Annotated in this window: 57 protein-coding genes and 1 tRNA gene (1 of these 58 cut by a window edge); 35 read left to right on the top strand and 23 right to left on the bottom strand. The window is 65.7% G+C overall.

Going from position 1 to position 56,092, the window contains the following annotated elements:
- The first annotated feature begins 215 nt into the window (after positions 1–215).
- The 10 genes from D4766_RS00005 to mazG all read left to right on the top strand — a co-directional run bounded on the left by D4766_RS00005 (position 216) and on the right by mazG (position 8,721).
- A complete protein-coding gene (locus tag D4766_RS00005; protein WP_234024824.1) occupies positions 216–1,223 on the top strand; it encodes a lytic murein transglycosylase in 1,008 nt (335 codons plus the stop codon).
- On the top strand, positions 1,207–1,848 hold the full coding sequence (locus D4766_RS13915) for an SPOR domain-containing protein (RefSeq protein ID WP_199798091.1): 642 nt from the start codon (positions 1,207–1,209) through the stop codon (positions 1,846–1,848). Before D4766_RS00005 ends, D4766_RS13915 begins: the two co-directional genes overlap by 17 nt.
- A 166-nt stretch (positions 1,849–2,014) precedes the next feature.
- A complete protein-coding gene (locus D4766_RS00015; RefSeq protein WP_120715586.1) occupies positions 2,015–3,052 on the top strand; it encodes a D-alanyl-D-alanine carboxypeptidase family protein in 1,038 nt (345 codons plus the stop codon).
- A 1-nt stretch (position 3,053) separates the two neighbouring features.
- Positions 3,054–3,689 (top strand): dTMP kinase, encoded by a 636-nt coding sequence (gene tmk, locus D4766_RS00020; RefSeq protein WP_120715587.1) that lies wholly within the window; start codon positions 3,054–3,056, stop codon positions 3,687–3,689.
- Entirely contained in the window at positions 3,686–4,648 is a 963-nt protein-coding gene (locus tag D4766_RS00025; protein ID WP_120715588.1) for a DNA polymerase III delta subunit-related protein, read from the top strand. Before tmk ends, D4766_RS00025 begins: the two co-directional genes overlap by 4 nt.
- Positions 4,641–6,197, top strand: a complete 1,557-nt coding sequence (gene metG, locus D4766_RS00030; protein WP_120715589.1) for a methionine--tRNA ligase — start codon at positions 4,641–4,643, stop codon at positions 6,195–6,197. The genes D4766_RS00025 and metG overlap by 8 nt, the downstream gene beginning before the upstream one ends.
- Complete coding sequence (locus D4766_RS00035; protein ID WP_234024825.1) at positions 6,194–6,973, top strand: TatD family hydrolase; 780 nt, start codon at positions 6,194–6,196, stop codon at positions 6,971–6,973. Before metG ends, D4766_RS00035 begins: the two co-directional genes overlap by 4 nt.
- On the top strand, positions 6,970–7,737 hold the full coding sequence (locus D4766_RS00040) for an MBL fold metallo-hydrolase (RefSeq protein WP_120715590.1): 768 nt from the start codon (positions 6,970–6,972) through the stop codon (positions 7,735–7,737). Before D4766_RS00035 ends, D4766_RS00040 begins: the two co-directional genes overlap by 4 nt.
- Entirely contained in the window at positions 7,734–7,904 is a 171-nt protein-coding gene (locus tag D4766_RS13640; RefSeq protein WP_162935594.1) for a hypothetical protein, read from the top strand. Before D4766_RS00040 ends, D4766_RS13640 begins: the two co-directional genes overlap by 4 nt.
- Before the next feature lie 55 nt (positions 7,905–7,959).
- On the top strand, positions 7,960–8,721 hold the full coding sequence (gene mazG / locus D4766_RS00045) for a nucleoside triphosphate pyrophosphohydrolase (RefSeq protein ID WP_120715591.1): 762 nt from the start codon (positions 7,960–7,962) through the stop codon (positions 8,719–8,721).
- Here mazG and hflX read toward each other — a convergent pair.
- From hflX to dusB, 7 genes are all read right to left on the bottom strand, one after another.
- Positions 8,716–10,017, bottom strand: coding sequence for a GTPase HflX (gene hflX, locus D4766_RS00050; protein ID WP_120715592.1), 1,302 nt, complete (start codon positions 10,015–10,017; stop codon positions 8,716–8,718). The genes mazG and hflX overlap by 6 nt on opposite strands.
- A gap of 17 nt (positions 10,018–10,034) precedes the next feature.
- Positions 10,035–10,622, bottom strand: a complete 588-nt coding sequence (gene hfq / locus D4766_RS00055) for an RNA chaperone Hfq (RefSeq protein WP_120715593.1) — start codon at positions 10,620–10,622, stop codon at positions 10,035–10,037.
- A 174-nt stretch (positions 10,623–10,796) separates the two neighbouring features.
- Positions 10,797–12,173: a nitrogen assimilation response regulator NtrX gene (gene ntrX, locus D4766_RS00060; protein WP_120715594.1), complete on the bottom strand. Its 1,377-nt coding sequence runs from the start codon at positions 12,171–12,173 to the stop codon at positions 10,797–10,799.
- 16 nt (positions 12,174–12,189) lie between these two features.
- Positions 12,190–14,418 (bottom strand): sensor histidine kinase, encoded by a 2,229-nt coding sequence (locus D4766_RS00065; protein WP_120715595.1) that lies wholly within the window; start codon positions 14,416–14,418, stop codon positions 12,190–12,192.
- Positions 14,419–14,488: 70 nt separating this feature from the next.
- Entirely contained in the window at positions 14,489–15,904 is a 1,416-nt protein-coding gene (locus tag D4766_RS00070) for a sigma-54-dependent transcriptional regulator (protein WP_120715596.1), read from the bottom strand.
- A 4-nt stretch (positions 15,905–15,908) separates the two neighbouring features.
- Complete coding sequence (locus D4766_RS00075) at positions 15,909–16,964, bottom strand: two-component system sensor histidine kinase NtrB (RefSeq protein ID WP_120715597.1); 1,056 nt, start codon at positions 16,962–16,964, stop codon at positions 15,909–15,911.
- Positions 16,961–17,977 carry a tRNA dihydrouridine synthase DusB gene (dusB, locus tag D4766_RS00080; protein ID WP_194955771.1) on the bottom strand — a complete coding sequence of 339 codons (1,017 nt, stop codon included), beginning with the start codon at positions 17,975–17,977 and terminating at the stop codon, positions 16,961–16,963. The genes D4766_RS00075 and dusB overlap by 4 nt, the downstream gene beginning before the upstream one ends.
- Before the next feature lie 73 nt (positions 17,978–18,050).
- On the opposite strand from dusB, the gene D4766_RS00085 reads away from it, so the two are divergent.
- Genes D4766_RS00085 through D4766_RS00095 form a run of 3 tightly spaced genes read left to right on the top strand, consistent with a single transcriptional unit; the run spans position 18,051 to position 20,241 of the window.
- Positions 18,051–19,187, top strand: coding sequence for a bifunctional 2-C-methyl-D-erythritol 4-phosphate cytidylyltransferase/2-C-methyl-D-erythritol 2,4-cyclodiphosphate synthase (locus tag D4766_RS00085; RefSeq protein WP_120715598.1), 1,137 nt, complete (start codon positions 18,051–18,053; stop codon positions 19,185–19,187).
- A gap of 8 nt (positions 19,188–19,195) precedes the next feature.
- Positions 19,196–19,747, top strand: a complete 552-nt coding sequence (locus D4766_RS00090) for a hypothetical protein (protein ID WP_162935595.1) — start codon at positions 19,196–19,198, stop codon at positions 19,745–19,747.
- Complete coding sequence (locus D4766_RS00095; RefSeq protein ID WP_120717942.1) at positions 19,744–20,241, top strand: CinA family protein; 498 nt, start codon at positions 19,744–19,746, stop codon at positions 20,239–20,241. Before D4766_RS00090 ends, D4766_RS00095 begins: the two co-directional genes overlap by 4 nt.
- Here D4766_RS00095 and D4766_RS00100 read toward each other — a convergent pair.
- Positions 20,202–20,663: a type II toxin-antitoxin system RatA family toxin gene (locus D4766_RS00100; protein ID WP_120715600.1), complete on the bottom strand. Its 462-nt coding sequence runs from the start codon at positions 20,661–20,663 to the stop codon at positions 20,202–20,204. The two genes, D4766_RS00095 and D4766_RS00100, sit on opposite strands and share 40 nt — an antisense overlap.
- A gap of 13 nt (positions 20,664–20,676) precedes the next feature.
- Positions 20,677–21,615, bottom strand: a complete 939-nt coding sequence (gene lipA, locus D4766_RS00105) for a lipoyl synthase (RefSeq protein ID WP_120715601.1) — start codon at positions 21,613–21,615, stop codon at positions 20,677–20,679.
- Between the two features lie 59 nt (positions 21,616–21,674).
- On the opposite strand from lipA, the gene D4766_RS00110 reads away from it, so the two are divergent.
- On the top strand, positions 21,675–22,325 hold the full coding sequence (locus tag D4766_RS00110) for a carbonic anhydrase (RefSeq protein WP_407701517.1): 651 nt from the start codon (positions 21,675–21,677) through the stop codon (positions 22,323–22,325).
- Positions 22,326–22,353: 28 nt separating this feature from the next.
- Complete coding sequence (locus D4766_RS00115; RefSeq protein ID WP_120715602.1) at positions 22,354–23,076, top strand: NYN domain-containing protein; 723 nt, start codon at positions 22,354–22,356, stop codon at positions 23,074–23,076.
- Positions 23,077–23,155: 79 nt separating this feature from the next.
- Here D4766_RS00115 and D4766_RS00120 read toward each other — a convergent pair whose 3' ends face one another.
- On the bottom strand, positions 23,156–24,439 hold the full coding sequence (locus D4766_RS00120; protein WP_120715603.1) for a hypothetical protein: 1,284 nt from the start codon (positions 24,437–24,439) through the stop codon (positions 23,156–23,158).
- Positions 24,440–24,762: 323 nt separating this feature from the next.
- Between D4766_RS00120 and gyrA the strand changes: the two genes are divergently transcribed.
- A complete protein-coding gene (gyrA, locus tag D4766_RS00125) occupies positions 24,763–27,603 on the top strand; it encodes a DNA gyrase subunit A (RefSeq protein WP_120715604.1) in 2,841 nt (946 codons plus the stop codon).
- A 55-nt stretch (positions 27,604–27,658) separates the two neighbouring features.
- On the opposite strand, the gene D4766_RS00130 is transcribed toward gyrA, so the two are convergent.
- Positions 27,659–28,303, bottom strand: a complete 645-nt coding sequence (locus tag D4766_RS00130; protein WP_120715605.1) for a lysoplasmalogenase family protein — start codon at positions 28,301–28,303, stop codon at positions 27,659–27,661.
- Positions 28,304–28,368: 65 nt separating this feature from the next.
- Here D4766_RS00130 and trmFO point away from each other — a divergent pair, with 65 nt between their 5' ends.
- Complete coding sequence (trmFO, locus tag D4766_RS00135) at positions 28,369–29,718, top strand: methylenetetrahydrofolate--tRNA-(uracil(54)-C(5))-methyltransferase (FADH(2)-oxidizing) TrmFO (protein ID WP_120715606.1); 1,350 nt, start codon at positions 28,369–28,371, stop codon at positions 29,716–29,718.
- Here the strand turns inward: trmFO and D4766_RS00140 are convergent.
- Together D4766_RS00140 and D4766_RS00145 are read right to left on the bottom strand one after the other, a co-directional pair.
- Positions 29,715–30,176: an EF-hand domain-containing protein gene (locus D4766_RS00140; protein ID WP_120715607.1), complete on the bottom strand. Its 462-nt coding sequence runs from the start codon at positions 30,174–30,176 to the stop codon at positions 29,715–29,717. The two genes, trmFO and D4766_RS00140, sit on opposite strands and share 4 nt — an antisense overlap.
- A gap of 35 nt (positions 30,177–30,211) precedes the next feature.
- On the bottom strand, positions 30,212–30,793 hold the full coding sequence (locus D4766_RS00145; protein ID WP_120715608.1) for a hypothetical protein: 582 nt from the start codon (positions 30,791–30,793) through the stop codon (positions 30,212–30,214).
- Between the two features lie 182 nt (positions 30,794–30,975).
- Here D4766_RS00145 and D4766_RS00150 point away from each other — a divergent pair, with 182 nt between their 5' ends.
- The 6 genes from D4766_RS00150 to D4766_RS00175 all read left to right on the top strand — a co-directional run bounded on the left by D4766_RS00150 (position 30,976) and on the right by D4766_RS00175 (position 36,467).
- Entirely contained in the window at positions 30,976–32,250 is a 1,275-nt protein-coding gene (locus D4766_RS00150) for a pilus assembly protein TadG-related protein (RefSeq protein ID WP_162935596.1), read from the top strand.
- Positions 32,247–32,699 (top strand): TadE/TadG family type IV pilus assembly protein, encoded by a 453-nt coding sequence (locus D4766_RS00155; RefSeq protein ID WP_162935597.1) that lies wholly within the window; start codon positions 32,247–32,249, stop codon positions 32,697–32,699. Before D4766_RS00150 ends, D4766_RS00155 begins: the two co-directional genes overlap by 4 nt.
- Entirely contained in the window at positions 32,696–33,142 is a 447-nt protein-coding gene (locus D4766_RS00160; protein ID WP_267896431.1) for a TadE/TadG family type IV pilus assembly protein, read from the top strand. The genes D4766_RS00155 and D4766_RS00160 overlap by 4 nt, the downstream gene beginning before the upstream one ends.
- Positions 33,143–33,232: 90 nt before the next feature.
- Positions 33,233–35,197: a VWA domain-containing protein gene (locus tag D4766_RS00165; protein ID WP_120715611.1), complete on the top strand. Its 1,965-nt coding sequence runs from the start codon at positions 33,233–33,235 to the stop codon at positions 35,195–35,197.
- Positions 35,194–35,781 (top strand): TadE/TadG family type IV pilus assembly protein, encoded by a 588-nt coding sequence (locus D4766_RS00170; RefSeq protein WP_162935599.1) that lies wholly within the window; start codon positions 35,194–35,196, stop codon positions 35,779–35,781. The genes D4766_RS00165 and D4766_RS00170 overlap by 4 nt, the downstream gene beginning before the upstream one ends.
- Positions 35,778–36,467 (top strand): TadE/TadG family type IV pilus assembly protein, encoded by a 690-nt coding sequence (locus D4766_RS00175; protein WP_120715613.1) that lies wholly within the window; start codon positions 35,778–35,780, stop codon positions 36,465–36,467. The genes D4766_RS00170 and D4766_RS00175 overlap by 4 nt, the downstream gene beginning before the upstream one ends.
- Positions 36,468–36,476: 9 nt before the next feature.
- Here D4766_RS00175 and D4766_RS00180 read toward each other — a convergent pair whose 3' ends face one another.
- The 3 genes from D4766_RS00180 to D4766_RS13955 all read right to left on the bottom strand — a co-directional run bounded on the left by D4766_RS00180 (position 36,477) and on the right by D4766_RS13955 (position 39,410).
- The gene (locus tag D4766_RS00180; RefSeq protein ID WP_120715614.1) at positions 36,477–37,868 is read right to left on the bottom strand and encodes a pyruvate dehydrogenase complex E1 component subunit beta; all 1,392 of its coding nucleotides are present in this window, start codon (positions 37,866–37,868) and stop codon (positions 36,477–36,479) included.
- Positions 37,868–38,953, bottom strand: a complete 1,086-nt coding sequence (gene pdhA, locus D4766_RS00185) for a pyruvate dehydrogenase (acetyl-transferring) E1 component subunit alpha (RefSeq protein ID WP_234024826.1) — start codon at positions 38,951–38,953, stop codon at positions 37,868–37,870. The genes D4766_RS00180 and pdhA overlap by 1 nt, the downstream gene beginning before the upstream one ends.
- Positions 38,954–39,086: 133 nt before the next feature.
- Positions 39,087–39,410, bottom strand: coding sequence for an FtsB family cell division protein (locus tag D4766_RS13955; RefSeq protein WP_234024827.1), 324 nt, complete (start codon positions 39,408–39,410; stop codon positions 39,087–39,089).
- A 141-nt stretch (positions 39,411–39,551) separates the two neighbouring features.
- On the opposite strand from D4766_RS13955, the gene D4766_RS00195 reads away from it, so the two are divergent.
- Together D4766_RS00195 and D4766_RS00200 are read left to right on the top strand one after the other, a co-directional pair.
- On the top strand, positions 39,552–40,460 hold the full coding sequence (locus D4766_RS00195) for a mechanosensitive ion channel family protein (protein ID WP_194955772.1): 909 nt from the start codon (positions 39,552–39,554) through the stop codon (positions 40,458–40,460).
- 50 nt (positions 40,461–40,510) lie between these two features.
- On the top strand, positions 40,511–41,707 hold the full coding sequence (locus tag D4766_RS00200; protein WP_120715616.1) for an MFS transporter: 1,197 nt from the start codon (positions 40,511–40,513) through the stop codon (positions 41,705–41,707).
- 1 nt (position 41,708) lies between these two features.
- Here the strand turns inward: D4766_RS00200 and D4766_RS00205 are convergent.
- From D4766_RS00205 to grxC, 4 genes are all read right to left on the bottom strand, one after another.
- Positions 41,709–41,785: transfer RNA gene (locus tag D4766_RS00205), tRNA-Arg, on the bottom strand.
- A gap of 38 nt (positions 41,786–41,823) precedes the next feature.
- Positions 41,824–42,285, bottom strand: coding sequence for a DUF1178 family protein (locus D4766_RS00210; protein ID WP_120715617.1), 462 nt, complete (start codon positions 42,283–42,285; stop codon positions 41,824–41,826).
- An 8-nt stretch (positions 42,286–42,293) separates the two neighbouring features.
- The gene (locus D4766_RS00215) at positions 42,294–43,112 is read right to left on the bottom strand and encodes a carbon-nitrogen hydrolase family protein (protein WP_120715618.1); all 819 of its coding nucleotides are present in this window, start codon (positions 43,110–43,112) and stop codon (positions 42,294–42,296) included.
- Positions 43,109–43,375, bottom strand: coding sequence for a glutaredoxin 3 (grxC, locus tag D4766_RS00220; protein WP_120717947.1), 267 nt, complete (start codon positions 43,373–43,375; stop codon positions 43,109–43,111). Before grxC ends, D4766_RS00215 begins: the two co-directional genes overlap by 4 nt.
- A gap of 160 nt (positions 43,376–43,535) precedes the next feature.
- Here grxC and D4766_RS00225 point away from each other — a divergent pair, with 160 nt between their 5' ends.
- Positions 43,536–44,009 (top strand): Hsp20 family protein, encoded by a 474-nt coding sequence (locus D4766_RS00225; RefSeq protein WP_194955773.1) that lies wholly within the window; start codon positions 43,536–43,538, stop codon positions 44,007–44,009.
- 293 nt (positions 44,010–44,302) lie between these two features.
- On the opposite strand, the gene pyrG is transcribed toward D4766_RS00225, so the two are convergent.
- The 3 genes from pyrG to tpiA all read right to left on the bottom strand — a co-directional run bounded on the left by pyrG (position 44,303) and on the right by tpiA (position 47,223).
- The gene (pyrG, locus tag D4766_RS00230) at positions 44,303–45,937 is read right to left on the bottom strand and encodes a CTP synthase (RefSeq protein ID WP_120715619.1); all 1,635 of its coding nucleotides are present in this window, start codon (positions 45,935–45,937) and stop codon (positions 44,303–44,305) included.
- An 89-nt stretch (positions 45,938–46,026) separates the two neighbouring features.
- The gene (gene secG / locus D4766_RS00235) at positions 46,027–46,377 is read right to left on the bottom strand and encodes a preprotein translocase subunit SecG (protein ID WP_120715620.1); all 351 of its coding nucleotides are present in this window, start codon (positions 46,375–46,377) and stop codon (positions 46,027–46,029) included.
- Between the two features lie 81 nt (positions 46,378–46,458).
- Positions 46,459–47,223, bottom strand: coding sequence for a triose-phosphate isomerase (gene tpiA / locus D4766_RS00240; protein WP_120715621.1), 765 nt, complete (start codon positions 47,221–47,223; stop codon positions 46,459–46,461).
- 169 nt (positions 47,224–47,392) lie between these two features.
- Here tpiA and D4766_RS00245 point away from each other — a divergent pair, with 169 nt between their 5' ends.
- The 9 genes in view from D4766_RS00245 to D4766_RS00285 are tightly spaced (at most 11 nt apart) and all read left to right on the top strand, a layout consistent with a single transcriptional unit that may run on beyond the window.
- Positions 47,393–49,330 carry a SurA N-terminal domain-containing protein gene (locus D4766_RS00245; protein ID WP_120715622.1) on the top strand — a complete coding sequence of 646 codons (1,938 nt, stop codon included), beginning with the start codon at positions 47,393–47,395 and terminating at the stop codon, positions 49,328–49,330.
- An 11-nt stretch (positions 49,331–49,341) separates the two neighbouring features.
- On the top strand, positions 49,342–50,853 hold the full coding sequence (locus D4766_RS00250) for an anthranilate synthase component I family protein (RefSeq protein WP_120717949.1): 1,512 nt from the start codon (positions 49,342–49,344) through the stop codon (positions 50,851–50,853).
- A gap of 2 nt (positions 50,854–50,855) precedes the next feature.
- Positions 50,856–51,671, top strand: a complete 816-nt coding sequence (locus D4766_RS00255) for a phosphodiester glycosidase family protein (RefSeq protein WP_325049090.1) — start codon at positions 50,856–50,858, stop codon at positions 51,669–51,671.
- Positions 51,668–52,633 (top strand): prolyl aminopeptidase, encoded by a 966-nt coding sequence (gene pip / locus D4766_RS00260; protein WP_120715624.1) that lies wholly within the window; start codon positions 51,668–51,670, stop codon positions 52,631–52,633. The genes D4766_RS00255 and pip overlap by 4 nt, the downstream gene beginning before the upstream one ends.
- Positions 52,630–53,229: an anthranilate synthase component II gene (locus tag D4766_RS00265; protein WP_120715625.1), complete on the top strand. Its 600-nt coding sequence runs from the start codon at positions 52,630–52,632 to the stop codon at positions 53,227–53,229. The genes pip and D4766_RS00265 overlap by 4 nt, the downstream gene beginning before the upstream one ends.
- Positions 53,226–54,218 (top strand): anthranilate phosphoribosyltransferase, encoded by a 993-nt coding sequence (trpD, locus tag D4766_RS00270; RefSeq protein ID WP_194955774.1) that lies wholly within the window; start codon positions 53,226–53,228, stop codon positions 54,216–54,218. The genes D4766_RS00265 and trpD overlap by 4 nt, the downstream gene beginning before the upstream one ends.
- Positions 54,219–54,229: 11 nt before the next feature.
- Positions 54,230–55,021 (top strand): indole-3-glycerol phosphate synthase TrpC, encoded by a 792-nt coding sequence (trpC, locus tag D4766_RS00275; RefSeq protein WP_120715626.1) that lies wholly within the window; start codon positions 54,230–54,232, stop codon positions 55,019–55,021.
- Positions 55,018–55,491 (top strand): cyclic pyranopterin monophosphate synthase MoaC, encoded by a 474-nt coding sequence (gene moaC / locus D4766_RS00280; protein ID WP_120715627.1) that lies wholly within the window; start codon positions 55,018–55,020, stop codon positions 55,489–55,491. Before trpC ends, moaC begins: the two co-directional genes overlap by 4 nt.
- Positions 55,488–56,092: the 5' portion of a molybdopterin molybdotransferase MoeA gene (locus D4766_RS00285; RefSeq protein ID WP_120715628.1), read on the top strand. The gene runs 571 nt beyond the window's last position; only the first 605 of its 1,176 coding nucleotides appear in the window; it begins with the start codon at positions 55,488–55,490; its stop codon lies off the right edge, out of view. The genes moaC and D4766_RS00285 overlap by 4 nt, the downstream gene beginning before the upstream one ends.

Raw genomic sequence — 56,092 nt, forward strand, 5'->3', positions numbered from 1 at the left:
GCCACCTGTCCTACGGGAATTTCGGCTAGCGCCGAACGGCGGTATTGTCACCTACGGTGACGTCTCCGGAGCCTTCCGGCCCCTCCGACTCCAAGACCGCTGCCTTAAACCACTCGGCCACCTGTCCGGTGAAAAGCGCGGCTAGCGCGGCGAAATGCGGCTGTCACGCGGTCAATGGTGTTTGATCGTTCAGGATCGCTATGCGACTAGGGGACATGCGGTTCAAATTACTTGCCTTCCTCGCTCTCGTCTTCGCCATGCCGGTTTCGGCGCAGGACATGTCGTTCGACGCCTACCTGCAAATCCTGATTGCCCGTGCCCGTGCCGAAGGGGTGAGCGAGCCGACGATCCGGCGGATGACCTACGATCTCACGCCCAATCCTCGGGTGATCCAGCTCGACCGGGGGCAGCCCGGCACGCCTTCGTCGAGCGGCAGTTTCCCGCGTCTGCAAAGCTATCTCGACACGCACGTCGATGCGGCGCGGATCGGGGGCGGGCGGCGCAACTACCAGGCGCTCGGTCCGCTCGCCCAGCAGCTGGAGGCGCGCTACGGTGTCCCCGCCAAGATGATGATCGCGATTTGGGGGCACGAGACCAACTACGGCAGTTATACCGGCGATTTCGATCTCGCCCGCAGCCTCGCGACGCTGGCGTGGGAGGGGCGCCGACGCGACCTGTTCGCGACCGAGTTCGTCGATCTTCTCAAGATCGCCGACACCGGGGTCGACCGCTCCACGCTGAAGGGCAGCTGGGCAGGTGCATTCGGCTATCCGCAGTTCCTGCCCAGCATCTATCTGCGGCTGGCTCAGGACGGCGATGGCGACGGTCGCAAGAACATCTGGAACAGCCGGTCCGACACCCTCGCCTCGATCGCCAATTACTTCCGCGATGCGGGCTGGCGGCGCGGGCAGCCGTGGGGCGTGCAGGCGTATGTCCCGGCTGGGCTCGACTGGGCATCGCTGCGCTCGCCGATGAATTCGCCGGTGTGCGGCCGGGTGCATGATCGGCACAGCAAGTGGAAGAGCGTCGCGGAATGGCGGCGCATGGGCGTGACGCCGCAGGCCCCACTCGCCGACGACGTCGTCGCCTCGCTGTTCCAGCCCGACGGTCCTGGAACGAGGGCGTGGCTCTTAACCACAAACTATCGGGTCATCCTCGAATACAACTGCTCGAATTACTACGCGATGAGCGTGGGATTGCTTGCAGATGAGATTGCCCGTTGATGCCCGTAGCAGGATCGTAGTCCTCGGACTGCGCGCCGGTCGCGTGGCGCCGGAGCCGATCGCGACGCCGAAATCGCTTGTCGCCGTCTTACTGCGCAAGCTGCCCGCCGAAGGGGCGGCCAGCCTCGTCGCCCCCGCGCCGGTCCGCACGGCTGCAACGGCCTGCGAAAAACTGCGCGAGGTTGCGCCGGTCGCCAGCGCAACGCCAGTGGTCGTGCCGGCATCCGCGAAAATGGAAACCGCGCCGGGCACGGTTATTGCCTATCCCCTGCCGTCCCTTACCTCGCCTCCGACCGCGCCGGTCGCCATTGCCGCACCGACGCCTGCGCCATTCACGATCCCTCCGCGCATGCCGGTGGCCGCTACGCCAGCGACCCCTGCCAGGCAGCCGGGCGTGTCAGCGCCCCCGACCCCGAAGGACGCGTTCGTCGTTCAAGCCTGCACGTTTTCGGTTCGGGCCAATGCACAGAAGGTCGCCGATGCGCATGGCGGCCATGTCTCTGCTGCCGGAAAGTTTTACCGCGTCCTGACGGGGCCTTTCGCAAGCCGGGGACAGGCCGAGGCTGCGCTCGCCAAGGTGCGGGCCGCCGGTTATAGCGACGCGCGAGTCTATACCGCAGGTTGAACCGCCGGCCTCCCGCCCGGTGGTGGGAGTGCAATTGGCCTTTCGTTTCCGATCCATTATTACAGCCACCGCGCTGCTCGTCGCTACCGGCGCGGCGAGCGTCGATCGGGTCCTGCCTCCGCAACCCCGGTTCGCTCCACCGCCGCCCGAGATACCGATTGCGTTGATGGTCGATCTGTCGTCGGGACAAACGCTCTATGCACGCGAGCCCGACCGACGCTTCATGCCGGCATCCATCACCAAGGTGATGACGGTCTTCACCGCGTTCGAACTGATCGACGCCGGCAAGATCAAGCCGGACCAGTTGCTCCTTGTCAGCGACAAGGCGTTCGAGGACTGGCACGGGGTCGGCTCGACCATGTTCCTCGCGCATCGGCAGCGGGTCAGCGTCGACGCCCTGCTGCACGGCATCACGACCGTGTCGGCCAACGACGGCGCGGCGGTCCTCGCCGAAGGTCTCGCTGGTTCGGTCCCCAAGTGGATCGACATGATGAACGCCAAGGCGCGCGAGATCGGCATGCGCGACAGCCATTTCGGTACCCCGAACGGATGGATGGACGAAGGCCGGACCTTCGTGACTGCACGCGACCTCGCCACGCTGGCCGATACGATGATCACGCGCCATCCGGCGCTCTACAAGACGTACTTCGGTCACCGAACGTTGAAGTTCAACGGGTTCGAGCAGCGCAATCACGACCCGGTAACCGGCATCGTGGACGGAGCCGACGGGATCAAGACCGGCTTCACCAACCAGGCCGGGAACGGTTTCCTCGGTAGTGCGGAGCGGGACGGGCGGCGGCTGGTAATGGTGGTCGCCGGTGCGCCGGGTGGCCGGCTCTTGCGGCAGTCGGCGCGCGATTTCCTCGAATGGGGTTTTGCGAGTTTCGACGGCCATCGCCTCTTTCCCGCCGGGGCGACTGTAGGCGAGGCACGCGTCCAGGACGGAGCGGCGCGCTCGGTCCCCCTCGTCGCGGCACGCCCGGTGGGATACGATCTCCCCGCCGGTCAGACCGGCAAGGTGACGTTGGCGATCCGTTACGAGGGACCGCTCCGCGCGCCGATTGCCAAGGGAGAGGAAGTCGCGCACCTCGTCATCTCGGTCGACGGCGTGCGTCCGTCGCGCATCCCCCTTGTGGCGGCGGAGGCGGTGCCGGTGGCAAATCCGTTCCAACGGATGGTCAACGGGGTCGCGGGGCTGTTCTGAGGTGGCGGGACGGTTCATCGCGTTCGAGGGCGGGGAGGGGAGCGGCAAGTCCACCCAGGCCCGCATGCTCGCGAGCTGGCTGGAGGAATGCGGCGTGTCTTGCGACCTCACGCGCGAGCCCGGCGGAACCGCGGGAGCCGAAGCGATCCGTGCGCTTCTGCTGGATCCCCCAGGCGAGGGATGGGGGGCGCAGGCCGAGGCGCTGTTGTTCGCCGCGGCCCGGGCCGATCACGTCGCGAGGCTCATTCTACCGGCAATCGAAGCCGGGCGATGGGTGGTGTGCGACCGGTTTCTCGATTCGAGCCGGGCCTATCAGGGCGGGGCAGGGGGCGTCGGCGATGCCGACGTGCGCGCCTTGCATGCGATAGGCAGCAGCGGTCTTCTGCCCGACCTTACCGTCCTTCTCACCGTTTCGCCCGAGGTTGCCGAAGCGCGCACGCACTCGCGTGATGGCGATGTGGTCGATGCCATCGGTGGCCGGCCCGCAGCATACCATGCTGCCGTTGCGGAAGCTTTCGCAACGATGGCCCTTGCAGAGCCGGCCCGGTTCGCGGTGATCGAGGGCGGGGAAGGGCCGGACGCAGTCCACGCTGCGGTGCGTGCTGCGGTCGCTCCCCTGCTCGAAGAGGCTGAATGATCTACGCCGGCCACGACGCCTTGTGGACGCAATGGCGCGAGGGACTGCGCGGCGCGCGGATGCATCACGCGTGGTTGCTCGCCGGCAAGAAGGGGCTGGGCAAGATGGCCTTCGCCATGGCGGCCGCGCGCGAGCTGGTCGCCGTACCCGGCGTTCCTCAACTCGACGGTCAGCACCCCGATGTGCTTGTCCTCACCGCCCTGCCCAAGGACGAGAAAGAGGAGAAGAAGCGCGATGCCGGCGAACCTTACGAGACCAAGCGCAATATCGCGGTTGAGCAGATCCGCGCCGTGCAGCGCCGTCTCACGACGCGGCCGACGCTCGGCTCGCGGCGTGCGGTGATTATAGATCCGGCGGACGATCTCGAGAAGGGTTCGGCGAACGCCCTTCTGAAGAGCCTGGAGGAACCGCCTGCGGGCACGTTATTCCTCCTCGTCGCCCACCGTCCGGCCCGATTGCTGCCTACGATACGTTCGCGTTGCCGGGTTCTGCGCTTTCCCACGCTTCCGGACGAGGAAGTCGACCGGGTGCTTGGACGCGAAGCGCCGGAAGCCGATGCGGCTACCCGCGCCGCAGCGGTTCTGGCGGCGGGCGGCTCCCCGGGCGCAGCGTTGGCGTTCGTGTCGCAGGATCTTGCCAGGCTCGATGCTCTTATGAGGCAGATCGTGCGGGAAGGTGACGCCCATTTCGCCTTGCGCGGACGTCTCGCCGCCGAGATCGGCACGCGTCCGGATCGCGAGCGGATCGCCGCAGTCCTCGATCTCGCGCGCTCGACGCTGGCGGGGATGACAACCGATGCGCCCCGCGAAAGGTTGCCCGCAATCGTCGAGGCGCACGCCGACCTCGTCGCGCTGGCCGGACAGGCGCCGACTTACAATTTCGATCCCGGATTGCTCGTCATGCAGATCGGCGGCTTGCTCGCCTCGGCGGCGGGGGCTAGCAGCCACGCCGATGCCTGACCCCTATTATCTCACCACCGCGATCAGCTATCCCAACGGGCGGCCGCACATCGGCCATGCCTACGAAGCCATCGCTGCGGACGTCATCGCGCGCGCAAAGAAAGCGCAAGGGTACGATGTACGGCTTGTCACTGGAACAGACGAGCATGGCCTGAAGATGGCCCGCACCGCGCGCGACGCGGGAATGGACACGCTGGATTTCGCAAGCGAAATGTCGGGATATTTCCGGCAGATGTGCGATGCGCTTCATATCGACTATACGGCTTTTCGTCGCACCACCGAGCCACAGCATCATTCGGCGAGCGAGACCATCTGGCGCGCCATGGAAGCTGCCGGCGACCTCTACCTCGACCGCTACGAAGGGTGGTACAGCCCCCGCGACGAGGCATTCTACGACGAGAGCGAACTGACCGAAGGGGAGGGCGGCAAGATCTCCCCGCAGGGTACTCCGGTCGAATGGACAGTGGAGGAAAGCTGGTTCTTTCGCCTTTCGAAGTATCGCGACTATCTGATTGAGCTGAACTCAAAACCCGGTTTTCTCGAACCCGAGAGTCGGCGCAACGAAGTGCTCGCATTTTTGAAGAACAATGATCTGCGCGACCTGTCGGTCAGCCGCACCAGTTTCGACTGGGGCGTGCCGGTCCCGGGGAGTGACGGCCACGTCATGTACGTCTGGGTCGACGCGTTGACGACATACCTGACCGGGATCGGATTTCCCGACAGGGAAGGGGAGTTCAACCGTTTCTGGCCGGCGGACCTGCACCTGATTGGCAAGGATATCGTCAGGTTCCATGCGGTCTACTGGCCGGCCTTCCTGAAAAGCGCCGGGTTGCCGCCGCCTAAGGCGATATTCGGCCATGGGTTCCTGCTCCATCGCGGGGAAAAGATGTCGAAATCCACCGGTAACGTGGTCGATCCGCTGGAACTGGCGGAACGGTTCGGGGTCGACCAGCTGCGCTACTTCCTGCTGGCCGAGGTGCCATTCGGCAAGGATGGCAGCTTTTCGGCAGATGCCATCGTGACCCGGTGCAATGCCGAACTGGCAAACAGCTTCGGTAACCTCGCGCAGCGCAGCCTTTCCATGATTTTCAAGAACCTGGGCGGCGAATTGAACAATTTCGATGCAGGGTCCGACGACGCTGCGCTGCTCGATGCCGTTGGCAAAGGCGTGCGCGAGCTGGTCAGCGGCTATGACGCGCTGGATTTCTCGACGGGCATCGAGGCGTGGATGCGGGCGGTGTTCGCCTGTAATGCGTATGTCGATGAGCAGGCGCCCTGGACCCTCCGCAAAACCGATCCGGACCGGATGCGGGTGGTGCTCTTCACCTTGTTCGTGGCGGTGCGGGATCTTGCGATCGCGATCCGACCGGTAGTGCCGACGTCGGCGGACAAGTTGCTCGACCAGATGGGGATTGCGCCCGAAGCACGCGATTTCGCGGCGCTGGGCAACGCAGACTGGTACAACGCGTTGGTAGCCAGCGGCTTCACCTTGTCCCAGCCGGTCGGTGTGTTCCCACGCCTTGAAATGCCTGTCGAGGCATCGGCGTGAGGCTGATCGACAGCCATTGCCATCTTGAATACGAAGGCGTCGTTGACGACCGGGATGGCGTTCTTGCCAGAGCGCGAGCGGCGGGCGTCACCGGCATGCTCAACATCTCCACTCGCCGGCGCGAGTGGGACAAGGTCGTCGGCACGGCGGAAAGCCAGCCCGACGTCTGGGCAAGCGTCGGCATCCATCCCCACGAGGCCGATCAACACGCCGATCTCGGGCGGGAAGAACTGCTTGCGGCCGCGGCCAATGCAAAGGTCATCGGCATCGGCGAAAGCGGGCTCGACTACTACTACGACAAGTCCGACCGCGCCGTTCAGCGCGACCTGTTCCGGATGCATATCGGCGTCGCGCGCGAGACGGGCCTGCCGATCATCATCCACACCCGCGATGCCGAAGCCGACACGTCCGCGATCCTGGCCGACGAAATGGAGAAGGGCGCTTTCCCGGCGTTGATCCACTGTTTCACCGCGTCCAAGGCATTCGCGCGCACCGTCCTCGACCTCGGTCTGACGATTTCCCTGTCTGGCATCGTCACGTTCAAGAACGCCCGGGAACTGCAGGAAATCGCGGCAGGTCTGCCGGCCGATCGCCTGCTAGTGGAAACCGACAGCCCGTTCCTCGCGCCCATCCCGCACCGCGGCCGCCCGTGCGAGCCGGCCTTCGTGCGTGACACGGCGCAGTTCGTCGCCGATCTACGCGGGCAAGCTGTCGAGGAGCTGGCTGAAATAACGACCGACAACTTCTTCGGTCTATTCTCGAAAGCTGCGGCGTGAAGCTGATCATGCTCGGCTCGGGCACCTCGACCGGGGTGCCGCGGATCGGAGAGGACTGGGGCGAGTGCGACCCCGCCGAACCGAAGAACCGGCGCAGCAGAGTGTCGATTGTCGTCGAGAGCAAGGCGGGGCGCCGCATACTCATCGATACGTCGCCGGATCTGCGCAATCAGTTGCTCGCGAACCGGATCGCCAGCGTCGACGCAGTGTTCTGGACGCACGATCACGCCGACCACTGCCATGGCATCGACGACCTCAGGGTCATGCGTTACGACCGCTCGGGACCGCTGCCGGCCTACGCGGTCGGGGAAACCGCTCGAAGGCTTCGGGCACGTTTCGGCTACGTCTTCGCGGGCGAGCATGGCTATCCCACCATCGCCAATCTCAATACGCTGGATACGATCCGCATGTGTGCAGGCTTCGGCGTCAAGCACTGCCAAATGCCGCATGGACCCGCGCAATCGACGGCGTATGTTTTCGATGCGGACGGAAAATCAGTAGGTTACGCAACGGACTTCAGTGAAATCGTTTCGCCGATGCTGGACATTCTGGCGGGTGTCGACCTGCTGGTTGTCGATTGCCTGCGCCGCCGTCCGCATCCGACGCACGCTCATCTAGAAATGGCGCTCGATCTCGCGCGCCGGTGCAAGGCGCACAAAACGGTCCTGACGCATCTCGACAAGTCGATGGATTATGCCGCGCTTTCAGCCGAAGTCCCGGCCGGGGTTCAGGTCGGATACGATGGCCTGGTAGTCGAGCTATGAGCGAGATCGGCATGGTCCAGATCGTCGCGCTGTGCGCTTGGCTCGTTCTTGCCGGCAGCGCGGTTGCGAGCTTCAAATTGGGCTGGAAAGAGAATGTCCGGCTGGCACTGGTATGGGCCGGCATTTTTGTGGCGGTCGCGTTGATGTTTTCGTTGGCTATGGGGTGAAGCGCCTATCCACCCCCAAATTGTCATTTAACATAATATATATTATCATCCTAATATGTCGAACCAGTTACAACGTCTCCTCGTCATTATGGCCACCCTTCGCGATCCGATGCGCGGTTGCGATTGGGATCGCGCGCAGCGGTTCGAGACGATCGTGCCGCACACGATCGAAGAAGCGTACGAGGTCGCCGATGCCGTGGCCCGCGGCGACATCGACGATATCCGCGAGGAACTCGGCGACCTCCTGTTTCAGGTCGTCTTTCAGGCGCGGATCGCCGAGGAATTGGGGTTCTTCGATTTCGACGCCGTGGCGCGATCGATTGCCGACAAGCTAGAGGCGCGCCATCCGCACATCTTCGGCGATGCCCAGGCACCAGCTGACGATCGCGAGGCTCGCTGGGAAGCACTTAAGGCCTCCGAACGTTCGGACAAAGGTGCCACGAGCGCGCTCGACGGGGTCGCCGCCGCGCTGCCGGCGCTGATGCGCGCCGACAAACTCCAGAAACGCGCCGCTCGGGTCGGCTTCGATTGGCCGGATCGCGAGGGACCGGCAGAAAAGCTCGCCGAGGAGATGGCCGAGCTGGCTGCCGCCCCCGCCGACGAACGTGTGGAAGAGGCTGGCGACCTGCTGTTCACCGCCGTCAATGTGGTGCGCGCCTACGGGGTTGCGCCAGAAGATGCCTTGCGCGCCGCCAACGCAAAGTTCGAGCGCCGTTTTCGCGCGATGGAAAAAATGGCCGGCAGCGATTTCGCGGCCCGCTCGCTCAAGGAGCAGGAAGCGTTGTGGCAGGCGGTAAAGGCCGCCGAACGCTCATAGCGTTTCGAACTGGCCGAGTTCCTTGGGGTTCAACCGCACGATAAGCCGCCGAAGCGGTCCATCGCTTCCGGATCCCGCATCGACCTCCTCGAGTACCTCACCGTGGGCATGCAGCCAGGCAATCTGCTTCCCGGCCGCCGCGGGAAGCACGAACTCGCGTACGTGCGCGCCTTGCGTCAGCTGCGCGCCCAGTTCGACCAGCAGGGCATCAACCCCCTCGCCGGTCTCAGCGGAGATGACCGCGACGCTATCATCGTGTGTCGCAGCCTCGCGGATCGCCTCGGCCTCGTCAGGCGGCAGAAGGTCGACCTTGTTCCAGACCTCTAGGATGGGGATGCCCTCCCCCCCTTCCTCGCCGCCGGTGACACCGAGATCGCCGAGCACTTCGAGAACCTGCGTCTTCTGCGCCTGACTCGACGGGTTTGCGATGTCGCGCACGTGGAGGATGATGTCGGCGCCCGTCACTTCCTCCAGCGTCGCCCGGAACGCGGCGACGAGCTGGGTCGGCAGGTCCGAGATGAAACCCACCGTATCGGACAGAATTGCCTTTTCCACGCCCGGCAGCGCGATGGCGCGCATCGTGGGGTCGAGCGTCGCGAAAAGCAGGTCCTCGGCCATGACTTCCGCACCGGTGAGGCGGTTGAACAGGGTGGACTTGCCAGCGTTGGTGTAGCCAACCAGCGCGATTACCGGCCACGGGGCCCTTCCCCGCCGGTCGCGGTGAAGTGCACGAGTGCGCCGCACGCTTTCGAGTTCCTTGCGCAGGCGGCCCATCCGTTGGCGGATCATTCGCCGGTCCGCCTCGATCTGCGTTTCGCCCGGACCGCCAAGGAAGCCGAAGCCGCCGCGTTGCCGCTCGAGGTGTGTCCAACTGCGCACGAGCCGGCTCTGCTGATAATCGAGATGCGCCAGCTCGACTTGCAACCGCCCCTCGGCAGTCGCCGCGCGTTCGCCGAATATCTCCAGGATGAGACCCGTCCGGTCGATGACCTTGCGCTTGAGTTTGTCTTCGAGGTTTCGCTGCTGGATGGGGCTCAGCGCGCCATCGACGACGACGAGTTCCGCCTCGTTCTGCTCGCAGGCGATCGCGATGTTCTCGACCTGCCCCTGCCCGAACAGCGTGCCCGGCCGCACTTCGCGCACCGGTATGACCTGGGCATCTGCGACGACGATACCGATCGCGAGCGCGAGCCCGCACGCCTCCTCCAGCCTCGCCTCGGCTGTGAGGTCGTGGTGGCGGCCGCGGATATCCGGGCACACGACGATGGCCCGCGCGCCGCGCGAGACCTCGCCCATCAGATCGTCGTCGAAGCTCAGTCTGCGTCTTCTTCGAAATCGTCGCTCAAATCGACGTTGGTGGCAGGCTGGATCGTGGACACGGCGTGCTTGTAGGCCAGCTGCACATAGCCGTCGCGTTCGAGCAGCATGCAGAACAGGTCGTATGCTGCGATCCGACCCTGCAACATCACACCGTTCACGAGGAACATGGTGACCTGCACTTCCGCCTCGCGCACGCGGCTGAGGAACACATCCTGCAACAGGCGCTGCTTGGCACCGGACCCCTGGCTGGCGAACTGCTCGGCGTCCACCGGGTTCGACGGCATGATGGTCGACACCGCGTGCTTGTAGACGAGCTGCGACTGGCCGTCGCGGCGCAGCAGGATCGAGAAATTGTCGAACCAGGTGACAATGCCCTGCAGCTTCACGCCCTTGACGAGGAACATCGTCACAGGCGTCTTGTTCTTGCGCAGCAAGTTCAGGAACGCATCCTGAAGGCTCTGCTGACGGCCGCCGCCACCGCCACCCTTGACCGGCGAGGCGGATCGATCGTCATCTGACGATTGCTCTGCGGAGGTCGGGGCGGGTTTGGGGCGCGCACTGAGGGTGCGGGATGTGGACACGTTACGGCTCCTGTTGTTGGCGGCCGCTGGTGCGGTCCGCGATCAGGTGGGAACGGCTTCCGCCAAGATATTCCCACCGGGTATCGCGACCGAATATGGCACGTCCGCCTCGAATCGCAAATGCATCGCGCGCATCGCCGTTCCGCAATGCGGCAAACTATTGCGCTACAACGCCTACTCGTCGTCGCGGCGTTCGCCGAGGCCGAGCAGCTTGAGCTTGCGGTGCAGTGCGCTGCGCTCCATTCCGATGAAGCTCGCGGTCTTGGAGATGTTGCCCGAGAAGCGCCGGATCTGGATCGTGAGATACTCGCGTTCGAAGCTCTCGCGCGCCTCGCGCAGCGGCACGCCCATAAGCGCGGTTGCGCCCCCTCCCCCGCCGCCTTTGCCGCCCGATACCTCGCTCGGCAGCATGTCGGCCTCGACCGCGGACAGCCGTTCGCGGGGGGTCAGAATGATCGTGCGCTCGACCACGTTGCGCAGTTGGCGCACGTTGCCCGGCCAGTCGTAGGCTTGCAGGGCCGCAAGGGTTTCTTCCGTCAAAGTCGGCGGCGCGATGCCCTGTTCGGCGGCATAGCGGGTGAAGAAATGATCGGCGAGCGCGGGGATGTCGTCGCGGCGTTCGGCCAGCGAGGGGATCGTGACCGGCACCACGTTGAGCCGGTAGAATAGATCTTCGCGAAAGCGCTTCTCCTCCATCTCGCGCGCGAGATCACGCGACGACGAAGCGACCACGCGCACGTCCACGCCCAGTTGCCGGGTGCCGCCGACGCGCACGAAGCTCTGTTCGGTGAGGACCCGCAGGATGCGCGCCTGGGTCGACAGCGGCATGTCGGCCACTTCATCGAGATAGAGGGTACCGCCGTCGGCGAGTTCGAGCAGACCGGGGCGCACCAGTTTGCCGTCGGCTTCCTCGCCGAACAGCTCCTGCTCGAAACGTTCGGGCGTGATGCGCGCCGAGTTGACGATGACGAAGGCATTGTCCGCGCGCGGGCTCCAGGCATGGAGCAGTCGGGCCGCGACTTCCTTGCCGGCACCGGCGGGGCCGCTGATGAGCACCCGGCTGCCCGTACCCGCCACGCGTTTCAAAGTGGCGCGGACCGCGTTGATTGCGGCGGAATTGCCGGTGAACTCCTCGCCCTTGCCGAACCCCTCCCGCAAGCGCGTATTCTCGCGCCGCAGCCGCTCGGTCTCCGTGGCGCGCTGGACCAGAAGAAGCAGCTTTTCGGCCTCGAACGGCTTCTCAATGAAGTCCATCGCGCCGCGGCTGACGGCCGAGACGGCGGTATCGATGTTGCCGTGGCCAGAGAAGATGATGACCGGCAGTTCTGGCTCGCGCTTCTTGATCTCGTCGAGAACTTCGAGCCCGTCCATCTGGCTGCCGTGGAGCCAGACGTCGAGCAGCACGAGGCTAGGCCGCCGTTCGTCGACTGCCGCGAGCGCGGTGGTGCTGTCGCCGGCGGTACGGCATTCGTAGCCCTCGTCGCTGAGGACGCCGGCAACCAGCTCGCGGATGTCGCGTTCGTCGTCGACGATCAGGATGTCGAGAGCCATGGGTACTCCTTGGAAATCATTCGGCTGCCACCGACCTTTCGGCCAGCGGGTCGCGTGCGAAGCGTAAGGTGACGCGGGTGCCCGCCTCGCCATCGGAGGCGCCGGCAAAGGCCATGTCGCCGCCATGTTCCTCGACGATCTTGTTGACGATCGCGAGGCCGAGGCCGGTCCCCTTTTCGCGGGTCGTCACGTAGGGTTCGACGATACGTTCGCGGTCCTGCGGCAGGCCGACGCCGTTGTCCTCTACCGCGATTATCAGGCGTTCGTCGGTGGCCGACAGGCTCACGGCGATGCGCCCGCGATAGTCGGGCTCCGCCCCGCGCGCCCGCGCATCAATCGCTTCGGCTGCGTTCTTCAACACGTTGGTCATCGCCTGGCCCAACTGGTGCCGGTCGCAGGCAATCAGGATCGGCCCGTCGCTGTCCGACGAGAGCGAATAGGAAACTTCTGGGTGCCCGACCTCCTGCAGGAACAGCGCCTGCTTGACGAGATCGTAGGCGTCCTCCGGCCGGAACACGGGCTTGGGCAGGCGGGCGAAGCTGGAGAACTCGTCGACCATTTTCCTGAGATCGCCGACCTGGCGCACGATCGTGTTGGTCAGTTCGTCGAACAGGTCGCCGTCGAGCTCGATCTGCTTGCGATACCGGCGCTTGAGGCGCTCCGTCGCGAGCTGGATCGGGGTGAGCGGGTTCTTGATCTCGTGCGCGATCCGGCGCGCGACGTCGGACCATGCGGCCTGCCGCTGGTCGAGGATCTGGCGGGTAATGTCCTCGAACGTAATGACTTGCCCGCCCGGAGCCGGGGCGATCTTGACCGCCAGCGTCAGAAGTTCGCCGCCCTTCGACCAGTTGACGATGCCGCTGGCGAGCCGGGCTTCCACCATCGCGGCAAGCTGCGGGGCGATCTCTGCGATGGAGGCGGCGGCGGGCACCGGGCCCTTCTCGCCGAGCAACAGTTCCTGTGCAGAGCTGTTCATGAGCAGCACCCGCCCCTCGCGGTCGAGCGTGACGATGCCGGCAGAGATGCTCTCGATCACCGCTTCGATGAACGCCCGCCGCTCTTCGAGCTGGCGGTTCGCGCCGACGAGGGCTGTGGTCTGCTGCTCGATCTGGCCGACCATGCGATTGAACGCGCGGTTGAGCATGCCGATCTCGTCGGGGCCGGTGCGCCCCTCGACCCGGACGAAATCGCCCGCCCCGATCCGCCGAGCGGCCCCGACCAGTTCGCCCAGCGGCGCGACCTGCCGGTCGGCAAATCGCAAAGCGAACCAGACGGCGAGGATGACGAGGAAGATGCTGACGAAGAACAACGCGAGGTTGAAGCGAAGCTGCAGTGCCCGTGCGCGCTTGGTCAACACTTCGTAAGCCGCGCCGATCTCCTGCGCGTTGCGCCAGAGGCTGAATCCCAGCGCCTCGGTGTTACGCGCGGTGTAGAGGAAAATGCCTGCCCGCTGATCGATGGGCGCAAAGGCGACGATGCGTTGTTGGTCTCCGGAGACGACAACGGGTTCGCCGCTCAGGAGTCGGGGCAGCGCCTGCTCCGCGAACACGAGCGGCGCGTCTCCGGACTGCAGGTTGGCGATGGCGGCGGTGCGCAGCGTTCCGTCGGGCAAGCGCTGAAATATCGCGGACTCGGTCAGCTCGCGCGCCGGTAGTTGCTGCCCGTAGACGTCGGAGAAATCGGGGTCCGTCAGCTTGAAGCTGGAGAGATAATAGCCGACGTCGGCTGCCATCGCGATCGTCTGGCTCTGTACCTGGAGCTGGTTCTGTTCGTAGTATCCGCGCGCCAGGTTGTTCGCGTTCTGCATCATCCCGCGCGAGTTGTTGGAGAACCAGAAATCCACGCCCGACTGGAACAGGAACGCGGCGAAGGCGGCGACCAGCAGTGTCGGCACCGCCGCCACCATCGAGAAGAAGAAGACGAGGCGCACGTGCAGCCGCGCGGTCGTGCCGGCTGCCCGCCGCAGCGCCATGCGCCGGCCGATGAGCACGACCAGTGCCATCGCCGGAAGCAGCGTTGCGATCAGGAGCCCGGCCACCCGCCGCGATGGCAGCAGCTGCCCGTCGGGCGGCGCGCTGGCAAACGTGTACCAGGTGACCCAGACCATCGCCGCGAATGCGAGGAAGGCTGCGATCTCGAGAAAAAGAAAGACGTTCGCGCGCCGGCTCGCCACCATGAACCGCCGCCACCAGCGCGGGCTCCGGCGAGCCGTGAGGCTCGCATCTGCAGGAGGGGCACTGGTCATCGTTGCTCGGTTACAACGACACTGTTGCCGATTTGCAAGCGCTTTTCGGCGACCCGCGCGCGCCCGGCGCCTAGCGGTTCGCGGCCGAGACGTCTGGATCGATGGCGAGATCGGTCAGACGCTTGCGCAACGTGTTGCGATTGATACCGAGAAGGCGCGCGGCCCGCACCTGATTGCCGCCTGTTTCGGCGAGCGCATGCGCGAGGAGCGGGCGTTCGAGTTCGGCAATGGCGGCATGATAGAGATCGCCATCGCGGCGGCCCGAACCGGCGAGCCAGCCCGCCAGGGCGGTTTCGAACGCATTCGCCGAACCCGCCTGCGGCTTCGAGGAATCCTCGCCCAGGACCGTCGCAACCGTCCCGGCGTCGATCGTGTCGTCGCGAGCGAGCAGCGCGAGGCGATAGATCGCGTTGCGCAGTTCGCGCACGTTACCCCGCCATTCGCGCCGCGCGAGCGCGGCGAGCGCGCCGTCGTCGATCCGGCGGCGCGGCAATCCTTCGCCCACCGCAAGCGCGAGGAAGTGGCCAGCCAGCGCGCCGATGTCGTCCCGCCGATCGCGCAAGGGCGGCAGTTCGATCGGCACGACCGCGAGACGGTAGTACAGATCCTCACGGAATGCCCCTGATGCAATCATCGGGGCGAGATCGCGGTTCGTGGCCGCGACGATCCGTACGTTTACCGCGATTTCCTGCCGCCCCCCTACCCGCCGGATGCGGCCCGACTGGAGCGCGCGCAGCAGCCGCGTCTGCGCCTCGAGCGGCATGTCGCCGATCTCGTCGAGGAACAGCGTGCCGCCGTTCGCTTGTTCGAACTTGCCGATCGCCTGCGCCACCGCGCCGGTGAACGCGCCCTTCTCGTGCCCGAACAGTTCGCTTTCGATGAGTTCGTGCGGGATCGCGGCCGCGTTGACCGCCACGAAAGGGCCGGACTTGCGATGGCCGAGCTGGTGGATCGCCTCTGCGACGAGTTCCTTGCCGGTGCCGGATTCGCCAAGGATGAGGACGGTAAGATCGTTGCGCAGTACGCGGGTGATCATGCGATAGACGCCCTGCATCGCCTGGCTCCGGCCGACGAGCGGGAGCCCCGCCCCGCTCTCGTCGGGCAATGGCGTATCGTGGTTCGCGCGGCCACCGGCGGCATGGTTCACCGCGCGCACCAGTTCGTCGAGATCGAACGGTTTGGGGAAGTACTCGAAGGCCGCGATCTCCGTCGCGCGGACGGCGGTGTCGAGGGTATTCTGTGCCGACAGCACGATGACCGGAAGGTCGGGATGCTCCACCCGCACGCTGGCGAGGCTTTCTATCCCGTCGCCATCGTCGAGAACGACGTCGGTCAGCATCGCTGCGTAATCGCCTGCAGCCAGCATCCGGTCGCGCGCGGCGATCCCATCCACCCGGTCGACCGCGTATCCTTCGTCCTCCAGCGCGGCGGTAATGACCGTGGCGATCGAGCCGTCGTCTTCGACGAGGAGGATGCGCTTGCCCATCGGTTTATCCTTGTTTCGCCACCGGCAGATGGATGCGGAAATGGGTGAGGCCCGCCCGGTCGTCGCGCTCGTGGGCTATGCGCCCTTCCATGTCGCGCACCAGCCGCCGCACGAGAGCAAGGCCGAGGCCCTGCCCGCTTTTCTTCGAGCTCACGAACGGTTCGAACACGTGCTCGCGCAAAGCCGGCTCGATACCGGGGCCATTGTCCGATACCGTCAATTCGATCGGCAGGCGGACCGACCGGCCCGGGCGGATGGCGTTGTAGATGAGCCCACTGACGTAGCGGGTTCGGACGGTGACTTCGGCGTTCTCCCGCCCGGAACAGGCATCGCGCGCGTTGGCGACGAGGTTTATGACCACCTGTTCCAGCGCTCCGCGGCTGCCGAGTACTGCGGGAAGCGACGGGTCGAACTCCTCGACGATTGCCACGCCCTCGGTTCCCGCTGCTCGCATGGTCGCAAGCGCGCCGCGCACGGCTTCGTGCAGATTGAACGCCTCGTTCGGTTCCGCCCCCACCGCACCCAGCCGCTGCATGCGGTCGATCAGCGAGGCGATGCGGTCCACCTCGCCCGCGATCATGTCGGCCAGCGGCCGATCCTTCGCATCGAGCTTGCGGGCGACGAGCTGGCCCGCTCCGCGAATGGCCGCCAGCGGGTTCTTGATCTCGTGTGCGAGCACTGCCGGGGCAGCGAGCGCGGCGGATCGATCGCCCTCCCCCATCTCTTCCTGTCCCGCGTCGCTCAGGGTCATCACGCGCCAGCCGGGATGGGTCGCCAGCGGCGAGATCGAGAGGTTTACCCTGCGCTCTCCCCCCCCGGTGCGTACAGCGACCCCGCGCGCGACCAGCGGCGCTGCGTCGTCCGGCGGCCGGCGGGTGATGCGTTCGTCGTCGATCATCAGCACGTCGTAGATCAGCGATCCGACGAGGCGGTGCGCACTGCGTCCCAGCATCTCCTCGCTCGCCGGATTGGCTTCCGCGACGACGAGATCTGGGTCGAGCAGCAGGACGGCGAAGACCAGGCCCGCGATTTGGGTGCGCGGGTCGGGTGTACCGCTCACGCAGCCGCTTGCCGCAGCATCGGCGTATAGAACCGCTCGATCTCGTCCAGCACGGTAGCGGGGTCGTCGATGAAGTTCGCCTTGTTCCGAAACTCGGCCGAGCCGTGCAGACCCTTCGTGTACCAGCCGAGATGCTTGCGGGCGATCTTCACACCCGTGTACTCGCCATAATGGTCGAGCATGGCGCGGTAGTGCTCGACCAGTGTCGCGAACTGCGCGTCGATGTCCGGGTCGGCGAGCGCTTCGCCGGTCTTCCACCAATGCATGACCTGGCCCAGCAGCCACGGGCGACCATATGCTCCGCGCCCGATCATCAACCCGTCGGCATTCGATTGCTCGAGGGCTGCGGCAGCGTCTCCGATCGAGCAGATGTCACCGTTGACAATGACCGGGATGGTCACCGCCTCCTTCACCTTGCGCACGAAGCGCCAATCGGCGCTGCCCTTGTACATTTGGTTTCGCGTACGGCCGTGAACGGTAATCATCCGCACTCCGAGATCCTCGGCGATGCGCGACAACTCGGGCGCGTTGAGACTGTCGTGGTCCCAGCCCATGCGCATCTTGACGGTGACCGGTACCGAGACCGCTTTCACCGTGGATTCCATCAGCTTTACGGCCAGCGGCACCTCGCGCATCAGCGCGCTGCCGGCGAACTGGCCCACGACCTTGCGGACCGGACAGCCGAAGTTGATGTCGATGATCGCCGCGCCGTTCGCTTCCTGCATCCGCGCCGCTTCCGCCATCGAGGCGGGATCGCAGCCGACGAGCTGCATCGACACGGGCTCCTCGATCGGATCCCACTCGGCTTTCTGGATCGACTGGCGGGTCGCACGGATCGCTGCCTCGCTCGCGATCATCTCGGTCACGTTGAGGCCGGAGCCGTAGCGCCGCACCAGACGGCGGAACGGCAGGTCGGTCACCCCCGTCATCGGCGCGAGGACGACCGGCGTGTCGATCGCCACGGGTCCGACCATGATCGGGCGCACGGGCGGCGGAGGAGGAAGCGGGTTCACTTGTCGATGCCTAAAATTTGGGCAGCGCATAGTGGATTGCTGCATTGCACGCAAGGCGGTAGCGCCTTGGCGCATGTCGACCAACACCCGCTCCTTTGCCGCCGTCGTGGTCGCTGCCGGCAAAGGTCTGCGCGCCGAACAGCGGGTGCCGAAGCAATTCGCTATGTGGCGGGGCAAGCCGGTCGTCCGCCATTCGGTGGAAGCGTTGCTCGAGGCAGGCGCCGACCCCGTCGTGATTGCGATCCCGCCCGGCGGCGAAGCGCTCGCCGCCGCGGCGCTCGCCGACCTTCCCGTTCGTTTCGTTACAGGCGGAGCGACCCGGCAGCAGTCCGTTCTCGCTGCGCTGGAGTCGGTCGGCGAAGCCGCGACCGTCCTGATCCACGATGCCGCGCGCCCCGGCCTTCCACGATCGGTGATCGAACGCCTGCTCGCCGCGCTGGACGATTATCCCGGTGCGATCCCGGTCCTTCCCGTCGTCGACAGTCTTGCGATCGCCCAGGGTACCATCATGGCCGGGGTTGCCGATCGCGAAACCCTTCGCCGCGTGCAGACCCCGCAGACGTTCCGCTTTCCCGATATCCTCGCCGCCCACCGGGCATGGGCGGGAGAAGCCGGTGCAGGCGACGATGCGCAAGTGCTCGCGGCTCATGGAGGCACTGTCGCGCTCGTCGATGGCGACGAGGCGCTGAAGAAACTGACATTCGCGGGAGATTTCGTGGACGACTTGCCCTCCGTCCGTACCGGCAGCGGGTTCGACGTGCACCGCCTCGCTGCCGGGGAAGAACTCTGGCTGTGCGGGATCCAGCTCGATCATCCGTTCGGTCTCGCAGGTCATTCCGACGCCGATGTCGGCATCCACGCGGTCGTCGATGCGATCCTCGGTGCGGTCGGCGCAGGAGATATCGGCCAGCATTTCCCGCCCAGCGACCCGCAGTGGAAGGGCGCGCGCTCGTCGCGTTTCCTCGAACACGCCATCGGCCTCGCCGCCGAAGCCGGCTACCGGGTCGGCAATCTTGATGTCACGCTGATTTGCGAAGCGCCTAAGATCGGTCCGCACCGCGATGCGATGCGCGCCCGTCTTGCCGAACTTGCCGGGACCGATGCATCCGCGGTAAATGTGAAGGCGACTACCACCGAAGGCCTCGGCTTTACCGGCCGCGGCGAAGGGATCGCCGCTCAGGCCGTAGCCACGATGATCCGCCATTCATGAGGTCGCCCATGCACCGTCTCGCCCCCGCCCTCGCTGCCCTTTCGCTGGCCGCTCTGCTGCCCGCCCAGGCCAACGCCCAGTCGCAGGCTGCCGCGGCCTGCCTCACCGAAGCGCAGCTTGCGAACGTCATCGTGTACGCAACCCCCGCGGTAGTAACTGGCGTACGCGGTAAATGCGCGCCTTCGCTCGCGTCTTCGGGCTTCCTGGCGACAAAGGGGGATGCGTTCGCTTCGAAGTATGTGGCGCTCCAGAATGCGACGTGGCCGTCCGCCAAGGGCGCATTGTTGACGGTCCTGGGCAGCAAGGCGGGGGGCAGTGCCCAAGGCAAGCAGATGCTGGGAATGGTTTCCCAGTTCCCCGATGAAACCGTCCGTCCCCTTGTTGATGGTCTCCTCGCCCAGCAGGTGGGCGAGATGATCGCGGTCAAGGATTGCGGCAAGGCGGAGCGCGCGATGCAACTTGCGTCGGTGATGCAGCCGCGCGACAACGCGGCGTTGATGGCGTTCGTCCTTGTCAACAGCGGGTCGAAGGACCTGCCCGTATGCAAGCCGAAGGCATGAACCAGCTGCTGCCCGACGCGATCGTCGATATCGCCCGCCGGGTGGTCGAGGAGAACGCGAAGATTGGCCGCCGCATCGTCACCGCGGAAAGCTGTACCGGCGGTCTTGTCGCGGCGGCTCTGACCGAGATTCCCGGTTCGTCGGCCGTCCTCGACCGCGGCTTCGTCACCTACTCGAACGATGCCAAGCGCGACGATCTAGATGTGCCGGGCGAGCTGATCGAAACCTTCGGTGCCGTCTCGATCGCGTGCGTCTGGGCGATGGCGCAAGGGGCGCTCAAGAACTCGAACGCCGACGTGGCGGTCGCCATCAGCGGGGTTGCCGGGCCCGACGGCGGCACGGCGCTGAAGCCAGTGGGCACGGTCGTATTCGCGCGCGCCACGCGCGAGGAAGGCTCCGAACCCGAAGGGGAAATGCGGCAGTTCGACGGCGGTGACCGGTCATCGATCCGCCGTCAGGCGACGCTGGCGGCGCTCGAACTATTGTTGCCGTAAAGGGCGTCGGCGCGCTTTTCGAACGCGGCGACCATCTTGCGGAAGGCCCGGTCGAAATACTGGCCGGCCAGCGCTTCGAACACGGCGTTGCGGAACGTGAAGTCGACGCAGAAGTTGATCTCGCACCCGCCGTCCGGCATGGGACGGAACAGCCAGCGATTGTCGAGATCCTTCATCGGCCCGTCGAGGTAGTGCACCTCGATCCTGTCGGGCCGTTGCTTGACGACGCGCGATGTGAACTTCTCGCGCAGGCTCTTGAAGCCGACGAGCATGTCGGCGACCATCTCGTCCTCGCCGTCGGACTTTACCCTTGTCGCGACCACCCACGGCAGGAACTCGTGGTACCGTCCGACGTCGGCGACCAGGTCGAACATCTGCTCGGCCGAATACGGCAGGCGGACAACTTCGTGGATGCCCGGCATCGGCGCCCCCGCCTTATCGCTTGGCGCGCGCGAGTTTCTCCTCGCGCGCGGCCTTCATGGCGGCGAAGTCGTCGCCCGCATGATAGCTCGACCGGGTGAGCGGACTGGCGGCAACCTGCAGAAAGCCCTTGGCCCGCGCGATCGCACCGAACGCCGCAAATGCCTTTGGGGTAACAAAGTCCTCGACCTTGGCATGGCGCGGGGTCGGCTGGAGATACTGACCCATCGTGATGAAATCGACGTCGGCGCTGCGCATGTCGTCCATCACCTGATGCACTTCCAGCCGCTGCTCGCCGAGGCCGAGCATGATGCCCGACTTGGTGAAGATCATCGGATCGTGCGCCTTAACCTCCTCGAGCAGGCGAAGCGAGGCGTAGTAGCGCGCACCCGGACGGATGGTGGGATAGAGCCGCGGCACCGTCTCGAGGTTATGATTGTAGACATCGGGGCCGGCCGCACAGATCGCTTCTACGGCGGGACGCATCTTGTTGCGGAAATCCGGGGTGAGAATTTCGATCGTCGTGTTCGGCGTCTCGCGGCGCAACGCCTCGATGACCTTGACGAACTGGCTCGCCCCGCCGTCGGGCAGGTCGTCGCGGTCGACCGAGGTGACGACGATGTGCTCCAGGCCGAGCTTTGCCGCCGCGGTTGCAACGTGTTCGGGCTCGAGCGGGTCGACGATGCGCGGCATACCCGTCTTGACGTTGCAGAACGCGCAGGCACGCGTGCACACGTCGCCAAGGATCATCACCGTCGCGTGCTTCTTGGTCCAGCATTCGCCGATGTTGGGGCAGGCGGCTTCCTCGCACACGGTGTTGAGCGAAAGGTCGCGCATCAACTGGCGCGTCTCGTGATAGCCCTTGCTCACGGGGGCTTTCACCCGAATCCATTCGGGCTTGCGCTGGCGGGGTTGCGACTGGGGGATGAAGGGGGCGGACGCGAGGTCGTTCATGCCCCGCCACTTAGGGATGACGCTTGAAACTGGCAATGCCGCGCGGCATGGGCCGGGTCATGGCACAGCACGAAAGTCCGCTCGACAACCTCCTGGATGGCTACCGCCGGTTCCGCGAAGGCGACTGGGCGGAGGAACGGGAACGCTGGTCGGCGCTGGCCGAGGGGCAGTCGCCGAAGACGATGGTGATTTCGTGTTCGGACAGCCGGGTCGATCCCTCGCAGATTTTCGACGTTACCCCGGGCCAGCTGTTCGTCGTGCGCAACGTCGCCGCGCTCGTTCCGCCGTTCGAGACGACCCCCGGGCAGCATGGCGTTTCCGCCGCGCTCGAATTTGCCGTGCAATTCCTCAAGGTTCGCGAGATCGTGGTGATGGGTCATGGCATGTGCGGCGGCTGCCAGGCTGCCCTCACCCAGAACCTGCACGGTAATCGGCTGGGCGAAGGCGGCTTCGTGGCGAACTGGATCGACATGCTAGACGACGCGCGCGAGCCGATCGCGGAAACGCTGGGCACCACGGGGCGCGAGGCGGAACGTGCGATGGAGATGGCGGCGGTGAAGGTCAGCCTCGCCAACTTGCGCACCTTCCCCTGCATCCAGGAAAAAGAGCCGACCGGCGAAGTGACACTGCGCGGGGCGTACTTCGCGATCAGCGATGGCGTGCTGCACCTGCTCGACGAAGGGACCGGGGAATTCGCGCCGGTTGCCTAACCGGTTCGGCGGGCGCATTGGGGCGCGCATGGACAACTCCGAGAACCTCAAGAATATCGCGCTGCTGATCGACGCTGACAACACCACGCCCGCCGGCATCGATCCGGTGCTGACCGTCATGGCCGAACTCGGCCAGGTCAACATCCGCCGGGCCTACGGCAACTTCGCCAAGCAGGGCCTCAGCAAGTGGGGCGAGATCACCAACAAATACGGGATCCGTCCGCAGCAGCAGTTCGACGTCTCGAAGGGCAAGAACGCCACCGACATGGCGATGACGATCGATGCCATCGACCTGCTCAACCAGGGCAAGGTCGATGGCTTCGGCATCATGTCGAGCGACAGCGATTTCACGCCGCTCGTCACCCGGCTGCGGCAGGACGGGCTCGTCGTCTACGGCTTCGGCAGCGCCAAGACCCCGCAGGCCTTCAAGAGCGCCTGCACCCGTTTCATCGACATCGATCAGCTGATCCGCACAGCCTCGGCCGGCGATACCGCCCCGCCGGGATCGGCCGAGACGGCGGCGGCCGACACCGACCTTCAGGACCTCATCGGGGCGGCCTACAAGGAAGCCAAGCGCGACGACGCTGGCTGGGCCAAGTTGCAGCAAGTCGGCCAGATCGCCGGCAACCGGTCGAGCTTCGACGTGCGGAACTACGGCTTCAAGAGCCTGAGCGAAATGTTCAAGAGCCTCGGCAACTTCAAGGTGGAACGCCGCGACGATGGCCAGCTGTGGGTGAAGCGCCTGCGCTAAACACACGCGGAATGTCGACCGGACACGAAAAAGGCGCGGACCTTGCGGCCCGCGCCTTTCTTATCTTGCTTGGTAACGCTTACTGGGCGGCGGGCGCGGCCGGGGCGGCAGCCTGCTTGCCGTAGATCGACCACAGCTGCGCGATCGCCTGACGCGCGCCCTGCACCTTCAGGAAGTTCGCGTCGGCCTCGGCGTACTTGCCCTGGTCGAGTTGGGCGATGCCGAGGCGGGTGAGCACGCGCGCAGTATCGACGCCCGGACGCGACAGCGCAAGCTTGTACATCTCTTCCGCCTTTGCCGACTGCTGGTAGCCGAGATAGGCATCGCCGGCGGCCATCGCGGCAGTCGCCGTGCCGCCCGAAGCGGTCGCGTTGGCTTGCAGCGTGGGGAGATCAGCCATGTCGGCCTTCACGCGCCCGGCGGCAATCGTGCGGGCTTCGTTTACCAGCGTGTCGTTCTGCTTGAGCAGGCCGGCAGCGATGCCAGCATCGATGATCCGTTGCGTTTCGCCCGGAAGACGGCGCGCATCGGACGCGGACAGGTAGTCGATGTAGTCGCGCTCGTTGCGCAGCGACTTGGTCCGCTGCGCCAGCCGCATCAGATCGAGCAATTCCTGGTCACCGTACTCGCGGAGATTGCGCTGGATCGCGATGGCATCGCCCCAGCTCGTCGCAGACGGATAGTACTGCGCGTACATGCCGGCATACTTGAACGACTGCGGCTCGAGGTTCGCCTCGTAGGATCGCGCCAGCGCACGCTTCAGCCACGCCTCGGGAACGGGCTGTCCGGCGGCGACCTTCTTGGCGATCGCCTTGTCGATGTAATCGAGGCCCTGCGTCGTCTGGTTCTGACCGAAATAAGTTTCGGCCAGCAGCAGTTCGGCATCGCCGGTGTAGCCCGCATCGATCGCCTGCTGCGCGCGGGCCTGCGCCTTCGCCCAGTCTTCGGCATTGTAGGCGAGCGACGCGGCGGCGTAGAGGTTCTTGGCGTAATCGGCGCCTTCCATCTTGCCGCTGTCGAGCATCCAGTCGAGACCCTGACGCTGCAACGTTATGTCGTCGGTCTTGGCGCCCACCGAGTAGGTGATCTGGCCGGCCGCGAACTTGTCGTCCGGAGTGGACGCAGCCGCCTGCAAGGCCGGAAGCTGCGCTTTGAGCGGCGCGGCATCGCCGTTGTCGGTCAGAACTTTCGCGATCGGCTGATAAACCGCGACAAACGGCTTCGAGTAGTTCGCCTTCGGGGCCTTGGCCTCCTTCTTCTGGGCCATGGCCGGTGTTGCGACGGCGGTCATCGCCACGGCCCCGCCGGTGGCGAGCGCGAAGGCAAGGGTCAGCCGCGAGGCGGCGGCACGAAACTTGGGCATAGAGTGATCTCCCACGTATGAACGTCGGCCCCTTGAAAACTGGCCGCGGCTGTCTGGCACACGGCTAGTGCCGCGTCACACCGGACATTGCAAACGGTAGTAGGTTTGGGGCCGTGAATGCCCTTTGAACGGTGCCGTCAGCCTCCGCTCAGCGCTTTACAGAGGCGCTGTGCACAGTTGCCCCAGCACGTCGCCAATCTTATGTGGAAAACACGCGGGACGACCGGCGTGCGACCCTTGCCGAACTGGCGGGCCCGCCCCCCTTCCCCTAGGCTTTCTTGCAGCCCTCGCGCCCCGCGGCGCGTCATTAGAACGGCAGACAGTTGAGCGACGAAATCGATACCCTGAACCCGCCCGTCCCCAGCGGCGAATTCGCCCGCGTCGACATCGTCGACGAGATGAAGACGAGTTACCTCGATTACGCGATGAGCGTGATCGTCGCCCGCGCGCTGCCCGACGTGCGCGACGGGCTGAAGCCGGTTCACCGCCGCATCCTGTTCGCCAGTAACGAAGGCGGCTTCGTCGCCGGGCGCCCCTATCGCAAGAGCGCGAAGATCGTCGGCGACGTGATGGGTAACTATCACCCGCACGGCGATAGCGCGATCTACGATGCGCTCGCACGCATGGTGCAGCCGTGGAGCCTGCGCGTGCCCCTGATCGACGGTCAGGGCAACTTCGGCAGCATGGATCCCGATCCGCCGGCCAGCATGCGTTACACCGAGGCGCGGCTGGCGCGGGTGGCGAACAGCCTGCTCGACGATCTCGACAAGGACACCGTCGATTTCGCCGACAACTACGACGGGTCGCGGCGCGAGCCGACCGTGCTGCCGGCCCGCTTCCCCAACCTGCTGGTCAACGGCGCCGGTGGCATCGCGGTCGGCATGGCAACCAACATTCCGCCGCACAACCTCGGCGAAGTGATCGACGGCTGCCTCGCGCTGATCGACGATCCGCTGATGGCGCCCGAAGATCTGATGGCGATCATTCCGGGGCCCGACTTCCCCACCGCGCCACTGATCCTCGGCCAGTCGGGCGTGAAGGCTGCCTACATGACGGGGCGCGGCTCGATCCTGATGCGCGCTCGCCATACGATCGAGAAGGGCCGCGGCGACCGCGAGTCGATCGTGTTCACCTCCATCCCCTACCAGGTCGGCAAGTCCGGTCTCGTGGAGAAGATCGCCGATGCCGCCAAGGAGAAGCGGATCGAGGGCATCGCCGACATCCGCGACGAAAGTTCGAACCGCGGCGGCGTGCGCGTGGTTGTCGACCTCAAGCGCGATGCGACGGCGGACGTCGTGCTCAACCAGATCTGGCGGCACACCCCGGCGCAGGCGAGCTTCCCTGCCAACATGCTCGCGATCCGCGGCGGCCGGCCCGAAACGCTCGGCCTCAAGGACATCCTGCAGGCCTTCATCGCTTTCCGCGAGGAGGTGATAACCCGCCGCACCAAGTTCGAACTGAACAAGGCGCGCGAGCGGGCGCACATCTTGCTGGGTCTCGTGGTCGCGGTCTCGAACCTCGACGAGGTCGTGGCGATGATCCGCGGTTCGTCGAATCCGGCCGACGCGCGGGCCAAGCTGCTCGCGAAGGAATGGCCCATCGGCGACATCGCGCAGTACATCGCGCTGGTCGAGGCGATCGAGCCTTCGGACGCGGAACACGGCGGCACCTATCGCCTGTCCGAACGGCAGGTCCGCGCCATCCTCGAGCTCCGTCTGCATCGCCTCACCGCGCTGGGCCGCGACGAGATTGGCGACGAACTCAAGGAACTCGCCACCGCGATCGAGGAGTACCTCTCGATCCTGGGCGACCGGGCGAAGCTCTACGAGGTCATGCGCGCCGAGCTGCGCGAAATACGCGACCTCTACGCCACCCCGCGCCTCAGCGAGATTGCGCCCGCGTGGGACGGCATCGACGACGAAGACTTGATCGAACGCGAGGAGATGGTCGTTACCGTCACCCATGGCGGCTATATCAAACGCACTCCGCTCGATACCTTCCGGGCCCAGGCACGCGGCGGCAAGGGTCGCAGCGGCATGGCGACGAAGGACGAGGACGCCGTCGTCGAGCTGTTCGTCACATCTACGCACAACCCGGTGCTGTTCTTCACCAACACCGGGCGGGTCTACCGCCTCAAGGTCTGGAAGCTGCCCGAAGGCGGCCCGCAGACCAAGGGGCGCCCGATGGTCAACATCCTGCCCCTGGGCGACGAGGAACGCGTGACCAACGTGCTTCCCCTGCCCGAGGACGAGACGGAATGGGCCAAGCTCAATATCGTCTTCGCGACCGAACAGGGCATGGTGCGGCGCAATTCGATGGATGCGTTCACCAACGTGCCCACCGCGGGCAAATACGCGATGGGCTTCGTCGAGGGCAGCGGCGACCGCCTGATCGGGGTCGAACTGCTGACCGAAACGCAGGAAATCTTCCTTGCCTCCGATGGCGGAAAGGCGATCCGCTTCTCGGCCACCGATGCGCGCGAAACCAAGAGCCGCACCGGCATCGGCGTGCGCGGCATGAAGCTGCGGGACGGCCAGAAAGTCGTCTCGATGGCCGTGCTCGACGAAGGCGAATGGTCGACAGAGCAGCGCGACGCGTACCTGCGCACCGCGCCGTGGAAGGACAACGAAGCCGAAGCCGCGCTCGACCCGGACACCCTCACGCGCATGGCCGATGGTGAGGAGTTCGTCCTCACCATCACCGCCAACGGGTATGGCAAGATATCCTCATCGTACGAATACCGCACCATCGGTCGCGGCGGCCAGGGTCTGACCAACATCGGCACTCCCGACAGCAACCCCGACCGCAACGGACCGGTCGTGGCGAGCTTTCCCGTCAGGCACGGGGCGCAGCTGATGTTGGTGACCGACCAGGCAAAACTCATCCGGATGCCGATCCAGTTGCGCCACCTTCTGCCGGCCGAGCATCCGGGCGGTTTCCGCATCATCGGTCGCGGTTCGGCGGGGGTGCGGATCTTCAATGTCGCGGCGGGCGAACACGTTGTGGGCGCCGCGCTGATCGACGAGACGGAAGAACCGGAAAACGAAGCCGAGGAGATGATCGCGGAGGAGATCGTCGACCACGGTGGCAGTCTCAACCCGACGGTTCCCTACACCACGCCGCAGTCGGACGACGACATCGCGGACGAGCCGGACAGCGACTGAGCCGAGGTGCGGCGGGGGGTGACAACACTCTCGCCCCCCGCCCCAGCCCCGCCCGTCAGTTCTTGGCGCGCAGCTTGGAAATCACGCCGGTCGCGATGAGCAACTGACCGGCGTAGTAGAGCGGCCAGACCAGCCATGCCGTGACCGCCTGCGGAAGTACCCCTCCCATGCGCGCGAAGATCAGGAGGTCGCTCGCCACGAACAGTACGGCGCCGAGGCCGACCCGGTAGCGCCCGAAGCGACTGATCCACGCGCTGCCGGCCATCGCACCGAGTCCGAGACCGTAGAGCCCGACGGCGAACGATCCGCTGAGCAGCCATGCGGCGATCGGCGTCCCGAGCAGCAAAGCCGCGCCCGCCAGCGTCTGCGTTCGTGCCGGGTTCGGCCTGCGGTGGCGGAGGTAGAGCGCGATCGCGACAAGGTGGCCGGCCAGAAACACCGGACCGCCGATGCTCTCTCCCCACAGGTCCATCGCGACGTCGCCGAGCGCGCCCAGCGCCATGACGATCGCCAGCAGGGTTCCGCTCGCACCCACGCGCCGCCGCAGGGCGTAGATCGCCAGCGCGCCGGCCGACATCCCCTTCAGCGCCACGACGAACAGTCCGCCGACCGGCGAATCGACCAGCGCGAAGTATCCTATCGCCGATGCAAGGCTCAGGAGGAGCCACGGCCGGTGTTCGATCAGCGTGCGTTTCGGCATCGTCCCCCCGTATCGCGCGACGGTTGCCCTTGAACTCGCCCCCGCGCAAGCTCTAGGCGGGCGGGGTGACTTACGACATTCATATCGTCGGCGGCGGGCTCGCGGGGAGCGAGGCTGCGTGGCAGCTGGGGAAGCGCGGTTTTCGTGTTCGCCTGTCCGAAATGCGCGGTGGAGGGGACACCACCCCCGCCCATCAGGGAAATGGCCTTGCCGAACTCGTCTGTTCCAACAGTTTCCGTTCGGACGACAGCGAGAAGAACGCCGTAGGCCTGCTTCACCACGAGATGCGCCGGCTCGACAGTCTTGTCATGCGGGCGGGCGAGGAAGCCCGCGTGCCGGCCGGGTCGGCAATGGCGGTCGATCGCGACGTGTTTTCCGCCGCTGTCGAACGTGAACTGGCGGCGCTGCCCAACGTGGAGATCGTGCGCGAACGCATCGACGCTTTGCCCGGCAGCGGACCCGCCATCGTCGCCACCGGCCCGCTCACCGGCGCCGCGCTCGCCGGCAGCATCGCCGGTGCGACCGGGCAGGACAGCCTTGCCTTCTTCGATGCCATCGCGCCCATCGTCCACCGCGACAGCATCGACATGGACACCGCGTGGATGGCCGCGCGGTGGGATAAGGGCGGCAAAGACTACATCAATTGCCCGATGACACGCGACCAGTACGAGGCCTTCGTCCAAGGCCTCCTCGACGGCGAGAAGACCGAGTTCCGCGAGTGGGAAACCGACACGCCCTATTTCGATGGGTGCATGCCGATCGAGGTCATGGCCGAGCGCGGACCCGAGACTCTCCGTTTCGGCCCGATGAAGCCGGTCGGGCTCGACAATCCCCATGCCGCCACCCCCGAATATCCCAACGGGCGCTGGCCGCACGCGGTGGTGCAACTGCGGCAGGACAACAAGCTCGGCACGCTATGGAACATGGTCGGCTTCCAGACCAAGCTGAAACACGCCGAACAGGTGCGGCTGTTCCGCACGATCCCGGGGCTCGAGAATGCCGAGTTCGCGCGGCTCGGCGGCCTCCATCGCAACACCTTTTTGAACTCGCCGGTCGTGCTCGATCGGCAGCTTCGACTGAAGGGGAAGGAGCACGTTCGCTTCGCCGGGCAGGTCACGGGATGCGAGGGGTACGTCGAAAGCTCCGCGGTTGGCCTGATGGCGGGGCTGATGGCGGCAGCGGAATTGGCGGGCGAGGAATGGACCGCCCCGCCCCGCACGACCGCGCTGGGCGCGCTGCTGGCGCACATCACCGGCGATGCCGAGGCCGAGACCTACCAACCGATGAACGTGAATTTCGGTCTGTTCCCGCCGCTACCCGAAGTGAAGAAGAAGGCCCGCAAGGAGGCCTACACCGAGCGCGCCAAGGCCGATCTCGGCGAGTGGCTCGCCCTACGCGAACGCGTGCCCGCCTAGCAGCGGCAGGCAGGCTTGCGCGAGGCGGGCTTGGGCGCGGTCGTGGCGAATTCGGCTATGTCGAGTTCGCGATTGGCATTCCGGTCGGCCTTCTCGAACCGGTCGACGGTCGCAACCGCCCATTCTTCGAAATCGAGTAGGTTGTTGCCGTCCTTGTCGAGCTTGCGAAACGCGTCGGAGCGGGTCGAAAGCATCTCGTTGCGCGTGATCCGCCGGTCGCGGTTGCGATCGTAGCGGAAGAAGCGCTGCTCCTCCTTGGTCAGTTCGGTCGCTTCCGGCGGCGCGGGGCCGCGGAAATCGCCCGGATCGGCGGTGGGCAGGTCTTCGGGCAAGGGCTTTTCCGGCTGCGCCATCGGCGGCGGCGCGCCCTGTTCGACCTGGGCGCGGCCCTGCCACCAAAATACGCCGATACCGGCAAGAACGAGGGCCAGCACCGCCCCCAGCACCAGTCTGTTCATGGCCTGCGACCCCCGCCCATTATAGTCGTCATAGCCTAACGGCCGAACATGCCAAGCCGCATCGCCGCGAGCACGGCGCCCCGCCCGGCCAGCATCGGCTCGCCCCGAACCAGAGACCGGGCCGCCAGCCCGTCGAGTACCGCGACCCCGCGCAGATTGCGCGATATCGAGACAGGCGGCGGAAGCGCGCGTCCCATCGTACGGGCGACGACGCTTCCCGCACCATGCGCGACCTCGGCCAGAGCCCAGCGCCTGCCGGCAACGGATGCTGCTTCGGCTTCGGCCTCGGCACCGATCATGCCCGCCAGCTCAGCCAATGCCGCCCCTCGCGCTTCGGCGAAAATGGTGATCGACCCCTCCATAGGCTCGTCGTCGCCGAGCATCTGCTCCCATCTGTCCACCAGCGCCGAAAGTGCCTCCTCGTGCTCCGCCCACGTCGATCCGATGGCACTGAGCAACGGTTCGCCGGCGGGCCGGTCATCCGCCACCTCCGCCAGCCGCTCGCGCCACCAGGCGAACTTGATCTGAGCTAGCATCGCCTCGCGCGCCTGCCCGACGATCCCCGCCAGACGCGTGTCGAGCGCGAAAAGAGTGGCCAGCGGAGCACGGGTCGCCATCGGTTGCCAGGCAAGCGCAACCGCGAGGTGATCCGGCAAATTTCCGTTAACCATATGGTTTGACATGGCGATTACCAGCTTTCGCTATCGATTGGTCGAAGGACTCAATGCGCAAGGTGCTTATGATCGGCAAACTCCGTCGCTTCGCGAACGAATTGGTGCGCTGTCGTTCAGGCAACGCGATGATGCTGACGGCCGTGGCGTTACCCGGCCTTCTTGCAGGCGTGGGCTACGGCGCTGACACAGCGCAGATGTACATGATCCAGCGCGAATTGCAGCACGCTGCCGATCAGGGCGCCATCGCAGGTGCCTGGACGCTGGCCTACAAGGACACCGGTTCGACATATAACGGTCGGGCGACGAAGGAGTTCACGAACAACCTGAGCATGGCGAAAAAATATGTGGCTGCGCCGATCGTGCCCGTCATTACGCGCGGCAACTACAAGGGCGGCACCGAGAACACGGTGGTGCTGCGGGCATCGGTTTCGGTCAATCTGCCCTTCACCAAGCTCGTCCGGTCCACCCCCACCGTCATCGCGGTCAATTCCGAAGCGGCCTACGCCGCCGGCACCGTTCACCAGGCATGCCTGCGTACGCTCAAGAAGAACGCCGACGGTACCTTCCAGATCGGCAACGGCGCGACCGTCATCGCGAACTGCGGGGTGATGGCGATCTCCTGTGCGCCAGGCGCGATCAAGATCGCGGAAAACGCGACCATCGACATCGCGAAGATCACGGCATGCAACAAGGATGCGGCGATAATTCCGTCAACCTACACCGGCGAACTCGTGCTGGATCAGGCGATCGGCAACTACACCAACGACCTGTTTGGCCCGGAACCGGCGGAAACCACCCCGCAGAAGACGTACGACTGCAAGAACGCGCCTCATAAAACTACCTACACGATCAACCAAGGGTTGTATAAGTCCGGTATCAAGGTCGCCTGCGACACGTTTTTCAATCCCGGCATCTATTATGTCGAGACCGAACTCGACCTGACGGCCAACGCGGTCGTCAGCGGCTACGGCGTGATGTTCGTTCTGCGCAAGGGTGCGACGCTCAAGCTCGGCGGCAGCGGGGCCAACGGAACGGGCGGCGGCGGCAACATCAAGAGCAGCCTCAACCTCACCCCGCCGACCGCCTCGAAGCTGCTGGCGATGGGCTACACCGAGGACTTCGCGAAGAAGTACGAGAACGTCCTGATCATCTCGGACAACACCGAGACCGAGGTCGACCACCAGATCAACGGAAACGCCGACCTGCACATCCAGGGCAAGATCCACCTGCCAAGCGGGAACGTGAAGGTGAACGGCAATGCCAAGGCGGCAGACGGGGTCTGCTTCCAGATCACGTCCTACACGCTGGAGGTCACCGGCGGCGCCTATCTCTACACCCTATGCAACGAAACCGAGACGAACTCGCTGTCGGTCGTCGCGGGCGTGAGACTGATTTCGTGACGGCATTCTTCCGTTCCCTTTTGCATTGCACGAAAGGCACGCCGGTCATCGAAACCGCGATCGTGGCGCCGGTTCTGGGCATCATGATGATGGGGACTTTCGAGATGGGCATGATCGTGCAGAAGCAGCAGGAACTCCAAAGCGCCGCCACGGAAGCGGAGTCCATCATTCTTGCCGCCGCCGCAGGTGCGGGCGTCACCTCGACCAAGCTGAAGGAACTGCTCTCGACCTCGACCGGTCTGCCGCAGGCGAACATCGATCTCGTCGCCAGGAAAAGGTGCGGCAATGCGACCGATATGGTCGATCCAGCGGCAGCATGTCCCTCCGGCCAGCAAACCTACCAATTTATCGTCGCGACGTTTCGATCGTCCTACGCTCCCATATGGAAACAGTTCGGTCTGGGCTCGACGCTGAATTACTCGGTAAAGCGGACGGTACAGGTCGGATGAAGAGCGCTCGGCATCTTGTTCGCGATGTTCGGGGCGCGACTATCGTAGAGTTCGCTTTGATCGCGCCGATCCTCGTCACGATGTTGCTCGGGGTGATCCAGATCGGCACTTGGGTGCAGGGCTACAATGCGGTGCGCAACGTGGTGAACGAGACGAGCCGTTTCGCGACGGTCGAGTTCCAGCGCGGTAACAAGATCTCGGACGAAGCGATCGCGACCCGCGCACGGCAGGTTGCCGTTAGCAACAAATATGCCTTGGTCGAGGCGGCACTCACGCCGACAGTGGTTCGCAAGACAACACAGGTGAGCGGCGTACGTCAAATGAATCTCAAGATCGTTTACCAGGCGCCGACTTTCGTGCCCTTCGTGGGCGAAGTGATCCCCGCAATTCAGTACAACCGGGACATCTACGTCTACGACGATAAGGCGGTCGCCGGAATCTGATCGGGACAAGTCCCGTCGCCACAGCCCCAGTTGCCGAATTAACCATTATCGTTGAGCAAGACGTTAGCCGGCCCCCCTTACCGCGTTCGCGTGGCTTCGAGCGTTCTCCCGAATATCAAGCGCCTATTCCGGCTGATCGCGCATCTTGCCGGTGATCGATCGGGCAACACGCTTGCTTTGATCGCTGCGGCGATCGCGCCCATCATGGCGATGGTCGGCGGCGGTGTGGATATGGGCCGCTCCTACCTCGCCCAGGCGCGATTGCAGCAGGCGTGCGACGCGGGGGTGCTGGCGGCACGCAAGCGTCTGGGTTCGGAAGCCCTGGTGACCGGCGCGATACCTGACGATGCGGGGACCATCGGTCAGCGGTTCTTCAACATCAATTTCCGGCGCGACGCCTACGGATCGACGGGGCGCGAATTCGCCATGACGCTGGAAGACGACTACGCCATTTCGGGTGTCGCCAGGGCGACGATACCGACCACGATCATGCGCATTTTCGGGTTCGAGCAGATGCCGCTCGAGGTCAGCTGCATGGCGCAGATCAACTTCGCCAATACCGACGTCATGATGGTCCTCGACGTCACGGGTTCGATGTCCGAAACCAACCCCGGCGATACATCGTCCCGGATGGATACGATGAAGGCGACCATCCGCAATTTCCACTCGCAACTTGCCGCCGCGAGCGGCGCGGAATCGCGCATTCGTTACGGCTTCGTGCCCTATTCGACGAACGTGAACGTCGGCGGCCTGCTGAAAGACGAATGGGTTGTCCCCAAATGGACCTACCAGTCGCGCGATTTGAAAACCGAAGAGGGGCCGGTTACGACCCGCACCTACAATCGCAACTGGACGGCAGTCAGCGGGACAAGAGGTGCTGCGAGCGTCGAGACGACCTATCCGGCGACATACCTCGAGGCGAAACCCGGCTATTCCTATCTCGACGCCTTCGAAAACCTGATCGTGGTGCCCGATCGGGCGGCGACCTATTCCTGTGACAGACCCAACCCGGCGAACTCGTTTTCATCGAACGATATCATAACGGGCTCGACCACCCAGCCCTATATCGGCCTGCCACCCGGCACGCGCAAAATCGAATACCATCGGCTGACGGAAAACGGCACGCGCTACTGGACGGACCGCAGCGGTGACACTTGCTACGTCAAGAAGCAGGTTTACGATGGTTTCGTCCAAACATACGAACGGGTGACCGATCCCCAGCTCAACCTCATCAGTCGATGGAACTACCGCCCGATCGAATACGACGTCGCCGATTGGCGCACGCGCGGCAACGGCTGCATCGAAGAACGCGATACCTACGAAATAGGCGACTACGCTTCGGTCGATCTGGCAAAGGCGATCGACCTCGATATCGACCGCGTCCCCACCGCGGGCGAGCCGGCGACGCAATGGCGACCGATGCGTCCCGATCTGGTCTATGCGCGTGCGATGCGGTGGAACAACACCGGCGCCTTTCAGGCCGAGCCGATCGTTACAAACGACGAATACGTAAAGCCGCAGTCGCTTGGCACCGCGGCCTGTCCCGCGGCCGCGCGCAAGCTGTCGACCATGACCAGGACTCAGCTGGACAGCTTTCTTGACAGTCTGCAACCGACCGGCAGCACCTATCACGATATCGGCATGATCTGGGGCGGGCGCCTGATCTCGCCGACCGGACTGTTCGCCAGCGAAAACGCGGACGTGGCGGGCAAGACCACCGGGCGCCATCTCATTTTCCTGACCGACGGTGAGACCGCCCCTCTCGACCTCAGCTACTCCAGCTATGGAATGGAGCCGATCGACCGGCGCCGATGGTCGAAGAGTTCCGTGCTTTCCTTGACCCAGACGGTGGAGAACCGCTTCGCTTTCGCCTGCAAGGAAGTGCGCAAGAGGAACGTCACCGTATGGGTCATCGGGTTCGGCACCGAGCTTAACGAAACGATGAAGGAATGCGCCGGCCCGGGCCGCTATTTCGAGGCAGCCGATGCGACCCATCTCAACGCGTCCTTTGCCGCGATCGCGAAAAGCATCGCTCGCCTTCGGATCGAACGATGAGACGAGGTCGCACTCTCGCCGCCGACACGGCGGGCGCCGCGCTGGTCGAGTTCGCGATGGTGGCGCCGGTGCTGCTCGTCTTGCTGCTGGGGCTCTTCGAATTGGGTTACAACTACTACACCGCCGCCCAGTTGCAGGGCGCGGTGCAGAAGGCGGCGCGTGATTCCTCCACGGAGCGTGCGAACGCCGGTACGGAGGCCATCGACGACGCGGTGACCGCGGCGGTCCGCAGGATCGTGCCCAACGCGGGCCTCGAGTTCTCGCGCAAGGCCTATTCGACCTTCAGCGACGTCCATCGGCCCGAGGAGTTCACCGACCTGGACGAAAACGGAATCTGCAACGACGGCGAACCGTTCGAGGATGCCAACGGGAATGGCATCTACGACACCGATCGGGGCATCGCCGGCGGCGGCGGGGCGCGCGATGCGGTCCTGTACGTCGTACGTGTCAGTTACCGGCGCGCGTTTAACGTGAGCGGGCTTATCGGCCTGTCCGACCGGGTCGAAACCCAGACAACGACCGTTCTTCGCAATCAGCCTTGGGACGCCCAGCGTGTTCGCGCAGGCGTAGGGCACTGCGTATGATCCGGCTTTCCGCATTGGTCCGACGCATCCTGCGGAGCCGATCCGGCACGGCACTGACCGAGTTCGCGCTCGCCGCGCCGGTTCTCATGGCCGCCGGGCTCTGGGGCGTGGAGACGGCCAATCAGGCGATCGTGCAAATGCGGATCAACCAAATCGCCGTGCTGGTCGCCGACAACGCCGCCCGGGTCGGCGAGAACTCCCTTCTGGGAGAAGCAAAGGTCTACGAAGCCGATATCAACGACGTTTTGTACGGTGCGCATGTACAGAACGGTTCGTCGTCAGACTTCTACGATCATGGCCGGGTCATCCTGTCCAGCCTGGAAGTCGTCCCGGATACCGAAGACACGCAATACATCCATTGGCAGAGATGTATGGGCAAGCTGACGTACGCCTCGTCCTATGGTGTAGCGGGTGACGGCAAGGACGGCAGGCTCGCCGGCCTCGGCCCCCCCGGCGAGGAGATCATCGCCTACAAGGGCGAAGCGGTCATGTTCGTCGAGGTCGCCTACGTCTATCAGCCGATCATCTCGGACGCATTCACTGCCGCCGGCACGCTCACCGCCACGGCAGCCTTCAACGTGCGCGAAAACCGCGACCTGACCGACGTGTACCAGAGCAAGCCGTCGGCTCCGGACCCCGTAGCCGACTGCACTCGGCACCAGAACATCGCCGAATACTACGGCTAGAACGGCCTGCTAGCGGTAGCAGACCTTCTTCGCCGCCTCGACGATGCGCGCAGCATCGATGAGCGCCAGCTTTTCGAGGTTCGCGGCATAGGGCAGCGGAACATCCTCGTCGCACACGCGCAGAACGGGCGCGTCGAGGTGGTCGAAGCCTTCCTCCATGCAGATCGTCGTCACCTCGGACGCGATCGAGCATGTCGGCCAGCCTTCCTCGGCGATGATGAGCCGGTTGGTCTTGGCCAACGAAGTCAGAATGGCGTCCTTGTCGAGCGGGCGCAGCGTGCGAAGGTCGATGACTTCGGCCTCGATACCCTCTCCCGCCAGCGTCTCGGCCGCTTCCAGCGCAAGGCCCACGCCGATCGAATAGCTGACGATGGTGACGTCGGTCCCTTCCCGGACGATGCGGGCCTTGCCGATGGGCAGCACCCATTCGTCGACCTGCGGCACGTCGAAACTGCGGCCGTAGACCAGCTCGTTTTCGAGGAAGACCACTGGATCTTCGCTGCGGATCGCCGCGCGCAGAAGGCCTTTGGCGTCGGCCGCGTCGTAGGGCGCGATCACGATGAGGCCGGGAACGCTGGCGTACCACGGGCCGTAGTTCTGGCTGTGCTGTGCGCCCACGCGGCTCGCCGCCCCGTTGGGGCCGCGGAAGACCACCGGGCACCGCATCTGGCCGCCGGACATGTAGTTCGTCTTGGCCGCCGAGTTCACGATATGGTCGATCGCCTGCATGGCGAAATTGAACGTCATGAACTCGACGATCGGGCGCAGGCCGCCCATCGCGGCACCGGTGCCGATGCCGGCGAACCCGTATTCGGTGATCGGCGTGTCGATGACCCGCTTGGGTCCGAACTCGTCGAGCAGCCCCTGCGTCACCTTGTAGGCACCCTGGTATTGCGCGACTTCCTCGCCCATCACGAACACGCGGTCGTCGGCACGCATTTCCTCGGCCATCGCATCGCGCAACGCCTCGCGCACGGTCACGGTGGTCATCGCCGTGCCTTCGGGAATCTCGGGATCGCGCGCCGGTTCGGCCTGGGGCTCCCTGGCGATGGCCGGAGCATCGGGCTCGTCGCGCCCGACGTCCTTGCCCTCGCCCGGCACGTCCTCGACTTCGGCGAATGAGCCGGGCGCAGGTGCGGGCGCAGCGGCGTCCACGCCATCCTCGCCCTGCATCGTCGCGATGACTTCGCCGACCTTCACGTTCTCGGTCCCCTCGGGCACCACGATCCTGCCGATCGTGCCCTCGTCGACCGCTTCGAATTCCATCGTCGCCTTGTCGGTCTCGATCTCAGCGAGGATGTCGCCGGCGCTGACTTCGTCGCCTTCCTTGACCAGCCAGCGGGCGAGCGTGCCCTCCTCCATCGTCGGCGAGAGCGCGGGCATCTTGAGTTCGAGCGCCATCAGTACGACTCCACCAGGACGTCGGTGTAAAGCTCGGACGCCTCAGGCTCGGGCGAGCTTTCGGCGAAGTCCGCGCTTTCGGACACCTGCGTACGGATGCGCTTGTCGATGTCCTTGAGTTCGTCCTCGCTGCGGCCCATCTCGATCAGTTCCTTCTTCGCGCGCTCGATCGGGTCGTTGTGTTCGCGCTGGTCCTGCACTTCCTCGCGGGTCCGGTATTTGGCCGGATCGGACATGGAGTGCCCGCGGTAGCGATAGGTGTTGAGTTCCATCAGCACCGGGCCGTTGCCCCCGCGCACGTGCCTGAACGCTACTTCGGCCGCCTGGCGCACTTCCAGCACGTCCATGCCGTTCACGTCCATGCCGGGGATGCGGAAGGCGGTGCCGCGGCGGTAGAATTCGGTTTCGGCGGAGCTGCGCGCCGTGCTCGTGCCCATCGCGTACTGGTTGTTCTCCACCGCGAACACGATCGGCAGCTTCCACAGCGATGCCATGTTCATCGTCTCGTAGACCTGGCCCTGGTTGGCCGCGCCATCGCCAAAATAGGCAAGGCACAGGCCGCCGTCGCCGCGATACTGATGCGCCAGCGCGAGGCCTCCGCCCAGCGCGACTTGCGCGCCGACGATGCCGTGCCCGCCGTAGAACTTATGCTCGGTCGAGAACATGTGCATCGACCCGCCCTTGCCCTTGCTGATCCCGGCTTCGCGTCCGGTCAGTTCGGCCATGATGACCTTGGGGTCGATGCCGTAGGCCAGCATATGGCCGTGGTCGCGGTATCCGGTAATGACGCTGTCGAGACCTTCGGTCAGCGCAGACTGAAGGCCCACGGCGACCGCTTCCTGCCCGATGTAGAGGTGACAGAACCCACCGATGAGACCGAGACCGTAGAGCTGGCCGGCGCGCTCCTCGAACCGGCGGATCAGCAGCATCTGTTCGTACAAGGCGAGGAGCTCGTCCTCACTCGGTTTGTAGCGGGGGTCGGCTTGGTGCGCGTCCTGCAGCGAATGGAGTGCGAAGTCGCGGTCTGCGGCTGTCTGGTCGGTGGGCGTCGCGGGGGCTTTGCCCTTGCTGGCAGTTTTGGCCAAAGATCGGGTCCTCTGGTGTCTCGCCGGGGAGGTGGCGTCAGGCGTGGGCGCGTATGCCGTATGGGAAAGCAGCGCGCAACTTGCGTGCATACGAAATCGCCGGGACGGGAATTTGTGCCGGTTTTTCGGCGCGTCAGTCGGTCGGCGGGTCGAGCAGGATCACGACCTCGTCGGGGCTGACGACGTTCAGATCCCGGCGCAGCAATTCGCCCACCAGGTCGGGATCGGCATGGTTCGGGTTGAGCGCGTCGACCTGAACCTTGAGTTCGTCCCGCTCGTGCTTGAGCTCGGCCAGTTGAGCGCGGCGCTGATCCAGCAGGCGCAGGTTCTCGCCCCAAGCGAGCAGTCCGCTCGGCCCAGCGATGCCCAGCGCGCCGAGTACGAGCAGCGCCGCCAGCGCGATGCCCTGCGTCGCGCGTTCCTTGGGAGACGTGATTCTGTGGCCTTCGCGTGTCACGAAATCGACAGAATCACAGTTAACCCTTTCATTCAAGCGGTTTGTTCGCGGGAAGGTGGCGAGCGGTCCTACCCCTAGCGACCACGCCGCCGGAACCGCGGCCGGCCCGGCGCATACTTTATGTAAACGAGGGGCATTTTCATGACGACCGCAACCACTCCCGCTGCCACCCCCGCGGCCGTGAACCCGATCGCCACCTTGCAGACCCATCTTGTGGAAATGGGACGCGAAGTCGTGCGCGCTCTGCCCAACATCGCGATCGCGCTGGTCGTCATCCTCCTGACGTGGCTCGTTGCGAAATACGCCGTGCGGATCGTCGACAGGCTTACCGGCAAGACCAAGCTCCGCCCCAGTCTCAAGAACCTGTTCGATACGCTGGCCAAGCTCGCCATCTGGCTGATCGGGCTGATGATCGCGCTCATCATCGTCATGCCGGGGTTCACACCCGCCAGCCTCATCGCCGGGCTTGGCATCGGCGCGGTCGCGATCGGGTTCGCGTTTCAGGACATCTTCGAAAACTTCCTGGCGGGCGTCCTCATCATGATCCGGGAGAAGATGCGGATCGGCGACGTGATCGAGTGCGAAGGAATCGTCGGAAAGGTCGAGCACATCACGCTGCGCGAAACGCACGTGAGGAAGCTGTCGGGCGAACTCACCGTCGTGCCCAATTCCATCCTGTTCAAGAACCCGGTCGAAATCCTCACGGACGGGACAGAACGCCGGCACGAAGTGGTCGCCGGCGTGTCCTACGACACCGATCTCGACCAGGCCGCCGACGTCATCCGCGCCTCGGTAGAGAGGGTCGAAGGCGTCCTCGTGGACAAGGGGATCGACGTGTTCGCGCAAGAGTTCAATTCGAGCTCTATCGATTTCAAGGTCCGCTGGTGGGCGGGTTCGACTCCGCGCAACATGTGGGAAACCCGCGACCGCGTGATCCGTGCGATCAAGCGGGGACTCGACGATGCGGGCATCGAGATCCCGTTCCCCTACATCACGCATACCTTCAAGGAGCGGGTTCCGCTGGGCCGCGAGCCGGGCGAGCAAGCCTGACAAGTATTTCTGCGGTGACCATCGCACTGCCGGCGGTCTAGGCGTCCGGCATGGCGACCGCTCCCGACCCGACCGCGCACTACCTGACGCCCGCGGGTGAGCGAGCCCTTGCGGTCGTCATCGCGGTGGTCACGGCCAACGCGTATTACATCCACCCGATCATCCGCGAGGTCGCGCTCCATTTCGGGGTGAGCGATGCGGCTATCGGACTGGTGCCGGCGCTCAACCAGCTGGCGCTGGCGCTCGGCATCCTGCTTTTGCTGCCGTTGGGAGACCGCTTTTCCAACCGGACGCTGACGATCGTATTCGTCACCGGGCAGACCGTTTCTCTCGCCCTGATGACGGTTGCGGAGGCGTACTCCATTTTTGTCGCTGCCTCGACCCTGCTGGGTTTTTTCACCATAGCGCCCTACCTGCTCCCGGCATACGCTTCGAAGCGGGTGGCGCCTGAACGGCTCGGCCAGGTGACCGCCATGCTGACGGCGGGCGTCATCTTCGGGATCCTCGTGGCCCGGGTCGGGGCCGGCATCGTCACCGAACAATTCGGATGGCGGGCCGTATATTGGATCGCGACCGCGCTGATGGTGGCGGTGACGATCGCGCTGCCATTCCTGATGGACCGCCCACGTGCCGCCCGCGAGCGGCAAACGCCGTATCTCGAACTCCTGCGTTCGCTCGGCCCGCTGATGAACCGGCACCGCGAGGTGCTTGTTTCCGGCATCATCCAGGCGCTGAATTTCGCGAGTTTCATCGCGCTCTGGCTGGGCCTTGCCCTGCACCTGACGAGCCCGGAACTCGGCTACGGCGTGGATACGGTCGGCTATCTCGCCGGGGTGGCCGCAATCAGCGTCTTTTCCACTCCGCGCCTCGGCCGCCTCGCCGATCGCATCGGCCCGCTGAAGGCACGGGCGATCTTCTCCGTCGTGCAGCTTGCCGGGATAGCGCTGTTCTATCCGCTCGGGAGCAGCGTGTGGACCATTCTCGTCCCGCTGGCCCTGGTCAATCTGGTCGGGCCCGGCATCGACGTGGCGGGCCGCATGACCTTCCTTGCCCTCCCGCCCGAACGCCGCACCCGCCTGACGACCATTTACGTCGTGCTGATGTTCATCGGCGGCGGCATCGGAAGCCTGCTGGGAACCTGGACCTACGATCACGGGGGATGGGCCGGAACGTGCGCGTTGCTGGCCGCGATCGCGCTCGTCTCCACGGCGATCAGCCTGCTCGCAGCCAAGCGGTCCGCAAGCTGATTGGTGCGCCCGACAGGATTCGAACCTGTGGCCCCCAGATTAGGAATCTGATGCTCTATCCTGCTGAGCTACGGGCGCGCCGGGGCTGCGTTACGCCACGAGCATTCGCGTGACAATCAGTTGATCTCGTCGGGAGGGGCGACGGGAAACGGCAGCGGCGCCACCGGCACGCCCTCCTCCACCAGCGCTTTCGCCTCTTCCGCCGTGGCCCGACCGTGAACGACGGCATGCTCCCGCTCGCCGTAGTGCATCGCACGGCTCGTCTCGGCGAACTTGTCGCCGACGTAGGTGCTGCTTTCGAGCGCCCTGGCCTGCGCTGCGGCGAGCGCCTGCATCGCCGCGACGACTTTCGGGGGAAGCGCGTTGGCCACCGGCGTGTGCGCCTGATCGGCGGATGCGCGGCTGCGATTACCCTTGGCACCCACGGCGGGCGCCATCGGTGCCTTGTCCACCGCGGTGTCGCCGCAGGTGGGGCACGAGACGAGCCCGCGTTCGCGCTGGCTCGCGTAAGCATCCGACGAGGCGAACCACGCTTCGAACCGGTGGCCCGAGCGGCAGGAAAGGTCGAACACGATCATCGCCTGCGCTAGTTGGCGATGCTACGTCGGTTGGCAAGGCTGGGAAGCTGCGCGCGCACATCGGCGGTGCGGGCCGGGTCGATATCGGCAAATCCGACTCCGGCGTCCTCGCCGCCCATATCGAGCACGACCTCGCCCCAGGGATCCACCACGAGACTGTGGCCATAGGTCCGGCGCCCGTCCTCGTGCTCGCCCACCTGTGCCGCCGCGATTACCCATGCGCTTGCTTCGACCGCGCGGGCGCGCTGCAGGAGGTGCCAATGCGCTTCGCCGGTGGGGACGGTGAAGGCAGCGGGAATGGCGATCGCATCGCAGCGCCGTTGGCCGAGTGCTTCGAACAAAGCGGGGAAGCGCAAGTCGTAGCAAACCGTCAGACCGAGCCGGCCGACCGGCGTATCGTCGGCCGTAACAACCTCGCTGCCAGGCTCGAACGCGTTCGATTCCCGCCAGCTTTCGCCGCTGGCGAGATCGACATCGAACATATGGATCTTGTCGTACCGCGCCGCAATCGAACCGTCGGGCGCAACCAGCAGCGACCGGTTCGCCCACCGGCCGCCCACCCCTTGCACCGCCAGCGATCCAAGCCCGATCCACAGGCCGGTCTCGATCGCGGCTGCCTGCGCCGATGCGAGGACGGGGTTGTCCTCCTCGGCCACGATCTCGTTCGCCGCCCGGCTGCGATCGCGGTCGAGCATGCCGGTCATTTCGGGGGTGAAAAGCATCTCCGCCCCGCCCCGCGCACCTTGCACCGCCGCCTCGTAGAGCGTTGCCGCATTGGCCCCAGGCTGGATGCCCGCGGTCATCTGCAGCACGGCAATACGCGTCACGCGGCGTCCAGCATCGGGTCGAGCCTGCCCGCCCCGTCCAGCGCGAACAGGTCGTCGCAGCCGCCCACATACGTGTCGCCGATGAAAATCTGCGGGACGGTGCGCGCCCGCGGCGCCCGTGCCATCATCTCGTCCCGCTTTGGCCCGCCCATCGTGACGTCGTGTTCGGTGTAGGCGACGCCCTTCTCGTCGAGAAGGCGCTTGGCACGATAGCAGTAGCCGCACCCGAACTTGGTGTAGATCTCGATATTCGGGGCAGCCATTTTCATTCCTTCGTGTTGCGCGCGCGGCCGCTTGAACCGGGGAAGCGCGCTCCTATCTCGGCAGCGTTACCGCGCCGGTTTCCGGGCGGCAACGCATAGTCCGGCGGGCGCCGGTACCGGGCCCGTCACAGTTCAAATTGCTCATCGGAGGATTTGTTTCATGTCGCGTCTCGATTTCACCCCCTACCGTCGCACCACCGTCGGATTCGACAAGCTGTTCGACCTGCTCGAAAGCCAGGTCCGCAACAACGCCGGCGACAACTATCCGCCGTTCAATATCGAGCGAACCGGTGACGACGACTATCGCATCACCCTCGCTGTCGCGGGCTTCCGCGCGCAGGATATCGACATCACCGCGCAGCAGAACCTGCTCGTGGTCCAGGGCAAGAAGCGGCCGGAACTCCAGCAGGGCGAGATGCTGCACATCGGCATCGCCAATCGCGGTTTCGAACGCCGCTTCGAACTCGCCGACTTCGTCAGGGTCGACGCCGCCGACATGGCCGACGGCCTGTTGACGATCGACCTCGTGCGCGAGGTGCCCGAGGCGATGAAGCCGAAGAAGATCCACGTCGGCGGTCAGCCGTCGCTCGAGGTCGTCGATGACACCCCGGCGAAGGACGCCGACGCCGCCTGACCCGGCGGACCGATTTCACTGGATGTCGAAACGATTCGGGGGCGGACCTTGCGGTCCGCCCCCACGACGGTGAACGCCGTCTCGTGCGAATCTGACCGTCCGGGTCGCAGAAGACGATCAAATTCGCATCAAGCTCGGGCAACCCAAGCTGGTTGCGTGGCTCTCCACTTAGCAAAAGATAAGCTTTGTACCAGCCCCAGCACAATGTTGGTTGGCCCTCCGGCGCAACATATATTCCGATCCGATGCCAGTGGCTTGTAAAAAATAACCCCCGGTCCCGACACGGGGCAAAATCACACCAGGCGTGATTGCCGCACTGCGGCTTCAACGAAACCGGCGAAAAGCGGGTGCGGATCGAATGGCTTGCTCTTCAGCTCGGGGTGGAACTGCACGCCTACGAACCAAGGGTGATCGGGTCGCTCGACGATCTCGGGGAGCAGGCCATCGGGCGACATGCCGGAAAACACGAGACCGTCCCGCTCCAGCGCCGGACGATAGGCGGAATTCACCTCGTACCGATGGCGATGCCGCTCGCTGATAGTGGTCGCCCCGCCGTAGATCGTGCTGACATGACTGTTACCTGCCAGCTTCGCCTCGTAGGCGCCGAGCCGCATGGTTCCGCCGAGGTCGCCGCCTTGCTCGCGCTTCTGCAGGCCCTCCTCGCTCATCCATTCCTCGATGATGCCGACGACCGGCTCTTCGGTCGGACCGAACTCGGTCGAGCTCGCCTGCGCATGGCCGGCGGCCCGCGCCCCTTCGATGCAGGCCATCTGCATGCCGAGGCAGATGCCAAGGAACGGTACCTTACGTTCCTTGGCGAAGCGGACCGAGGCGATCTTGCCCTCGCTCCCCCGCTCGCCGAACCCGCCGGGCACCAGGATACCGTGCAGCGGCTCGAGCCGAGCCGCGATCTCGTCGTCGCCCTGTTCGAACACCTCGGCGTCGATCCAGCGGAGATTGACCTTGACCCGGTTGGCCATGCCGCCGTGAACCAGCGCCTCGTTCAGCGACTTGTAGGCATCCTGCAGGCCGACGTACTTGCCGACGACGCCGATCGTGACCTCGCCTTCGGGGTTCTCGAACCGGTCGACGATGTCGTCCCAGCGCGACAGGTCGGGCGCCGGTGCATCGGTGATACCGAAACCGCGCAGGACCTCGGTGTCGAGGCCTTCGCGGTGGTACTGTAACGGCACCGCGTAGATGCTGGTCGCGTCGAGCGCAGGGATGACCGCTTCCATGCGCACATTGCAGAAGTTCGCGATCTTGCGCCGCTCGCCATCGGGAATCGGATGCTCGGCGCGGCACAGGAGGACGTCGGGCTTGATACCCAAACTGGCGAGTTCGCGCACCGAGTGCTGGGTCGGCTTCGTCTTCAGCTCGCCGGCCGCCTTGATGTAGGGGACGAGTGTGACGTGCACGGACAGCGTCTGCAGCGGCTCCAGCTCGTTACGCAGCTGGCGGATCGCTTCCATGAACGGCAGCGATTCGATGTCACCCACCGTGCCGCCGATCTCGCACAGGATGAAATCGTGGTCGCCCTGGTCGGCCAGCGCGAAGGCCTTGATCGCGTCGGTGACGTGGGGGACGACCTGCACCGTCGCGCCGAGGTAGTCGCCGCGCCGTTCCTTGGCGATAATGTCGCGATAGACCCGCCCCGAGGTGACGTTGTCGGCCTGCCGCGCGGAAACGCCGGTAAAGCGTTCGTAGTGCCCCAGGTCGAGGTCGGTCTCCGCGCCGTCGTCGGTCACGTAGACCTCGCCGTGCTGATAGGGGCTCATCGTCCCCGGATCGACGTTGAGATAGGGGTCGAACTTGCGGATGCGGACCTTGTACCCGCGCGCCTGCAGCAACGCGGCGAGCGATGCCGCCATGAGACCTTTGCCGAGCGAGGAGACCACGCCGCCGGTGATAAATATATACCGCGCCATGGGAGTCGGGCCTTAAGGGTGAACGGGCATGGGGCGCAAGCGCGGATGTGCGGCGACGGGCCGCAATCCACAGCCGGCGTGGGGTCGGCTCAGCGGGTGACGTCGGCCAGCGGGTCGTCGGCCGGAGCCGGCGACGCGGGCGCGGCCGGCGCAGTCTGCACCGGACCGGTGCGGTCGAGCGTCGACTCGACGGAGGTCGTGCCGCCACTGGTCGCCTTGGTCGCCAGGGCAGCCAGCGCGATCGACAGGGCGACGAAGACGATCGCCAGCCAGCGGGTCGAGCGCGTCAGGAAATCCGCCGCACCGCGCGCGCTCATCATGCCGCTGGGGCTGCCGCCGATGCCCAGCCCGCCGCCTTCCGACCGCTGGACGAGGATCACCCCGACGAGCGCTGCGGCGACGATCGCCTGGACGACGAGGAGGAACAGGAAAAGCGACATGACGGAAGAACTCTGGTTGAAATGCACCGCGCACTTAGGCGTGGCGGCGCGTTACGGCAAGGTCGGGGGCTGATAACGCCGTCAGGCGTCCTGCATGTCCACCGCGGCCATCACGATGCCGAGAAAGCTTTCAGCCGTCAGGCTCGCCCCGCCGACGAGCGCGCCGCCGACCTCGTCGGTCGAAAGCAATTCGCGCGCATTGTCGGGCTTTACCGAACCTCCGTAAAGGATGCGGACGAGGCTACCCTCTTCCTCGCCGTAGCGGGCGATGAGAAGAGCGCGGATCGCGCGATGCATTTCGGCGACGTCCTCGACGGTGGCGGTGCGACCGGTGCCGATCGCCCAGATCGGTTCGTAGGCGACCGCGAGGCGCTCGCCGGCGTTGTCGATCGTATCGGGCAGCGAGCCTTCGAGCTGCGCGGTAACGTGGGCGACCGCCCCGCCCGCCTCGCGCGTCGCCAGCGTCTCTCCACAGCACACGATGAGTTTCAGCCCGGCATCGAGCGCGGCCGCGGCCTTCGCCTGCACATCGGCATCGGTCTCGCCGTGCCCTTCGCGTCGTTCGCTGTGCCCCAGAATGACGAACTTGGCGCCCGCGTCCGCAACCATGGCCGCCGACACGTCCCCGGTGAACGCACCGTCGGCTTTGGCGTGGCAATCCTGCGCGCCGATGCCGATCTGCTCGGCCTCGCGGTGCACGGCGTGGATCAGGGTAAAGGGAGGTGCCAGCGCGACCTCCACCTTCATCAAGCGCTGCGCCGAACGGTCGATCGCACGCGCTTCGGACAGCATGGCGCGCGTGCCGTTCATCTTCCAGTTGCCGACGATATAGGGCCGCAGGGCCATGGGCTTGCCTTGTGATTGGAATGTGGTCGGGAGCCCCGCCATAGCCATGCCGATGCCGCCGCGCCTAGCCCTCATTTCGCACTTGCATCAAAAGCGGCCACCGACTGTTGCGGCAACGCCGCAGCGCCTCTAGTGCGGGGCGGATCGCAACCAGTGCAAACGGACCGACATGCTCCAGTTCTTCCGCAACATCTTCAAGTCCAAGATCGGCCTTGCTTTCACGATCGCCTTTATCGGCCTGATCGGCATCGCCTTCGCCGTCAGCGACGTGGCGTCGAGCGGGACCTTCGGCGGCGTGGCGGGCGGCGACAACGTGGCGGTCGTGGGCGACGAGAAGATCGGCTCGGGCGAATTCAGCCAGGCCGCCACCACTGCGGTCGATCGTCTGCGTCAGGAAGATCCGACCCTGTCGATGACCGCCTTCATCGCGCAAGGCGGCCTTGCCGACGTGCTCGACCAGATGATCGACCAGCGCGCGCTGAGCTGGTGGGCGAACGAGCATGGGCTGCAGGCCGGCGACAATCTGGTGAACAGCGAGATCCGCCGCATCCCCGCCTTTGCGGGACCCGACGGCAATTTTTCCGACGCCCTGTATCAGCAGGCACTGGCCCAGCAGCAATTGTCGGATACGACCGTTCGCCGTGAGCTGCGCGACGGGTTGCTGGCGCAGCAGGTACTCGTACCCGCTGCCTTCGGCGCGAAGATGCCGAACAAGTTCGCACTGCGCTATGCGGCGCTCAGCAAGGAGCGGCGCACGGGCGGGATAGCGGTGCTGCCGAGTTCGGCCTTCGCGCCGACCGCGGCGCCGACCCAGGCGCAGCTCACCACATTCTACAATGCCAACCGCGCGTTGTTCATTCGCCCCGAGCGCCGCGTGCTGCGCTACGCCGAATTCGGTGCCGAAGCGCTCGGTGACCAGACCCCGAGCGCGAACGAGATCGCCGCACGCTACAACCGCGACAAGGCGGAAAAGTACGCGGGGCGCGAGGAACGCAGCTTCACCCAGCTCATCGTTCCCACCAAGGCAGCGGCCGATGCGATCGCCGCCCGCGGCGCAGGTGCGCTGGAGAATGCCGCTCGCGAAGCGGGCCTCGCGTCCAGCAAGATCGCCGCGACCGATCGCCAGTCGTATGCCGGTACGTCCTCGAACGCGGTCGCGGCCGCAGCCTTCGGCGCACCCCGGGGCAGCATTGCGCCCACGGCGCGGGGCGGGCTCGGGTATTATGTCGTCCGGGTGGATTCGGTCTCGCAGAACCCCACCCGTACGCTCGAGCAGGTGCGGGGCGAAATCGCTGCCGACCTCAAGCGGGAAAAGACGACGCAGGCTCTGTCGGAGCTCGCGACCGACGTGGAGCAGCGGATCGACGAAGGCAGCGCGCTCAGCGACATCGCGGCATCGATGAAGGCCCAGATCGAGACAACGCCCGCCATTACCGCCGACGGCCGCGTCTATGGCGCCGGGGATCAGATGGTCGCGCAGACGCTGATGCCGGCGCTCGATGCGGCGTTCGAGATGGAAGAAGGGCAGCCGCAGATCACGGCGATCCCGAACACCGACCGCTTCATGGTGTTCGAAACCGCGCGCATCACGCCCTCGGCCGCCGCGCCGCTGGCAGAAATCCGCGACGACGTGACATCGGCGTGGCGCCGCGATGCCGGTTCGAAAGCGGCACGTGCCGCGGCGGACCGCGTTCTCGCGCGGGTCGGCAAGGGGCAGACGCTTGCCGCAGCGCTGGCCGCCGAGAAGGTTTCGCTGCCGTCCATCGACCGGGTCGACATGACCCGCGAGGAACTGGTGCGTCAGGGCCAGCGCGTTCCGCCGCCCTTCGCCCTGCTGTTCTCGATGGCCAAGAACAGCGTCAAGAAGCTGGAAGCACCGGCGGATGCGGGATGGTACGTCGTGAGCGTGGAGACGGTCGAGCCGGGCAAGATCCAGCCCAACGACCCCATCCTGGCACAGGCGCGCACGAGCCTGGGCCAGCTTCTCGGCCGCGAATACGGCGACGCGATGCGAGCCGCTGTGCGCAAGGAAGCCGAGGTCGAACGCAACCAGACGGCTATCGACGCGGTGCGCACGCAGCTCACCGGCGGCGATGCCGCCCAGTAGCGGCGGCGACACTGACGCTAGCCTCCCCCGAGCACGCCGCAGAGGCGCGCGCCGCGCTGGCCGCCGGACAGCCGTCTCTCGTCTGGCGCAAGGTCGTGGCCGATACGCAGACGCCTGTGGGCGCGGCACTGAAGTTGATCGAGCCGGAACGCGGGGACTTCCTTCTCGAATCGGTCGAAGGCGGCGCGGTTCGCGGGCGCTACAGCCTGCTAGGGCTCGATCCTGACCTCGTGTTCCGGGCGGAAAACGATCAGGCGCGCATCAACACCGCGTGGGGCACCGACCGCGAGGCATTCGCGAACGCGGGCGCTACCCCGCTTGCCGCTCTCCGCTCGCTGGTCGAGGACTGCCGCATCGACGTGCCGGACGGTCTGCCGCCCATTGCCTGCGTCGTGGGCTACTTCGGGTACGAGACGATCGGCCTCGTCGAAAACCTGCCGCGCGCGGCGGGTGCGGGGCTCGGTCTGCCGGACATGCTGTTCGTCCGCCCGACGCTGATTCTGGTCTTCGACAACCTTGGCGAAGAACTTTTCGCGATCGCGCCGTTGTGGCCGGGCCAGAGCGACCCCGACCGGGCGGTCGATGCGGCCGGCGAGCGGATCGACGAGGCGCTGCGCCGTTTGGCCGGACCCGTTCCGGCGGCGCCGGCTGCGGCGGATCTTCCGGACATGATCCCGCATTCCTCCACCTCCGGCGAGGATTTCGCCGACATGGTCGGGCGGGCCAAGGAATACATCGAGGCGGGCGACGTGTTCCAGGTCGTGCTGTCGCAGCGGTTCTCGTGCCCCTTCCCCCTGCCCCCGCTCGCGCTCTATCGCGCGCTCAGGCGGGTCAATCCGAGCCCGTTTCTCTATTTCCTCGACCTGCCCGGCTTCGCGGTCGTCGGATCGAGCCCGGAAATCCTCGTGCGCGTGCGCGGCGGCGAAATCACCATCCGTCCGATCGCGGGAACCCGTCCGCGCGGTGCCACTTTCGAGGCGGATCGGGCGGCGGAAGCCAGCCTGCTCGCCGACGCGAAGGAACGCGCCGAGCACCTCATGCTGCTCGACCTCGGACGCAACGACGTCGGCCGGGTCGCGGCCCGGGGAAGCGTCAAGGTAACCGACAGCTTCTCGATCGAACGCTACAGCCATGTCATGCACATCGTCAGCAACGTCGTCGGCCGGCTCGAAGCGAAGCACGATGCGCTCGACGCCCTGTTCGCCGGATTCCCGGCAGGTACCGTGAGCGGCGCCCCCAAGATCCGAGCCTGCGAGATCATCGCCGAACTGGAGGCCGATGCACGCGGCCCCTATGCCGGCGGGGTCGGCTATTTCGCGCCCGACGGCACGCTCGACAGTTGCATCGTTCTGCGCACCGGGGTCGTGAAGAACGGCGTCCTGCACGTCCAGGCAGGGGCCGGGATCGTCGCCGACAGCGACGCGGTCTACGAACAACGCGAGTGCGAAGCGAAGGCGGGCGCCCTGTTCGCTGCCGCCCGGGAAGCTGCGCGCGTGGCAATGGAGCCGGGGTTCGGTCAATGAGAATGGCTCTGCCCTGCGCGATCCTGCTGCTGGCAGCCGCGTGCAACCAGCAACCCGCAGGCGAGGCGGTGACCCGTGTCGATCTAGACAATCCGGGGGCCGATCTTGCCCCCACCCCCGCGCCTACGCCGAGCGCTTCCGCTGCATCGGCGTGCCGGACGGTCACGTTCGAGGATGCGCGGCTGACCGATTGCATCGCCGATCCGGCGCAGCACACGATCACCACCATCGTCGGAAATCCGCCCTATCGCGGCTTCAAGACGCTGTCCGAAGCGCAGCCGGATTTGGCCCAGCGTCTCGCCTTCGCTGTCAACGCGGGTATGTTCGACGGCGACGGGAAGCCGATCGGCTACTACGTCAAGGGCGGCGACCGGGGCAAGGAACTGAACCGGGCCGACGGGGCCGGCAACTTTCACCTGAAACCCAACGGCGTGTTCTTCGGCAGCGCAGGCAAATGGCGCGTGCTGTCCGCCGATGCCTTCTACAGCACGGTGGGCGATCGGCCGCAGTTCGGCACCCAGTCCGGCCCGATGCTGGTCGTCGACGGCAAGCTCCACCCCGAGATTACCGACGACGGGCCCAGCCGGACCATCCGCAACGGCGTGGGGATCGATCCGTCGGGCCGAGCGCATTTCGTCGTCAGCGAAGGGCCGGTGAGCTTCGGCAAACTCGCGCGTTATTACCGCGATGTGGTGAAATCGCCGAACGCGCTCTACCTCGACGGCTCGGTTTCCGCGTTGTGGGATCCGGCGAGCGGACGCATGGATGCGAGCGCGCCGATCGGCCCCATGCTCCTGATCGAAAAGAAAGCCCCATGACAGCCAGCACCGACCAGCGCCGCACCCTCTACCCAGAAATCGAACCGTACGAGAGCGGGCATCTCGACGTCGGCGAAGGCCACTCGCTCTACTACGAACGGGTGGGCACGCCTGGCGCGAAGCCGGCGGTCTTCCTGCACGGCGGGCCCGGCGGCGGGATGAGCCCCGCCCATCGCCGTCAGTGGGACCCGGACCGCTACGACGTCCTGCTGTTCGACCAGCGCGGCTGCGGCAAGTCGCTCCCCTTCGCGGAGATCGAGAACAACGATACCTGGCGCATCGTCGACGATATCGAGCGCCTGCGCGAAATGTGCGGGCACGATGCCTGGCAGGTCTTCGGCGGCAGCTGGGGCGCGACCCTCGCCCTCGCCTACGCGCAGAAGTATCCCGAACGCACGACCGAGATCATCCTGCGCGGCGTGTTCCTCGCCCGCGCGAAGGAGAAAGGCTGGCTCTACGAATACGGCGCCAGCGAGGTCATGGCCGAGCAGTGGGACAGCTTTTCCGGCCACATCCCCGAAAGCGAGCGCGGCAATCTCGTGCAGGCGTATTACGACAGGCTGACCAGCGAGGACGAAGGCGTCCGGCTCGCCGCCGCGAAAGAATGGTCGCTGTGGGAAGGCAACGTGGCAACGCTGCTGCCCAACCCGACGTTGCTGTCCGACTTCGAGGATCCGGCGAAGGCCGTCCCGTTCGCGCGCATCTGCGCCAAGTTCTTCCTCGAAGACTTCTACCTCGAGGAAGCGCAGCTGCTTCGCGACGTCGACCGGATCAAGGGCATCCCCGGCATCATCGTCCAGGGCCGCCACGACATCTGCACCCCGCCCACTTCGGCGTGGGAGCTTAAAAAGGCCTGGCCGGAGGCGGAGCTGTGGTTCGTCCATGATGCAGGGCACAGCGCGGGCGAGCCCGGGATCGTCGACGGCCTGGTGCGCGCGACGGATGCGTTCGCCGACCGATGACGCAAGGCCGCCAGATTCTCGTCGTCGACAATTACGACAGCTTCACCTTCAACCTGGTCCATTACCTGATGGAGCTTGGGGCCGAGGTGCGGGTGGAGCGCAACGACGCGCTGACCGCCGCCGAAGCGGTCACTAGCGGCGCGGCGGGGATTCTCATCAGTCCCGGGCCGTGCACCCCCAATGAAGCCGGGATCAGCCTCGATCTCGTCGCGGCCTGCGCAGACGAGCGGCTGCCGCTTCTAGGCGTATGCCTCGGCCATCAGGCGATCGGGCAGTACTTCGGCGGCCGCGTCGTGCGCGGCGGGCTGATGCACGGGAAGACCAGCCCGGTGAGCCACGACGGATCGGGCGTCTTCGCCGACCTGCCCTCTCCGTTCGAAGCGACGCGCTACCACAGCCTCGTGGTCGAGAATGTGCCGGAGGTCCTCTCGGTTAACGCCACCAGCGACGATACCCATGTAATGGGATTCCGCCATCGCGATCTCCCCATCCACGGCGTGCAGTTCCATCCCGAGAGTATTGCCACCCAGCACGGTCATGCCCTCCTTGGTAACTTCCTGACGCTGTGCGGCATCGAACCAGAGAACGTTCGGTGAAGCACCTGCCGCTGGCCGTGCCGCACATGAGCGAGAGCGAGGCCGAGGAAGTCTTCGGGTGGATCCTCGACGGGGACGCCACCGACGACGAAATCGGGCGCTTCCTGCTTGCCATGACCGAACGCAGCGAGACGGCCGACGAGATCGCGGGTGCCGCCCGCGCGCTTCGGGCCCGCTACATCCCGGTACAGGGACCCGACGATGCGATCGACGTCTGCGGCACCGGGGGCGACGGGCATCACACCCTCAACGTCTCGACCGCGACGGGCCTCGTCGTGGCGGCCTGCGGGGTTCCGGTGGCACGGCACGGCAACCGCGCGATCTCCTCACTGTCCGGCGTGGCCGACACGCTGGAGGTTCTCGGCCTCGACATGGCGGCTGCCGGGCGAACGGCCGAGAAAACGCTGGCCCAAATCGGCATCTGCTTCCTCTTCGCGCCGAACCACCACCCCGCGATGGTGCGTATCCAGCCCATTCGCAAGGCTCTGGGCCGGCGGACCATCTTCAATCTCATGGGCCCGCTCTCGAACCCGGTTGGCGTGACGCGGCAGCTCATCGGGATCGCGCGGCCGGGTTACGTTTCGATCTATGGCGATGCCACGGCCCGGCTCGGCACCATGCGGACCCTCATCGTCTCGGGCGATGAAGGACTGGACGAACTGAGCCTTGCGGGCGGCAACGAGATGGCGGACGTGACCGGGCACGATTTCGCCATGCGGCGGGTCGATGCGCCGATGGCAGGTTTGGCGCATTCGCCGCTCGAAGCGATCCGTGGCGGCGACCCGCACCACAATGCGGCCGCGCTTTCCGCCCTCCTCGATGGCGCTCCGGGGGCCTACCGCGACACCGTGCGGTTCAATTCCGCCGCCGCACTGATCGTGGCGGGCCGAACCGAAAGCTGGGAAGAAGGCGCCGAGATGGCCGCGGCGGCGATCGATTCCGGAGCGGCCCGGCGATTGCTCGCACGGTGGATAGAAATGGCGCGATGAGGCGACTTTAAGTGAACAAGCTCGACGAAATCTGCGCGACCAAGCGCGAAGAGGTGGCAGAGCGCAAGGCGCTGGCGACGATGAGCGATCTCGACCGTCTTGCCGGCGACCAGACGGCTCCGCGGGGCTTCCGCGCCGCGCTCGAGGTTAAAGCATCCCGCGGGTTCGCGCTCATCGCCGAGATTAAGAAAGCTTCGCCCTCGAAAGGTCTGATCCGCAAGGACTTCCGACCTGCGGAACATGCCGCGGCTTACGAGCAAGGCGGCGCCGCCTGTCTGTCCGTCCTCACCGATGCGCCTTATTTCCAGGGGCACGAAGATTACCTCGCCGATGCCCGCCGCGCGTGCGGATTGCCGGTCCTGCGCAAGGACTTCATGGTCGATCCCTGGCAAGTCGCGGAAGCGCGCGCGATCGGGGCGGATGCGATCCTGATCATCGTCGCCGCGCTCGACGACGGTGTTATGACCGAGATCGAGGCAGCCGCGATGGACCGCGGAATGGATGTACTGGTCGAGGTGCACGACGAAGCAGAGATGGAACGCGCCCTTCGGTCGCTGCGATCGCGTCTGATCGGGATAAACAATCGCGATCTCAAGACTTTCCGCACCGATCTTGCCACCACCGAACGGCTCGCGCCACTGGTTCCTGACGGCACGTTGCTGGTGGGCGAAAGCGGTATCGCTTCTCACGCCGATTGCGAACGGCTCGCGCGGATCGGTGTTCGCACGTTCCTCGTGGGCGAAAGTCTGATGCGGCAGGACGATGTGGCGGCCGCCACCCGGACACTGCTGGGGGCGGCATGAGCGGTCTCACCCATCTCGACGACAGCGGTGCCGCGCGAATGGTGGGTGTGGGCGGGAAGCAGCCAACCGCACGTTCGGCGACCGCCGAAGGGCGCATCCGGATGACCTCTACAGCGCTCGAGGCCGTACGCCAGGGTAGCGGCCCGAAGGGCGATGTTCTGGCGGCCGCGCGTATCGCCGGGATCATGGCCGCCAAGAGGACGGCCGATCTCATCCCGCTCTGCCATCCGCTCGCTCTCGATGCTGTCACCGTCGAGTTTCAGTTCGAGCCGGAAGCGGTTCGCGTTTCCGCTACCGCCTCCCTCACGGGCCGCACCGGCGTGGAAATGGAAGCAATGACAGCAGCTTCCGTGGCGCTCCTGACGGTTTACGACATGGCCAAGGCCGTCGACAAGGGCATGATCATCGACGGCGTACGACTGCTCGCGAAATCGGGCGGCAAGTCGGGCGACTGGCGCGCCGAGGCATGAACCCGCCGCTTCCGCTGGAAGAGGCGCAGAGCCGGCTGATCGATGCCGCCTCCCCGCTTGCAACCGAGCGCGTGGCCATCGAGAATGCCATCGGCCGGTTTCTTGCAGAACCGCTCGTTGCGAACCGCACCCAGCCTTGGGCGGACCTCTCGGCGATGGACGGGTTCGCGACGTCCGGACCCGGACCGTGGCGGATCGTTGGCGAAAGCGCTGCGGGCCACCCTTTCGCACGCGCGATGGCGAATGGAGAGGCTGCGCGTATCTCGACCGGGGCTGCGGTGCCGGACGGCGCCGATGCGATCCTTCTGGTCGAGGATACGGCGATCGACGGCGCCATGGTTTCGGCGGCCGCCCCGCCGTCTGCGAAACACATCCGGCGTCGCGGCTTCGACTTTCGCAGCGGCGACGAACTGCTGAGCGCAGGAGTCCGCATCGGGCCGGCGCAACTCGCACTGGGGCTCGCAGCGGGCATCGAGCACTGCGCAGTGCGCCGCCGCCCGCGCGTTGCGATCCTCGATACGGGCGACGAACTGGCGACCTCGCTTGACGACCCGCGCCCCGATGCCCTTCCGGCCAGCAACGGGCCCATGCTGGCGGCCAT

It is taken from the genome of Tsuneonella amylolytica, from assembly GCF_003626915.1.
Classification (GTDB): domain Bacteria; phylum Pseudomonadota; class Alphaproteobacteria; order Sphingomonadales; family Sphingomonadaceae; genus Tsuneonella; species Tsuneonella amylolytica.

What these genes read in the sequence shown, in the direction of transcription:
- D4766_RS00005 (WP_234024824.1), top strand. Translation starts at nt 216, where the DNA reads ATGCGGTTCAAATTACTTGCCTTCCTCGCTCTCGTCTTCGCCATGCCG.
- D4766_RS13915 (WP_199798091.1), top strand. Translation starts at nt 1,207, where the DNA reads ATGAGATTGCCCGTTGATGCCCGTAGCAGGATCGTAGTCCTCGGACTG.
- D4766_RS00015 (WP_120715586.1), top strand. Translation starts at nt 2,015, where the DNA reads ATGGTCGATCTGTCGTCGGGACAAACGCTCTATGCACGCGAGCCCGAC.
- D4766_RS00025 (WP_120715588.1), top strand. Translation starts at nt 3,686, where the DNA reads ATGATCTACGCCGGCCACGACGCCTTGTGGACGCAATGGCGCGAGGGA.
- metG (WP_120715589.1), top strand. Translation starts at nt 4,641, where the DNA reads ATGCCTGACCCCTATTATCTCACCACCGCGATCAGCTATCCCAACGGG.
- D4766_RS13640 (WP_162935594.1), top strand. Translation starts at nt 7,734, where the DNA reads ATGAGCGAGATCGGCATGGTCCAGATCGTCGCGCTGTGCGCTTGGCTC.
- mazG (WP_120715591.1), top strand. Translation starts at nt 7,960, where the DNA reads ATGTCGAACCAGTTACAACGTCTCCTCGTCATTATGGCCACCCTTCGC.
- hflX (WP_120715592.1), bottom strand. Translation starts at nt 10,017, where the DNA reads ATGGGCGAGGTCTCGCGCGGCGCGCGGGCCATCGTCGTGTGCCCGGAT.
- ntrX (WP_120715594.1), bottom strand. Translation starts at nt 12,173, where the DNA reads ATGGCTCTCGACATCCTGATCGTCGACGACGAACGCGACATCCGCGAG.
- D4766_RS00065 (WP_120715595.1), bottom strand. Translation starts at nt 14,418, where the DNA reads ATGACCAGTGCCCCTCCTGCAGATGCGAGCCTCACGGCTCGCCGGAGC.
- D4766_RS00070 (WP_120715596.1), bottom strand. Translation starts at nt 15,904, where the DNA reads ATGGGCAAGCGCATCCTCCTCGTCGAAGACGACGGCTCGATCGCCACG.
- D4766_RS00085 (WP_120715598.1), top strand. Translation starts at nt 18,051, where the DNA reads ATGTCGACCAACACCCGCTCCTTTGCCGCCGTCGTGGTCGCTGCCGGC.
- D4766_RS00090 (WP_162935595.1), top strand. Translation starts at nt 19,196, where the DNA reads ATGCACCGTCTCGCCCCCGCCCTCGCTGCCCTTTCGCTGGCCGCTCTG.
- D4766_RS00095 (WP_120717942.1), top strand. Translation starts at nt 19,744, where the DNA reads ATGAACCAGCTGCTGCCCGACGCGATCGTCGATATCGCCCGCCGGGTG.
- D4766_RS00100 (WP_120715600.1), bottom strand. Translation starts at nt 20,663, where the DNA reads ATGCCGGGCATCCACGAAGTTGTCCGCCTGCCGTATTCGGCCGAGCAG.
- lipA (WP_120715601.1), bottom strand. Translation starts at nt 21,615, where the DNA reads ATGAACGACCTCGCGTCCGCCCCCTTCATCCCCCAGTCGCAACCCCGC.
- D4766_RS00110 (WP_407701517.1), top strand. Translation starts at nt 21,675, where the DNA reads ATGGCACAGCACGAAAGTCCGCTCGACAACCTCCTGGATGGCTACCGC.
- D4766_RS00115 (WP_120715602.1), top strand. Translation starts at nt 22,354, where the DNA reads ATGGACAACTCCGAGAACCTCAAGAATATCGCGCTGCTGATCGACGCT.
- D4766_RS00120 (WP_120715603.1), bottom strand. Translation starts at nt 24,439, where the DNA reads ATGCCCAAGTTTCGTGCCGCCGCCTCGCGGCTGACCCTTGCCTTCGCG.
- D4766_RS00130 (WP_120715605.1), bottom strand. Translation starts at nt 28,303, where the DNA reads ATGCCGAAACGCACGCTGATCGAACACCGGCCGTGGCTCCTCCTGAGC.
- D4766_RS00140 (WP_120715607.1), bottom strand. Translation starts at nt 30,176, where the DNA reads ATGAACAGACTGGTGCTGGGGGCGGTGCTGGCCCTCGTTCTTGCCGGT.
- D4766_RS00145 (WP_120715608.1), bottom strand. Translation starts at nt 30,793, where the DNA reads ATGGCGACCCGTGCTCCGCTGGCCACTCTTTTCGCGCTCGACACGCGT.
- D4766_RS00150 (WP_162935596.1), top strand. Translation starts at nt 30,976, where the DNA reads ATGATGCTGACGGCCGTGGCGTTACCCGGCCTTCTTGCAGGCGTGGGC.
- D4766_RS00160 (WP_267896431.1), top strand. Translation starts at nt 32,696, where the DNA reads ATGAAGAGCGCTCGGCATCTTGTTCGCGATGTTCGGGGCGCGACTATC.
- D4766_RS00170 (WP_162935599.1), top strand. Translation starts at nt 35,194, where the DNA reads ATGAGACGAGGTCGCACTCTCGCCGCCGACACGGCGGGCGCCGCGCTG.
- D4766_RS00175 (WP_120715613.1), top strand. Translation starts at nt 35,778, where the DNA reads ATGATCCGGCTTTCCGCATTGGTCCGACGCATCCTGCGGAGCCGATCC.
- D4766_RS00180 (WP_120715614.1), bottom strand. Translation starts at nt 37,868, where the DNA reads ATGGCGCTCGAACTCAAGATGCCCGCGCTCTCGCCGACGATGGAGGAG.
- D4766_RS00195 (WP_194955772.1), top strand. Translation starts at nt 39,552, where the DNA reads ATGACGACCGCAACCACTCCCGCTGCCACCCCCGCGGCCGTGAACCCG.
- D4766_RS00200 (WP_120715616.1), top strand. Translation starts at nt 40,511, where the DNA reads ATGGCGACCGCTCCCGACCCGACCGCGCACTACCTGACGCCCGCGGGT.
- D4766_RS00210 (WP_120715617.1), bottom strand. Translation starts at nt 42,285, where the DNA reads ATGATCGTGTTCGACCTTTCCTGCCGCTCGGGCCACCGGTTCGAAGCG.
- grxC (WP_120717947.1), bottom strand. Translation starts at nt 43,375, where the DNA reads ATGGCTGCCCCGAATATCGAGATCTACACCAAGTTCGGGTGCGGCTAC.
- D4766_RS00225 (WP_194955773.1), top strand. Translation starts at nt 43,536, where the DNA reads ATGTCGCGTCTCGATTTCACCCCCTACCGTCGCACCACCGTCGGATTC.
- pyrG (WP_120715619.1), bottom strand. Translation starts at nt 45,937, where the DNA reads ATGGCGCGGTATATATTTATCACCGGCGGCGTGGTCTCCTCGCTCGGC.
- secG (WP_120715620.1), bottom strand. Translation starts at nt 46,377, where the DNA reads ATGTCGCTTTTCCTGTTCCTCCTCGTCGTCCAGGCGATCGTCGCCGCA.
- tpiA (WP_120715621.1), bottom strand. Translation starts at nt 47,223, where the DNA reads ATGGCCCTGCGGCCCTATATCGTCGGCAACTGGAAGATGAACGGCACG.
- D4766_RS00245 (WP_120715622.1), top strand. Translation starts at nt 47,393, where the DNA reads ATGCTCCAGTTCTTCCGCAACATCTTCAAGTCCAAGATCGGCCTTGCT.
- D4766_RS00255 (WP_325049090.1), top strand. Translation starts at nt 50,856, where the DNA reads ATGGCTCTGCCCTGCGCGATCCTGCTGCTGGCAGCCGCGTGCAACCAG.
- pip (WP_120715624.1), top strand. Translation starts at nt 51,668, where the DNA reads ATGACAGCCAGCACCGACCAGCGCCGCACCCTCTACCCAGAAATCGAA.
- D4766_RS00265 (WP_120715625.1), top strand. Translation starts at nt 52,630, where the DNA reads ATGACGCAAGGCCGCCAGATTCTCGTCGTCGACAATTACGACAGCTTC.
- moaC (WP_120715627.1), top strand. Translation starts at nt 55,018, where the DNA reads ATGAGCGGTCTCACCCATCTCGACGACAGCGGTGCCGCGCGAATGGTG.